Below are 55,437 nucleotides of genomic sequence, written 5' to 3' on the forward strand. Positions count from 1 at the left end.
CCCGCGCGCCAACAGCCCCCCCACCCGTCCGAGCTGGCGCCACACCACCCGCGGGGATAGCCCGCGAGGAACCAAGCCCCCAAAGCACCTGCACCTATGAAGACATTCATCGCCGCCGTCGCCCTGAGTCCCTGGATCGCCTACTACCTGCTGAGTCTGCGGGCCGGCGAGGACGCAGCGTGGCAGTTCGTGAGTTCCAGCCTGTGGGTGGCCACGCCCATCCTGATCGCGGTCGCCGCCCTGCGCGCCTACGGCGAAGGCCTGCAGCGCGGCGCGCGCGGCTGCGACGTGAGCAACCCGGACCGCCCCGCATTTCAACCCACCCAACTCGGACAACTGAATTGAGCTCCGCAGCCGACCTTCTCTCCCGCCACCTCTTCGGGCGGATCCCCGTCGCGCCGACTGCGCCGGCCGACTCCTCCTGCACGATCCGCAGCATGGACGGCCTGCCGCCCGTGCGCCGCCAGCGCCCCGGCCTGCACCGGCACCCAGCCACCGAGATCACGCCGGCGATGCGGTCGCTCAACTGCCCGAGCGTGCGCGGCGCAGGCGTGCCCGAGCCCGGCACCCAGATGAAGCCCGAGATCGCCGCCCTCTGGGCCGACGCCCTCGAATCGGGCAAGTACAAGCGCGGCGCGCGGCGCCTGAAGGACCGGCTCGGCCGCCACTCGGCCGTCGGCGTCCTGTGCGAGGTGCACCGCTCGCTGCACCCGGCCATGCGGGACCTGCAGCCCGAAGGCGCCAGCTACCTCGGCGAGAGCGCCCTGCTGCCGCGCGTCGTGCTCGCCTGGGCCGGCTTGGACCTCTTTGCGAGCCAGGGGCCCGAGATCGCCATCAAGTCGAAGCTGACCCGCCAGTGGCGCTCGTTCGCCGTGGACGTGCACGACTTCATGGGCGCGTCCTGGCCCGAGATCGCGCGGGCCATGCGCAGCCAGATCTGATGAAGCGAGCAACCGTTCCCATGGGCTTCGATGCCGCCTTGTTCGGGGCTTGCCTGAGGCAGCGTCGCCTGAACAAGTCGCTCACGCTGCAGGAGCTGGCCGGTCTAACCGGCTTCTCGGTGTCCTCGATCTCCGAGATGGAGAACGGCCGGAAGCCCACCTTCCCGAAAGCCGCCGGCGTCTGCAAAGCGCTCGGCGTGCGCCTCTCCCGCGTGTTGCTCGATGCCGAGCGACAAGCCGATGCGGCCCGTGCCGCGAAGTGAATCCGAAGAGAAAGCCCCCCATGGTCCGAGACGCCTTGATAGGTTTCGGCGTGGACGCGCTCGGCAGACAGCCAAGGCTGGCGGCAAGCGGGCCTTCCCCGACCCGCCTCCTTCGCGATAAGCTCTGGCTAGAATTCGGGCAGCCGTGCGTTTGAAGATTGCAATTCTTTCCACAACGTTCATCGACAATTCACACGTTTCTGTCGCCAACGTTCAAAACGTCAGGCGATGACTCCATCAATCAAACGTTCCAGACTCAATGACGAAGTCCTACGCGCAAATCAAAGCCACCATCGCCAAACTCGAAAAGGAAGCTGCCGCGCTCCGTGCAGCTGAAGCGACCAAGGTGGTTGCGCAAATCAGGGAGTCGATTGCAACGTTTGGCCTCACGGTCGAACAGCTCTTTGGCCGCGGAGCCAAAGCATTGAAGGCAGCCGCGGGCAAGGCTCTCGGCGGCGGCAAGGCAGCTCGCAAGGGCGCAGGTATTCCCAAGTACCGCGACCCGAAGACGGGCAAGACTTGGACGGGCTTCGGCAAGGCCCCGAGTTGGATTGCCACGGCTCGCAGCCGTGACAAGTTCCTCATCGACCAACCTGGCGACGTCACAGTGCCTTCCGCCAAGGAAGCCGCGGCGCCTGTCGCTGCAGTGGCAAAGAAGGCCACCCGCAAGGCCCGCACCGTTGCTGCTCCGGCGAAGAAGTCGATTCGCATCAAGAAGGTGGCTCCCACTTCTGCCTCAGTCCCCGAAATCAAGGCGGCGAAGCGAGTTGCAAAGAACGCTGTCGCCAGGAAGAGTGCTGCTTCGAAGAAGACCGCGCCCGCAAAGAAAGCAGCGGCTGCACCCAAGGCTGCGAAGGCTGCGAAGGCTGCGAAGGCTGCCAAGAAGGCCGCCGCCTCCAAGGATGTCAAGTCCCACCCTGCCGCCAAGACCCGTAGCCTGCGCACGACCACGAAGGCTGCGGCGCCTGTTGTGACATCCGCCGCGCCGGAGACAGCCGAGACGGGAGTATCCGGGACCTGACATCTCCGCCGGCCTGTCTCGCCGAAGAGGCAACCCAATCGGGCCGCTTTGCGGACCGACTCTATTGGTTCGGTGGCCTCATTCTGTTCGTTCTGACCCTTTGATCAGCGACGGTCGGCTTCAACTCGTGCCAGATGAGGCATGTGCCCGCTGCTGATGCTTCCCCGCAACGGGTAAGAGCGCGCGCAGGCTTCGATGCAGTGCGCGACCCTTATCCTCGGGCGACATGGCCCGCACCGTCACGAACTCCACAGCACGCAGCCTCCCCTGGCTGCAGAACCCGCTCCAGGCGCACAAGGAGTGGCGCTCGACGCTGAGCTGGAGCCACGCAGGGGACGAGAGCAACGGCGAAGCGCTCTACACGGAGCACAGCAACAAGCTCTACCAGTCCTTCTGGGGCAAGTTCTGCCGGTGGCTCGCAGCCAAGTCGCTCAAGCTCGACCAGGTCCAGCAGGCCCACATCGAGGACTTTCTCGCATCGCTGCGCGGTCGCAAGAGCGCGCCGGCCAGCGTGCGCACCATGCGCACCTATTTGGCTGAGATCAACCGGGTGTTCACGCACCTGGAGGCATCGGGTGTCCTGCGCACCAACCCCGCAGCGGTCGTGCTCGAAGGCAAGCGCAGGAAGGCCGAGAGCCGCATCGAGACCGACCCACCGCTGCCTGCCGGCCCGACGTTCCTGGCGGCCTACGAGAAGATGGCCGCCCGGATGTTCGTCGAAGAGCGCGCGCAGCTGCGCCAGGGGTGGACGCCCGCGCGCAACCTCGCGCTGCGGCTCCTCGTCGCTGAATGCGGCCTGAAGCTGTCCGAGGTCTGCAAGCTCATCCCGCGGAACATCTCCTTCCTGGAAGACGGCACGGTGGTGATCCGCTCACCTGGACACCGGCAAGTCGCAGCGCGGACGGTCGTCGGGAAGCGCCAGCTCGCCGCCGCCCTCGCGCGCTGGATCGATATGCGCTCTGAGCTTCGGGTCGTCCGGTCTCGCCGGGCAATCGCGGAGGGCTCGCGCGCCTCGAACCGCCTCTTTCTCGGCCAGATCGACATCGCAGCGGCCGGGGACGTGGTCGCCGGCGGGCTCGGCGCGGCGCGCAGCCCGATCGCCCCGGACCTAGCCGAGCGCGTCGTGACCAGCTGCGTGGAGCGGACCCTGGAGGAGCTGGGCCACCAGGCCGCGTTCCACGGCCCGCAGTTCGTGCGCAACGCCTATGCGGCGCGGCTGATCCATCGTGGGATGAACGACGCGGATGTATCAAATCAGCTGGGGATGAAGACGACGTTTACGGCGCGGGCGATTCGCGAGAAGCTTCAGCAGGGGTAGGCCGAATGCTCAGCCATCAAGAGATCCACGCCACCGCCACGCCGCCGCCAAGCATGCCTAGCTCCAAGGGACTCGACGCCGTGCTGCTCAATGAGGAGCTGCACGAGGCCCACTGTCGGATCGTCACGCCGTCAGCGCTCGCACTGCTCCTGGGGTTGCCGGGCCGCTCGGGCGTGTTCCTTCCCCAGGCCTCCCTCGGCTACTGCCAGAGTTTTGGCCGAATCATCGTTGTGGGGCGCGCGCCAAAGGGGTGGCTGAACAAGGTCGATCTGTCCACCACGCCGATAGCCGACTATGTTCGTCGCTCCGCCGACGCCCACCTCGGGTTGCTGTTGGCGAAACCGGGGAAGCACAAGTTCCTCCAGTTTTTGAATCGCGGCAACCAGCGCATGGGTGGTGTTGCCGGTGCTCTTGGCTGGTGCAATCTATTCGCGGCCAGCCATGCTAGTGCCTCGCCAACGACCATTGCGAAGAACTTCCCCGACGCGTACCAGGCCATCAAGCGCCTCTCCAGAGAGCTTCTGGACGCCCAGTTGAGGATTCTTCGGCCGCACGTCATCTGCTTTGCAACGAACCCGTCCTTCGACACCCAGCTCAAGAGCCACTTCGGTGAGCGAATGGGTCCTGTTGCCGTTGAGAATGAAGGCGCCCGGCTGCGCTTCGAGCTTGATGGCATTCCCGCCTGGCGCATCAACCACCCGATGCACCTGACGAAGCTCGATCGTGATACGGCGCTAAAGGACATGATTGCGGTCGCAAAGGCCGCTGCCACCCGCGAAACGGCCTAGCCGGATCGAGGCCTGATTCCAACATCCGGATCCGCGTCGTACGGCCACCCGAGCTCGTAGCTTCCCAGCGGCGCCGGCGCTGAATCGTTCGCGGCGCGCCGGTCCCCTTCCCTGCGCACGATGGGCACATAGGCGTCCCAGCGGACAGCGGCCATCACCATTTCGTCGACCTTCTCGCGCGTCGCACTGGCCGGCACCAGAAGCCTGAAGCGCTCGAGGGTGGCCGCCTCCATTGCTGGCGAGTTCGACATCCTCAGGAACGCCTGGTCGGCCTCCTCGACCGTTGAGAACCAGCGGGCCGATGTGCCCATCACCGCACGCGGGTCCACGGCGATGCAGTGCACTGACCTGCTCGCCGGCGATCCGACAGAAGCCGGGGCCAGCGCAATAGTTGCTTGAGGACCGGCATGGCCGGAGCGTCTGGAGAGAAATGAAGGGAGTCGCGCCACAGTCTGCCTTGCGGTATTCGTGTCTGTGTCGGTATTCTGTTGCGAACTAACAATTTCACAAGCTTTTTCTGAAGTCGAGCAGAATCCCTGTGGATCTCGATCGATGGAGACCCTCCCCTGCATCGAATCTCGAAGCCCTGTATGACCGTCTTCAGCATAGCAATCACCATGGACATCGTCTGCGCCGCCATCAGCATGGCCGGCAGCCTGCTCGTGGCGCGTTATGACCGGTGGTCGTACCTGGGCTGGATGGCCTGGCTCGTGGCCAACGTTCTCTGGATCGTCTGGGCGTTCACCGCGCCGACCGCGCCCGTGTGGGGCGTCGTCGCCCAGAACGTCTATTTCTTCTACACCAGCGTGAAGGGCTACCTCGCCTGCCGCAAGTCCATGAAGGCGGCCCCGGCGTCTTCCGCAATGGCATCGGCCTGACCGCTCGCCTCCTCCGGAATCACATGACCACTCAACGCCTGGACCCTCGCCGGCTCCATACCCCTGAGATCGAAGCCCTTCGCGCCCCTTTCGAAGGCTACCTCCGTTCCACTCTGCTCCAAGGCCTGCCCGACAGCGACGTGTGCAAACTTCTAGAGCGCGCCGGCACCGGCTACGTCGAGGGTCACATCGACGCTGCGTGGAACGGGTTCCAATGGCTGGCCCAGGAAACCCTGATTCGGCTGGAAGACGATCACAAGCCGGCCGAGGTCCGCAAGGTCGGCGCAGCGCCCGCGGATGCCTCGCGCCCGAATGCTGAAGCCGTGGCTGCCTCCTACTACCCCTTGACCAACGGCGAGGAGATCGACTGGGCACTGCCTCTCTTCGACAGCGACGGGTACCCCCATAGACTTGTAGAACTCGGTGGCATCCAGGTCGTCACCCGCCACTCGTTCGCCTTCGTCATCTGGGACCGGAAATCGCTCTCGATGGTCAACAATCCTGACGGCACCCCGTTGACCATCGGCAACACCCCCATGTCGCCCGAGGAACGCGAGCGTCGGCGCCAAGTGGGCGCGCAATGCTGGGCGACCTGCATGCTCAGGCAGCGCAGCGGGCCGAAGACGACCAGGACGACGAGCGCAGCTCCACTCCCCGCGGCTGATCGCGGTGCTGGACATTCCCGTCATCGCGCTCTTCACCGCCGCCACCGCGAGCGGCTTCGTCGGCGCGCTCGCCGGAGGTGCTTTCGTCGTCCGATCGCTGCGCAAGGGGCCACCTCGCCGTGCGGACGGTCGAGTTGCCGCGCCAGCTCCTGGCGCTCGACTCGCTCGTCGTGACCACCGTCTTTCAGGAATCGGAAGGCCGGATCGTCATGAGGACGGACAAGGAAATCCGCCCGGCGGAAGTGCAGGCCGACATGATCCAGGCCTGGCTCGACGAGAACGACCTGGTGGTCCAGTTCAAGACCCGCGAGTTCAAGGCGCCCCCGCCGAAGAGCAATCCCTGGAAGGCCAAGCAGTGAGCGCCGCGTTCCAGCGCATGAGCGCAGCCGAATATCGCGCGCGAATGGGCCTTGCCCCGGCGGGCTCGCCCGACAGCGAACTCCTCCGATCGGTTGCGCCAGAACACCTGCGAGTCCGTGGCGGCTCGCTGGCGCTGGAGACGTCCGCACCAAAGACAACCTCGCTGGCGCTGGCGCCGGAAGTTGACGCCCGGTCCGACCTCGCAAGCCCCGCAAGCTAGCACTGGCAAACGGCCACCCGACGGAGGACCAGATTCACCGGGCCTGTGCGGACTGGGTCTTCGCTCACGAGGGGATCTATCCCTTCCTGCGCTGGCTCATGCACGTGCCCAACGGCGGCCTGCGCAGCCGGGGCGAGGCCGGAAGAATGCGCGCCATGGGCGTGCGCAAGGGCGTCGTGGACTGGATCCTTCCATTCCCGAGCCCGACCGGCCGATATACCGGCCTGGCGATCGAAGTGAAGTCCAACCGCGGAACGGTAAGCGACGAGCAACAAGACTTTCTGGACGATGCGGCTGCCGCCGGCTGGCTCACGGCCGTCGTCCGTTCAAGTGATGAATTTGTGAAGGCAGTAGAGCAATGGATCCGAGTAAGACCCTGATCGATGAACACGCGCGGCGGCGCATCGGCGAGGCCATGGGAGAGCCAGCAGAAGTCGTCTGGCGCGTGATGGACCACGAAGAGACCAACTGCGCGCGTGAGTTCAACCGCAGCAATTCCAGGCACCCCGAGCGCGATTGCAAGGCCTGGATTGCCGGGCGCGACAAGCTCCACCCCGAGCACAAACCCGGCTACCAGGCGCGCCCCTCCGAGGTCTTCCCGAACTACCTCGGCCTGACGAACGCCGGTGCACGCTTCGTCAACTGGGGCCTCATGCAGCTGGACGAGCCCGGCCGCGAGAACCTCTACACGCGCATGCTCGGCGGCGAAACGGTCGTGATTGCCCTCGCCGCCATCCTTTTCCCTGAGCCCACCTGAACGCACCTGGCGCCACGCGAACGATGTCCACTCTCGAACATGCACCCGCATCCAGCTTTCTCTTCTACACGGGCAACGGATCCGACAAGGTGTACCAGGCACACCTGCGGCAAAAGGACGCGGGCTGGGTGGTCGACTATGGAAACGGCCCGCGCGGCGGCACCCTGCGCACCGGCACCAAGACGGCAACGCCCCTCGCCTACAAAGCGGCCAGGAAGATCTACGACAAGCTGGTGCGCGAGAAGACCTCGGGAGGCTACACCCCGGACCAGTCGGGCACGCTCTACACCGCGAGCGACCTCGCGGGGCGCAAGAGCGGCGAGCTGCCGCAGCTGCCCACGGCGATCACCGAGGACCAGGCCGAGCTGCTCATGCGCGACACGAACTGGGGTCTGCAGCAGAAGGCCGATGGCGAGAACCGCATCCTGATCTTGGAGGGCACCACGGTGCGCGGCACCAACCGGCGCGGCCTCTTCGTCGACATCCCCCAGAACTGGAGCGAACTCTACTCGGACGGCCGCACCGTCATCGCCGGCGAGCACGTCGGCGACCGCTTCATGGCCTTCGACTTGCTCGAGTCCAAGGGCCAGGACTTCCGGGGCCGCCCGTTCCTCACCCGCTTCAACCACCTCGAACAGATCGCCAGCGCCATCCCATGGATGGAAGTGCTCGAACTGAGCGTCGCCACGGAGGACAAGCGCCGCCGCGCCGCCGAGATCCTCGCGTCGAACGGCGAAGGCTTCGTCTTCAAGCGGCTGGAGGCCCCCTTCGAAGCCGGCCGCAGCGAGGACAGCCTGAAGTTCAAGTTCACCGAGACGGCTACATGCCTGGTGCTGCGCCAGAACGCCCAGCGCTCGGTCGCGGTGGGACTGCGCGACGACACCGGCGCCATGGTCGACCTGGGCAACGTGACGATCCCGCCGAGCGAGGCCATGCCCGCCGTGGGCAGCCTGGTCGAAGTGCGATACCTCTACCGCTTCAACGAAGGCAAACTCGAGCAGCCGGTCTTCAAGATGCCGCGCCCGGACATGACCGAGGACGCGGCGGTGCTCTCGCAGGTGACGCGGATCAAGGTGCGAGGTGACGAACGTTCAGAGAGCGGGGACGAGGAAGCCGAGGAATGCCTCGAGGATCGTCCTCGCTGCTGATCCAGATCAGGGGCGGCGCCGCCCGCCTGGTGGTATCGACCGTTGGCGGACACCCTTTCCGCGCGGCGCAGCAACGAAAAGTCAAGGCCCTCTTTTCCCCGTGCCCGGTGGACAGCTCTGTGGACAAGTCCATGAGCAACCACTCGGAACCGCATCTAGCGTGGTTTCCCTTGGGGTGCTCACAGAATAGGCAGTCAGGGACTTTTTTTCTAGGACTCGTCGCCGGTTCCTCACGGCACCTGCCACGGGTTCTCAGATTCGTCGATCCCCCGGAATTACCGCGTTTCGCTTTCACTCACCTCACCTGCCCGGAAAGCCGGTCCATCAAGCGCCGCATCTCCAGCAGACCAGCCTCCTCCTCGAGCCCGTCGTCGGCCACCTCCCCGCCGATCCAGCTGCGCTCGAAGATGACCTTGATCCAGTCCTCGCCGAACCCCTTGAAGAGCGGGAGATTGCGCACCATGGGATGCGCCAGCATCGTGCTCACGAACTCCCGCGGCCGCTGGCGCAGGAACGGACGCACCGTGAGCTGGCGCGGCAGCGGGACGCCGGCGGGATGCGAGATCCCGGTCGTCAGGTCCGTCCGCATGGTCATGGCCACCAGGTGGCCGAACTCGGGAAACGGGCACACCGGCTTCGCATCGAAGTTGAAAGACAGGTAGGCGAGGTTCCACGCCTCCAGGTCGTGCTTGAGCGCCGGGAGCGTGCTGGGCCCGCGAAACTCACCGTCGACGAACCGCCCGTAGTCCTCGATCGGCTTGGCTGAATATCTCACTCGAACGCCTTCCTCCTGGGCGCCGAGCCTACCAAACCGCGCGTCGCCTCATCGGGGCGCCCCGGCCGGCCCGTTGATTGATGCGCCAAGGCTTGTTCCGGCGAGGCTGTTGCGCCAGAGAAACAGCTTCCGGGGAGAGAGATCTTCGAGCCTACAGAGGAAAGAGCGAAGACGTGATTCCCCGAACCTCTTCTGTTCCGCTACGATACTCTAATGCGAACGAAAGAGGCGAGCAAATCCGCCAGACATCGGGCATTCGAAGGACTTTCATGACACCCACCAGCCTCGATCTCTTCAGCGAGCCCGAAACCGCCAGCGCGCCAGCCCCCAAGGCCGGCATGCCCACTTCGATCACAGCGACCAGCACGGGCATGCCTCCCGAATGGGGCCCCTACGCCCTCGACATTGTCTTCGCAGACCGCAAGCAGTATCGCAAGGCCCGCCTCTCGCCAGCCGCATCCGCCGAGCTGGTGCGCGCGCTCTGGACCTACGCACATGCCCGCCATGAGTCACTGATGTCCCGGCGCGCCGCCGACAGCTCGGTTCTACTCGGGAGCCGCTCTCGGAAAGACGAATTGAACGAGGCGATGCGTATCATCGAAAGCCACTGCATCGTGGGGGAAGACATTCCTCCCGCACGCGAGTTCGGCCCCCAGTTCGATCTTCGGCACCTCGCCGGCGAATCGCCCTTCCCGGTCGCTGAGACGCCGTGACCAGAATGCGCGTCAACCCCGCCCTTCAGGGCGGGGAAGGAAAGCGTGGACGCCGCAGGCGTCCCTTCCTGTACGGCGCTGCTCAGTCTGCAATGGAGTCGCGGGAATTTCTAAGCGATCTGTCTTCGCGACCTTGCGCGTAGCGCTGACGCCTCTCCATACTGTTCCTCACATGTCCATCGATTCGGCCCTCCGCGCCTACCGCTTCCAGCTCCGTCCGCGCCCCGCGCAGGAGAGACAGCTGGCCCGCTACGCGGGCATGCTGCGCTGGCTCTGGAATCGAGCTCTCGCCGAACAGCAGGCACGCCGCGAGCGCGGCGAGCCCTACGCGAACTACGTGGCTATGGCCAAGTGGCTCACGGCCTGGCGCAACGCGCCAGAGACGCAGTGGCTGGCCGATGGCCCTGTGCATCCCCAGCAGCAGGTCTTGAAGCGCTTGGACGCAACATTCCAGACTTTCTTCGCGAATATGAAGGCGGGCAAGAAGCCTGGCTACCCCCGCTTTAAGAAGCGGGGCGAGGAGCCGGGCATTCGATTTCCGGACAACAAGCAGTTCAAGCTGGAGGCGGCCAACGGCCGCCTTCAGTTGCCGAAGCTCGGCTGGGTGCGCATGCGGATGAGCCGGACGGTCGAAGGTGATCTGCGCAACGCCAGCATCACCCGCGAGGGAGACCGCTGGTACGTGGCAATCCAGACGCTGCAGCCCGCCGTCCTTCCGGCCGCCGACGTTGCGCCGACGCTCGGCATCGACGTGGGCGTCACGAACTTCGCGGGCCTCTCGGATGAACGGCTGATCGCGTCTCTGGCGGCGCTGGCCGCACAGCAGCGGCGCCTCGCGCGCTACCAGCGCAGCGTAAGCCGCAAGCAAAAGGCTTCATGCAATCGCAAGAAGGCCATCGTGAAGCTGCGCGCGCTGCACAGGCGCATCGCGCAGCAGCGCAGCGACTGGCTGCACAAGCTCACGAGTGGCCTGGCGGCCGAGCATCCTGTGATCGCGATCGAGGACCTGCGCGTTGTGGCGATGAGTGCCTCGGCCCGCGGTAGCGCGGACAGGCCGGGGCGCAACGTGCGCCAGAAGGCCGGCCTCAATCGCTCGATCCTTGACGCTGCGTGGGGCGAGTTCAGGCGCCAGCTCGAGTACAAACTCGCCGCCGTCGGCGGCCAGCTGGTGGACGTGAATCCGGCCTATACCAGCCGCACCTGCCGCATCTGCGGCCACGAGTCGGCCGACAACCGGAAGACGCAAAGCGTCTTCGCCTGCGTGGCCTGCGGCCACACCGAACATGCGGACATCAACGCCGCAAGGAACATTCTGGCCGCGGGGCACGCGGTCTGGGCTTCGACACTGAAGCCCGATGCCTGTGGAGGGGTGGTCAGACGCGCGGCGTCCGCAAGGACGAAGCGCGCAGCCCCGGCGAAGCAGGAACCCTCCGAAGGAGTAACCTGTGCGTAAGGCCCAGGTCACGTCAGCAGGAATCCCCGTCCTTCAGGGCGGGGAGGATGTCAACGATCTCCACATGGACAACGACGACGATCCGGACGAGACGCTCGAAGTGCTCTCGCGGATCAACTTCAACGGCATGGGCTGGATCGCCAAGCTCACGGCCAACGAGCGGGTCGAGCTGCTGAAGCGATTCGCCGCCCTCCCCTATGCCATGGAAGTCGAGAGCACTCGCGGCTGCGTTGCCGTGCTTCACGGCGAGGTGCCCCGCGGCATGGACTGGGAGGACTTCGTCGCAGGCCTGGAGCATGGCGATGCTGACGTTCTGGAATCGTGCCTGCGCGGCCGCGAGCGCCTGAAGCGCGGTGACTCGCGGGGCGTTCCTGGCATCGGCCGGATCTTCGCTGGCCACACACCGCAGCCAGCAGCAAGCAGCAGCAGCAGGCAGTTCGGGGGCGCCGCGCGCCTGGGAAACTGCTACGCGACCGACAGCGGGGCCGTCTTCGCCGAGCTGTCGAATCGACGAGGCGCGGCGCTCACGATGGCCAACATGGCCTTCCAGACCGGCTCTCTCACGAGCCCTCGCGAGGAAGGCCGGGTCCGACTGCACGACCAGACCGCGGACGCGCCTCTTGGGGCTTATGCCGAGGCCGAGCAGACAGCGCCGCGCGGCTAGCGCTCCACACGCCCGGCATTTCCCGCCGATAGATCCTGGCGGGCAGTCGCGGGCCGCTCGCAGTTCATCTGCAGCGACGCATGCGCGGTGAGGATCGGCCTCAAGCCAAGAGCTGCTGCGGCTCATTGACAACAAGCCCGACGCTCTCAACAGCGTCAAAGTAGTACCTACTTGATACGTGCCCTGGCACATATCGATGGCTCGCGCGGTTTTTTTTGCGCGTTGCTCTAGCGCGAATTGAGTCCGCATCGATACTATGAATTGTCATTAAATCACTCGGAAGCATTCATGCAGAAAAAGGTTCTCTCTCCGATCGCTCTGGCCCTGGTCACCCTCGCCCTGGTGGGCTGCGGCGGCGGCGGTGGTGGAGGCGGTGGTGGTGGATTCCTGCCGATCGCCGCGGCCCCAGCTCCTGCGCCGGCACCCGCGCCAGCGGCGCCGGCACCGGCACCCGCAGCCGATCCGGCTCCGGAGCTTCCGGCCGCCCCCCCGCCGCCCACCTCTGGCGATTCGACGCTCGTGACGAGCATCAATGCCGCTACCTACACGGCCGGCTCGGAGGAGTTGGCAGCCTTCGCCAAACTCAACGCTGAGCGTCAGAACTGCGGCTTCGGTCTTCTGCAGCAGAGCACTCCGTTGGACACGGCCGCCTCCGGTCATGCGAACTACCTGCTTCGCAACAACAAGGCCGGCCACTTCCAGGACCCGAGCGATCCGTTCTTCACCGGCAACAACGCGCTTGACCGCGCCAATGCTGCGGGCTATTCAACGTTGCTCGTTCTCGACGACAACGCGGACATCACCGGCGGCGGCGCCAACCTGATCACAGGCCTCGGCGTGCAAGCTCTTCGCGGGCTGCTGAGTGCTCCCTACCATGCTCTCAGCCTCCTGAGCCCCGAATTGGACATCGGCATCTCGATCAAGAGCAGCGACGCCACGGGTACCACCGGTACCTTCGGCCCACGTTCGATCCACCAATTCAATCTGGGCCTCGCGCAGGGGGCTGCGTCGCAAAAGCCGAGCAGCGCGGCGGTCCAGACGTACCCGTGCGACGGAACGATCGGCACGGCGCACACGCTCAGGAACGAGACTCCAAACCCGATCCCGGGTCGCGATCTGAATGCCAACCCCATCGGACAGCCGATCCTGATCGCAGTTCGTCCGGGTCAGGGCATCGCCATCTCGAGCGCCTCGATGAAGGCGAAGGTCAGCGGCACGGTCGTGGCCCTGCGCCCCGTCATGACGAAGGCAAACGACGCCAACGGCATGCTGAACCCGAGCCAAGCCGTTCTGATGCCCGATGCGCCGCTGAGCCCCAACACCGAGTACGAAGTGAGCATCGTCGGCAACAACACCACGCTGACTTTTGACGGCACCAACTGGGTGAGCACCGGCACCAACCCCGCGATCACGACCAACTCGACCGGTGCCTTCACCAAGACGTTCTCGTTCACCACGGGCAGTTAAGCTCTCGCACTAGCCGCTCAGCGCTGCGCCATCTCCAGGAGGGTCTCGTGCCCTCTTGCAGATGGCGCGTTTCATTGGAGAGAAGATGATCAGTGTGGGAATCCTAGATCGCAGGCCTATCGTTCGCGCGGGGCTCGAGCTGTTCCTGGCCGGGCTTCCGGATCTACGCTTTGCCGGACATACGGGCGACCCAGGAAAAGTGGTGAGCCTTGTGCGGACAGAGGATGTGCGGGTGCTCATCTGTTCCCTGTCGCATGCGGTCGACGTCCTCAGGGAGACTCGCGAGCATTGCTCGGAGCTGGCTGTCCTGGTGCTCTCGGATGTACCCCCAGACGAACTGGTCGTGCAGGCAATTCGCTCGGGCGCCAAAGGGCACCTTCAGGCCGATGCGCGGCGGGCGGAGTTTCTGGATGCGTTTCGCGCGGTTGCCACGGGCCGCACCCACCTCTCGGCATCCCTGGCGGAGCAGCTCATCGACAAGAGGGAAGGGCCGGCCAAGGCCCCGCATGAGACTCTGTCGGAACGCGAGTTCCAAGTGTTCATGAAGCTCGCTCAGGGGAGCTCCGCCGTCGAAATCGCGAAGTCACCGGCCCTCAGCGCCAAAACTGTTGCGACCTATCGCTCTCGCGTCCTTGAGAAGATGCAGTTGACCAGCAACAGTGACCTCACCTACTACGCCATGAAGAATCGCCTCATGGCTTGAGCTGGACGCACCCAAGAAGAAAGCCGCCTCAGGGCGGCTTTCTTCTTGGCCGGAGCCAGAATGCTAGATCGCGGCCGCCCGGCGTGTCGCGTAGATCCGCTCTACCAAGGACGCGGATTCACCGCCTGACAGAACGCAATCCATTGAATCCCACCCAACGCAAGGGCACAGTCCGAAATGCCCAGGTTCCACGCCGCATCCACGCGCCCGGCGACCGCATTCGCCGTAGCCTGGGCGTTGTTTGCTCGGTTCCACGCGTCAGCAGCGGTGTTGCTGGCGTAGTTCGCAACGTCCCCAGCCCAGTTGGCTGTGGCCTGGGCGTTGTTGCCGACTTGGGTCGCATAGTTGGCCTGGTTGTTCGCCACCGTGGCCGTCCACTGCGCGTTATTGATGCCGGCGTTCAGGTTGGCCACGATCTGATTGATCGGGGCGGCTGTCACCTGTCGGCCGGCGGTCGAGTTCGCCACCTGGAAGGTCTGCGCGGCGGCAGGAAGGGCAGCGCAAACAACCACGCCTGCGGCCAGCAGATGGAGGGATCGCGCAACAATCCGCAAGTTGAACATTGGAAATCCTTCGCCCAAAAAATGCAGCGTATTTTTTGGGCCAATCGAAAAGGCCAGACATTGTCTGCAGCGCACTATGTACACGAAGTGTAACTCTTTTGATGCTATGCGCCACGGGAGATGGATTTTTTCCAGAGGAATTGGACGTAGGTTTCCGAAAGATGTGGTCAATTTTGACTAAGAACTGCGCAGCTGGCCTGCTACAACGCAGCCCCCTTCCCCCGAATACCTGCTGCGCCCTCCTGCTGTTGCCGCCCTCTCGACCTTGCGACCGAACGCGCGCCCACTCAGAACGACCAGGTCAAGTCGACCTTGGCCCCGTGGTCCTGAAGGCCATTACCGAACTGCCCTGAGTAGGAGGCGCTGAGCGTCAGGTTCGGGCGTAGCTGCGTCTCGATACCCGCCTCCAGCACCGCGACATTCTTCGCCAGCGGCACGCCGGCCAAGGTGAACGGCAGGCTGCCGCCGAATGCATGCGTGGTGTTCGGCGTCGTGTCGCCAAACGCATGGCGCCAGCCCGGCCTGCCGCGCAGGCGCGTGCTGTCGCTCGCCTGCATTCTTGCCCGCACGCCGAGGGTGGAGAAGGTCGTGTCGCTGCTGGCGCCTTCGCCGTAGAGCGCCGCCGGTCCGCTGCGCTCGAAGGAAGAGCGGACCCTGCGCGGCACGTTCGGCGCCGAACAAGAAGACTCGTGCGCCAATGTGCGGCGACGGATCTCACGGCTGCGGCCGTGGCCGCAATTGGACTCTGTTCCTTTACTACTTTGGGCCGGCGATGCAGGGCGAGAACGTTTCGGACAGCCGGGCCCGCCCCGCTTGACATCTTGCGGTCAGAAAGTAGCATGTATATCCATGAAGGGATATACATCATGGACCTGCAAGTGGCAAAGTGGGGCAACAGCCTAGCCCTTCGGATTCCGTCCGAGGTCGTGCGCCGGCTCGGCCTGCACGAAGGCGCAACCGTCGACGCGCAGATCACCGTGGATGGCGCCCTGTCGATCCGGCCAGCGCAGTGGGATCGCAAGGCGTTCGCTCTCGAGTTGACCGAGGCGCGCAAAGCCATGCCGATGAGCGCCCCCGTGATGGAAGAAGTACGCCGCGATGCCAGGTACTGACATGGTCTACGTCGACACCAGCGTGCTCGTGCCTCTGTTTGTGAATGAGGCCCACAGCGCGGCCGCCGCCGCTTGGTACTCGAGCGAGAAGGCGGAACTCGTCGCCGCGGCCTGGTGCATTCCGGAGTTCGCCAGCGCGCTTGGCATCAAGCAGCGCACCGGCGCGATCGACGCGCAACACGCTCAAGGCGCCTGGTCGCGCTTCGAACGCATGGTGGCTGCCGACCTGCGGCTGTTGCCGGTTGAGCCGGCGCACTTTCATCGAGCGGCCGAGCTGGTACTGGATGCCGCGAGTGCTCTGCGTGCCGGCGACGCGCTCCACCTAGCGTGTGCCGAAGCCGCAGGCGCGAAGCGCATGGCGACGCTCGACGACGTCCTTGGCCGTAACGCCCAACGGCTGAAGATCAAGCCCGTCACGCTGCGCGGTTTGACCTGATGGATATCGGCGCTTCAGCGTGCAGCGAAGTCCTCCGCCGCGGCCCTGCGATCGGGGTGCGCCCGTGGCAAGCGTTGGCCAACCGCATGCGGCCACAAGCGGCCATAGCAAGGCACGCGCCGTGATTGATGAACCTAGGCCCACTACAACGACCTGCCATGCAAAGAGCCAGCCTGTTCCAGCTTAAAGACCGATTTCTGGTTCACCCTGAATCCCGAACAACATCGGGCCTGTGGCTCGCCATGCCTGACTACGTCACTCTTTCGCTCAACGCCTCCCCGCTTGAGCTGGGCGCGGCGGTTGGCAGAGCTCTTGGCCAGTCGATGGATGGTGTCGCGCACCCCACGGTTTGGACCGGGCTGTCCAAACCTAGGCTGGATGCGGCGGGAGTGCGCTCGGAGAGTGCATTCGTGCGCGGTGCGCGTTGCGTAGGGGTCCGTCGGTCCGAGGAAACTGTGTTGAAGCCGAGTCGCAACGGCGGGCCGACAGGCGAACAGCGCGGCTTCACGGACCTTCCGGAACTTCGCCTTGTCCTGTCGGAAATCCCACTGAGCCGGAGCTCGGAGATGCTCTGTTGAATGCGTTGGCCCGATGCGAAATTCCGGAGTAGCCGGCGGCGGTGCAGCACGCAAACGACCTTGACGAGCGGCCGCTATCGAGGACCAGCGACAGTCAGCTTAGGGCCCCACTGCGGTCCCTGACACCGCCCCCGAAGCAGGCGTTCAGAGCAGGGCTGCTCAGGTCTCACGGCCGCTGCTCTGTGTGCCGGTGCATACCAGATCCGGCACTCGCACATGGCCGCGAGCTCGATGATTGCTCCGGGCACGGCACCCGCTTGCCCATGAGCGCGAGCTTCTACCTGCCGCGGCGGGTTTCGCGGACGACCTGATCGAGTGGCTGCCCCGCCGGAGCAAGGAGGCCCGCACGGGATCTCGGGCGCGGATCATTCGGATTCCTCCGCGGCGGCACGAGCGCCCGCAAGCTTCGCCAGGTGGGCCACGAGCAGCCCCGCAGCAGGCGACAGGCGCTTCTCGTCGTTGAAGCAGATGGCGAAATCGCGTCGCGCCCAGCGGTCCGTCAGCCCGATGAGCTTCAGCTCGTAGACCGCGGCCATGGGCTCGGCGATCTCGTGCGGCACGATGGCGATACCGAGGTCGGCGCGAACGCATCGCAGGCATGCGTCGAAGGTCGACACGACCGCCCGATAGTTCAGCGGCTGCCCGATGATGGCGGCGGCCCGGGCGAGCATCGTGTGCACCGCCGTGTTGGCGGGCAATCCGACGTGATCGAAGGCCAGCGTCTGCTCGAAGGCGACCTGTTTCCGTCGCGCGAGGGGATGCTCCGGCGGCGCAATGACGGCGAGCCGATCGCTGCGGTACGGCCGCGTCTGGAGGCCTTCCAGATCGGCTGCGTTCCAGCACACGCCGACGGGCGCGAGGCCTTCGCGGATGCCCCGCACGAGGTCGCGGCTAAGCGATTCCTCGATGTCGACCCGGATGTCGCGATGCGCCGGGATCTGCAGAAAGCTCGCGATGTCGTCCGGCAGGTTCTCCGCGATCGAGGAGACCGTCGCGAGCACGCGCACCTGGCCCTTGATGCCCTTGCCATAGGCCGCCATGTCCCGCGCAGCGCGGTCCTGGCCGGCCAGCAGGGCGCGCGCATGCTCCAGCAGGATCTCCCCCGCCCCGGTCGGGACCACGCCCCTTCGGTTGCGCTCGACGACGGCGTTGCCGACGATGCTCTCCAGCTGTGCGATGCGCTTGCTCACCGCGGATGCAACGATGTGGTGCAACTCCGCGGCGCGCGCGATGTTGCGGGTCTCGCACACGGTCACGAAGAGGCGAAGCGTGGTGAGGTCGAGGTCGTGCATGGGCCTTAGCCATTCCAGGCCGGAACGATGAGCGTTCCACAATACCGCTTTTCCTTATCTTCCGGAATCCCTAAAGTCTCCCCATCAAGACGGCCACCGGCCAGGAGAGAACCGTGACGAGCGCAACCCCCAAGATGCCATCCACTGCCGTGATCCGCGAAGTCGGGTTGCGCGACGGGCTGCAAAGCATTGCAACCATCCTCGACACGGCGCACAAACGCGAATGGATCGCCGCCGCGCACGCCGCCGGCCAGCGCGAGATCGAGGTCGGCTCGTTCGTGCCGGCGCGCCTGCTGCCGCAGCTGGCCGACACCGCCGAGCTGGTGGACTTCGCCAAGACCCTGCCCGGCCTGTTCGTCTCGGTGCTGGTTCCGAACCTGCGCGGTGCCGAGAACGCGATCGCGGCCAAGGCCGACCTGATGATCGTCCCGCTGTCGGCCAGCCATGCCCACAGCCTGGCGAACCTGCGCAAGACGCCCGACGAGGTGGTGGCCGAGGTGGCGCGCATCCGCGCGGCCCGCGATGCGGCCGGGTCGAAGACGCTGATCGAAGGCGGCGTGGGCACCGCCTTCGGTTGCACCATCCAGGGCCGGGTCGAGAAGAGCGAGGTGCTGCGCCTGATGCAGGCGCTGCTCGACGCCGGCGCCGACCGCGTGAGCCTGGCCGACACCGTCGGCTACGCCGATCCGGCCATGGTGCGCGAGCTGTTCGAAGAGGCGGTCGAGATCGCCGGCGAGCGCTTCTGGTGCGGCCACTTCCACGACACGCGCGGCCTGGGCCTGGCCAATGTCTACGCGGCGCTGGAGGTGGGCGTCGCCCGCTTCGACGCCTGCCTGGCCGGCATCGGAGGCTGCCCGCACGCGCCCGGCGCGAGCGGCAATGTCTCGACCGAGGATCTGGCCTACATGCTGGGCAGCATGGGCATCGCGACCGGGGTGGACATCGATGCGCTGCTGGCCCTGCGCCAGCGCGTCGCAGGCTGGCTGGCGGGCGAGACGCTGCACGGCTCGCTGTGGCAGGCCGGGCTGCCCAAGACCTTCCCGCGCGAAGCCGCGCTTTCCCATTGACTGGATTTCCCCTCATGAACGCCCAAGACAACCAGCTCCCCCTCGCCGGCATCCGCGTCGTCGAATTCACCCACATGGTCATGGGCCCGACCTGCGGGATGATCCTGGCCGACCTCGGCGCGGAGGTCATCAAGATCGAGCCGCCCGGTGGCGACAAGACGCGCAAGCTGCCGGGCCTGGGCATCGGCTTCTTCCGCAGCTTCAACCGCAACAAGAAGAGCGTGGTGCTGGACATCACGACCGACGAAGGCCGCGCCACCGCGGCCGAGTTGGCCGGCGACTGCGACGTGGTGCTGGAGAACTTCCGTCCCGGGCTGATGAAGAAGCTCGGCCTCGACTACGACACGCTCTCCAAGCGCTACCCGAAGCTGATCTACGTCACGCACAAGGGCTTCCTGCCCGGCCCCTACGAGAAGCGCCTGGCGCTGGACGAGGTGGTGCAGATGATGGGCGGCCTGTCGTACATGACCGGCCCGGTGGGCCGGCCGCTGCGCGCAGGCACTTCGGTCAACGACATCATGGGCGGCATGTTCGGCGCCATCGGCGTGCTGGCCGCGCTGCGCGAGCGCGATCTGACCGGCAAGGGCCAGGAGATCCAGAGCGCGCTGTTCGAGAACTGCGTGTTCCTGTCTTCGCAGCACATGCAGCAGTACCTGATGACCGGCGAGGCGCCGCCGCCCATGCCCTCGCGCGTGTCGGCCTGGAGCGTGTACGACGTATTCACGCTGGCAGCGGGCGAGCAGCTCTTCATCGGCGCGGTGAGCGACAAGCAGTTCGAGACGCTGTGCCGCGTGCTGGAGCGCACCGACCTGCTCGACCGACCGGAATTCGCCGACAACGCCGCGCGCGTGGCGGTGCGTCCGCAGTTGCTCGCCACGCTGGGCGAGATCCTGGTTCATCATCGCATCGAGGAACTCTCGCTCAAGCTGGAGGCCGCGGGCATTCCCTATGCGCCGATCATGCGGCCCGAGCAGTTGGTGGAGGACCCGCATCTCAAGGCCAGCGGCGGCCTGGTGCCGATGACCACCGACGACGGCGGCACGACCGACGTGGTGCTGCTGCCGCTCCTGATGGGCGGCCGTCGCCCGGGCGTGCGCTCGCCGCTGCCGAAAGCCGGGGAGCACAACGAGGAGATCCTCTCGCGGCTGGCATCCCGGCAGCCGGCCTGACAAGCTGATCATCGAGCAAGCACAACTTCAGGAGACAAGACCATGAACAATCAGATGTCCCGCCGCACCCTGCTGGGCCTCGGCGCGTCCGCATTCGCCGCCACCGCCCTGCCCGCCTTCGCGCAATCCGACAAGCCCGTGCGCCTCGTGCTGCCCATCAGCGCCGGCTCGGGCGTGGACACGATCGCGCGCGCCGCCTCGCCGGCGCTGGGCAAGACGCTGGGCCAGCCGGTGGTGATCGAGAACCTGCCGGGCGCCGGCGGCATCACCGGCGCCTCGGCCGTCGCCAAGGCGGCGCCCGACGGCCTCACGCTGGGCCTGTTCTCGAACAACCACGTGATCAACCCGGCGGTCTACAAGAAGATGCCTTTCGACGCCATCAACGACTTCACGCCCATCAGCGTGATCGGCGCGACGCCGCTGGTGCTGGTGGCGGGCAAGGGCATGCCCGCGAAGAACGTGAAGGAACTGGTGGCGCTGCTCAAGGCCAAGCCGGATGACTACAACTACGCCTCTTCAGGCAACGGCACCATCATCCACCTGGCCGCCGAGCTCTTCCTGGAGCAGGCCGCGGTGAAGGTGCGCCACATTCCCTACAAGGGCACCGGGCCGATGGTGACGGACCTGATCGCGGGCCAGGTGCAGTTCGGCGTGGTCGCGCTGCCGGCCATCCAGCAGCACATCAAGAGCGGCGCGGTCACTGCCATCGGCCTGTGCAGCGGCAAGCGCTCGCCCGCGGCGCCCGACGTTCCCACCATCGCCGAGCAAGGCCTGCCAGACTACGACGTCGAGGGCTGGTTCGCGGTGGTCGGCCCCGCCAAGATGCCGCCCGCCGAGGTCAAGCGCGTCCACGACGCCTTCGTCCGGGCCTTCCAGAGCCCCGACGTGGTCGATGCGATGAACAAGCAGGGCAACGTGGTCAAGCCGACCTCGCCCGAGGACGCCGCGAAATTCTTCAAGAGCGAGGCGGCGCGCTATGCGGCGCTGGCGAAGAAGGCCAACGTGACGCTGGACTGAGACAGACGGCAACAGGAGCTTTTCAATGACGGATCTCTTCGACAACCCCATGGGCCTGGCGGGCTTCGAGTTCGTCGAGTTCGCGTCACCGACGCCCGGCGTGCTCGAGCCCGTGTTCAAGGCACTCGGCTTCCAGGAGGTGGCGCGCCACCGCTCCAAGGACGTCTCGCTCTACCGCCAGGGCGGCATCAACTTCGTCGTGAACCGCGAGCCCAAAAGCCACGCCGCTTACTTCGCGGCGGAGCATGGTCCCTCGGCCTGCGGCATGGCCTTTCGCGTCAGGGATGCGCATCATGCCTACCAGCGCGCCCTCGACCTGGGTGCCCAGCCCATCGACATCCCCACCGGGCCGATGGAACTGCGCCTGCCCGCCATCAGGGGCATCGGCGGGGCGCCGCTGTACCTGATCGACCGCTTCGAGGAAGGCCGGTCCATCTACGACATCGACTTCGAATGGATCGAGGGCGCGGAGCGCCATCCCGCGGGCCATGGACTGAAGATCATCGACCACCTCACGCACAACGTGTACCGCGGCCGCATGGCCTATTGGGCCGAGTTCTACGAGCGGCTCTTCAACTTCAAGGAGATCCGCTACTTCGACATCCAGGGCGAGTACACCGGGCTCACCTCCAAGGCCATGACGGCGCCCGACGGCCGGATCCGCATTCCGCTCAACGAGGAGTCGGCCAAGGGCTCGGGCCAGATCGAGGAATACCTGATGGCCTTCAACGGCGAAGGCATCCAGCACATCGCACTGCTCACAGACGACCTGATCGCCTCGGTCGATGCGCTGCAGATGGCGGGCGTTCCGCTGATGACCTCGCCCAACGACATCTACTACGAGATGCTGGAGAAGCGCCTGCCCGGCCACGGCCAGCCGGTGCCCGAGCTGCAGGCGCGCGGCATCCTGCTGGACGGCTCCACCGAGGGCGGCACGAAGCGGCTGCTGCTGCAGATCTTCTCCGAGACGCAGCTCGGCCCGGTGTTCTTCGAGTTCATCCAGCGCGCCGGCGACGAGGGCTTCGGCGAGGGCAACTTCAAGGCGCTGTTCGAGTCGATCGAGCGCGACCAGATCCGCCGCGGCGTGCTGCAGGCAGACTAGCGCAGAACGGCCCCATCGGGCGTGACGCCCGAGGCAGCCGAGGTCTCGTGACAAGGTGCCCGCAGCCATCTGCCCAGGCGCTACGACTTCAAGACCTTCTACCAGGAGGTCAAGAAGCGCGGCTACATCCTCTACCCGGGCAGGCTGACCCAGGTGGAAACCTTCCGCGCGGCTGCATCGGCCACTTCGGCGAGGCCGGCATCCCGGGCGCGGTGGCGGCGGTGGCGGACACGCTGAAGGCCATGGGCATCGAGACCGACGCGCCGGCGCTGGCCTGAGTGCCGCAGCGGCCGGGCGCCGCGTCGGAGACACTTGGCAGGCCGTCAATGAGAATCTTTCTCATTTGTTGATCTACAATCCCGGCCGAATCCAACTGTCCGAAATGCCGTCGCCGGGATCGCTGCCGCGTCGGCGCGGCGATCCATGCAAAAGCTCCTCGTCTCGATGCCGCTGGTCCTGGCGGCACCGCTGGTCTACGCGCAGGCCTCCCCCACCCCCGCGAACACGGGCGACCTCGGCACCGTGACCGTGCAGTCGGAGCGCGCCAGCGGCTTCGTCGCCAACACGGTCGAGGCCGGAACCTTCCGCGGCGCGAACATCATGGACGTGCCGGCCACCGTCAACACGGTGACGCGCGAGGTGATCGAGCTGCAGGGCAGCCACGGGCATCTACGACGTGCTGCGCAACACGGCCGGCGTCACGCGCCAGCAGAACGGCGGCGACACCTTCGACCAGCTGGTGATCCGTGGCCTGGCGGTCGAGAACCGCACCAACTTCCGCCTCAACGGCTCGCTCGCGATTCCCAACGTCTCCGAGATCCCGATGGAGAACAAGGAGCGCGTCGAGGTGCTCAAGGGCGCCTCGGCGCTCTACTACGGCTTCACCTCACCGGCCGGCGTGATCAACCTCGTGACCAAGCGCGCCGGCAGCACGCCGGTCTCGACGGTCGGCATGACGGTCGGCGACGAGGGCACGGCCCAGGCCTTCGTCGACCTGGGCCGGCAGTTCGGCGAACAGAACCAGTACGGCCTGCGCATCAACGCGGCCGGTGGGCGGGTGGGCTCGACCATCGACGACGTGGAGGGCCACCGCAAGTTCCTGTCGGCCGCCTTCGACTGGCGGGTGAACAGCCGCCTCACGCTCAAGGCCGACCTGGAGTACTACCGCAAGCGCATCACCGAGCAGGCCGGCATCAACCGGCTCGCCGCGGTCAACGGCCTGATCCCGCTGCCGGCCCTGCCCGATCCGCGCAAGCTGCTCGGGCCGCCGTGGGCCGAGTTCGAGGCCGAGGTCAAGACCGCGCAGGTGCGCGCCGACTATTCGCTCGGCAGCAATTGGGCGCTGATGGTGGAAGCCGGCCGCTCGGAAGCCGAGCGCGACCGGCGCCTGGCGATCTTCGGCAACTACAACGTGCTCACCGGCGCCGGCCGGATCAGCGGCAACGTTCAGCACCTGGAGCAAAGCTCCGAGCTGCTGCGCACCGAACTCTTCGGTACCTTCGCGACCGGGAGCTTGCAGCACGAGCTCACGCTCGGCGCCGCGCCCGCATGCCACCGGGCGTGAGCAAGCAGAAGGAGCTCGGCCTGCGCTGGCTCACCGGCAGCGGCACGCTGCTGTCGGCGGCGCTCTTCGACATCGACCGCCCCGGCGCCTACACCAACAGCGCCAACACCTTCGTCGCCGACGGCCGCAGCCGCTACCGCGGCCTCGAGGTCTCGGCGCAGGGGCGGCTCACGCGGCAGCTGGCGTGGCAGCTTTCGGCGCAGACGCTCGACGCCGCGTTCCGCGACATCAACGCGCAGTACAACGGCCGCATGCCCGAGAACACGGCCAAGCGCACGGCCAGCGCCTTCCTGTCCTATGACATCGCGGCGGTGCCGGGCCTCTCGGTCAACGGCGGCGCCTACTACACGGGCCGTCGCCCGATCGACGACCTGAACCAGGGCTTCATCGGCGGCTACACCATCTTCGCGGCCGGCGCGCGCTACGTCACGCAGCTGTTCGGCAAGCGCACGCTGTGGCAGCTCAACATCGACAACCTGGGCGACAAGCGCTACTGGGCCGCGGCGGGCACCCGCCTGGCGGTCGGCACGCCGCGCACGGTCAAGGCCACGCTCAAGATCGATCTCTGACCACCGGTTCCCCCATGGCTCTTCTGCGGCGCGCCTGGTTCCAGATCCACTGGTTCATCGGCCTCACGGCCGGCTCGGTGCTGCTCGTCATCGGCCTGAGCGGCGCGACCCTGTCCTTCCGCGCCGAGATCACCGACCTGATCGACCCTGCCCTGCGCCGCGTGCCGGCCGAGGCCGGCGCGCAGCCGCTGCGGCCGGCCGAGCTGCTGGAGCGCCTGCAGGCGACGCAGCCGGGCCGGCGGGTGGCAACGCTGACAGTCTTCGCCGAAGCCGGTCGCCCGGCCCGCGTGAACTTCGCGCCCGCGCCCGGCGCGGCCCGCGGCGAGACGCATCTGGTGAACCCCTATCGCGCCACTCTGCTGCCCGAGCCCCGCGCCGAGGCCTTCTTCGAGTTCGTGGAAAGCCTGCACCGCTGGCTGCTGCTGCCGCGGGACACCGGCAAGCCGGTCACCGGCACCCTGGCCGCGGGGTTGCTGGTGCTCGCGCTCTCGGGCCTGTACCTGCGCTGGCCGCGCCGGCCGCTCGCCTGGCGCAGCTGGCTGCGGCTGGACTTCGCGTTGCGGGGCCGCGCCTTCCTGTGGAACCTGCACGCGGTGGCCGGTACGGTAGCGCTGCTGGCCTACCTAGTGTCCAGCTCCACGGGCCTCTACTGGGGTTTCGATGCGCTGCGGACGTGGATCGACGACGCGGCCGGCGAAGGACGCGCGGTGCGCACGCAGCGCATGCAGGGCGGTGCGGCCGGGAGCGATGCCGCCCCGGTCCGGCTGGACCTGGAACGCGTGTGGCGCGGCTTCCAGCAGACCACCGCCGGCGACTGGAGCCAGGTCACGCTGCGCCTGCCCGCGCGGCAGGCCTCGCAGGTCGAGGCCACCTACCTGCGCGCCGCGCCCGAGCACGAGCGCGCGCGCAACCGCCTCTACCTGCACGCCGCCACCGGCGAGCCCAGCCGGCACGAGCGCTATGCCGACAAGCCGCTCGCCGGGCGGCTGGTGAACAGCGTCTATCCGCTGCACATGGGCACTTACTGGGGCTTGCCGGGACGCATCGTGATGACGCTCGCGGCCCTGGGGCTCGCGCTGTTCGCGATCACGGGCTGGATGCTGTACCTCGGCCGCCGCCGCACGAAGCGCGCAGTGCGCGCCGAGCGCGCCCGGCTCGGCCCGGCCGCACCGGCAGCCGCACCCGGCGCCGAGCAGGTGCTGATCGCCTTCGCCACGCAGACCGGCCATGCCGAGCGCGTCGCCCTCCAGACCGCGGCCGCGCTGCGCTCGGCCGGCGTCGGCACCGTGGTCAAGGCCCTGGCCGAGCTGAGCGTCGACGCGCTGCTGCATTTCCGCCGGGTGCTGTGGGTGGTCAGCACCTTCGGCGACGGCGACCCGCCGGACAGCGCCCGCGCCTTCGCGCGCGGCTTCGCGCAGCAGGCGGGCGCCCAACTGCACCACGTGCGCTACGGCGTGCTCGCGCTCGGCGACTGGCACTACGCCAGCTTCTGCGGCTTCGGCCGCCAGCTCGACCACGACCTGCGCAGCCAGGGCGCGCAGGCGCTGTTCCCCATGGTCGAGGTCGACGACGGCAGCCCCGAGGCGATCGGCCGCTGGCAGCGCGCCCTCGCCGGCATCTTCGGCCTGCACGCCGATGCCTGGCCCGCGCAGCCGGCCGATGCAGTGCCGCGCCCTTTCGAGACCTGGCAGCTGCAAGGCCGCACCCTTCTCAACGCGGGCAGCCAGGGCGAGCCGCTCTTCGAGATCACGCTCGGCCGCGACGGCCCCATGCACTGGGCGCCGGGCGCGCTGGTCGAGGTGCTGCCGCGCCACGCGGACGGCCGCGCGCATCCGCCGCTGTCGCCGCGCAGCTATTCGGTGGCTTCTCTTCCGGCCGACGGCTGCATCCAACTGCTGGTGCGGCAGGCGCAACACGACGACGGCCTCGGCGTGGCCTCGGGCTGGCTCACGGCCCATGCGCCGCTGGATGCGCCCATCGAATTGCGCCTGGCTGCCAACCCGGGCTTCGCCCTGGTGGACGATGAGCGCCCCTGCATCTTCATCGGCAACGGCTCCGGCTTCGCGGGCCTGCGCTCGCACCTGCGCGAACGGGCGCGCCGCGGCCATGGCCGCAACTGGCTGGTGTACGGCGAGCGCCAGGCCGCGCACGATGCCATCGCCGCCGATGAGGTCGCGCAATGGCAGGCACGCGGCCTGCTGGCTCGGACCGACCTCGTCTACTCGCGCGACCAGGCACAGCGCCTCTACGTGCAGGACCGCCTGCGCGAGGCGGCCGACGAGCTGCGCCACTGGATCGACGAAGGTGCGGTGGTCTATGTCTGCGGCAGCCTCGAAGGCATGGCCCCCGGCGTCGACGCGGCGCTCGGCGAGCTGCTGGGCAGGCAAGGCCTGGAAGCGCTGATCGCCCAAGGCCGCTATCGGCGCGACGTCTACTGAAGGTCGGGCACGGCCGCGGCGCGGGGTGGCACGAAGCCTGCGTAACCCGCCCGGGCACAATCCGGAAGCCGCCCTCCGGGTCTTTTTTCGGGCTGATGCGATGAAGGCAGAAGCGATCCCGTCCCTTGCGCCGAGCCGCCTGGCGATCCAGCCGCTGGCCTTGGCCCCGCTGCCGGCCGCGCCGCGGTCGAGCGTCGCGATCATCTGCTTCAACTACGGCCGCTTCCTGACCGAATGCCTGGACAGCTGCCTCGCCCAGACCGTGCCCGCCGACGAGATCGTGGTGGTGAACGACGGCTCGACCGACGACACCGCCCAGGTGCTCGAGGCCTACGCGGCGCGCCACCCGCAGGTGCGCCCGATCCACCAGCCCAACGGCGGCATCTGCGCCGCGACCAGCGCGGCGCTGGCCGCCTGCTCCGGCGACGTCGTGCTGCTGCTCGATGCCGACGACACCATGGCACCGCAGCGCATCGAGAAGGTGCTCGCCGCACTGGGCCGGCGCGTGGACGGGCACCTGCCGGGTTGGGTCCACAACGCCATGCAGCGCTTCTCGGACACGCAGGCCGACCTGGGCCTGGCGCCCTATTACCCCGGCGGCGTGGCGCCCGAGGGCTGGCTGGCGTCCGAGACGCTGGACGCGGCATCCTGCCCCGTGCTCGCGCTGACCTCGGGGCTGGCCTTCCGCCGCGATGTTCTGGACGCCATCGGCCCGCTGGACAACGACCGGCTGATGTACCAGGACCTGCAGCTGTGCACCGCCGCGGCCCTCCTCAGCCCCTGCGTCTATCTCGCCGAGCCCCTGACGCGCTACCGCGTGCATGGCGCCTCCGCGACCAAGGGCTCGATGGTGTCGGCCGCGCAGGTCCACGCGACGCGGGAGCGGGCTGTGCGCTTCGACGCCTGGCTGCGCGCGCAGATCGAGCGCACCCGGCCCGGCGCCTCGGTGCTGTGGCGGCCGCTGGACGACCAGGGCGGCCATCTGTGGCTGCGCTTCCTGGAGCGCTGGTTGTCCGGCAAGGGCAAGGACCTGGGCCTGCTGCTGCGCGTGCTGCGCCATCCTGACACCCGCAGCGGTCCACGGCAGTACCGCATGTACTACTACGGCAGCCTGCTGCTGCCGCGTCCGCTGTTCGTCTCGTACTCGCAGTTGATCTTCGGGGCCAGTCCGCTCAAGACGACGCTGCGCAGGCTGTTGCGGCGGGCCTGACAGGCCCACGCCGTTTCAGCCGCCGCGCGCGCCCTGCGTGTTGACGTAGAGCGCGTAGAGCGACTGGCTCGCGGCCATGAACAGGCGGTTGCGCGCCGGGCCGCCGAAGCAGAGGTTCGCGCAGCGCTCCGGCAGCGCGATGCGGCCGATCGGTGTGGCGTCGGGCGCGAACACCATCACGCCGTCGCGGCCCTCGCCCGTGCCCCAGCCGGCCCACAGGTTGCCGTCCACGTCGCAGCGGAAGCCGTCGGGCGAGCCCTCGGGGTCGGCCTGCACGAACACGCGGTCGTTCTCGAGGCCCTCGCCGTCGGCGCTGACGTCGAACACGCGGATGCGCCGGGGCGTGATGCCCGACTCGACCACGTAGAGGCGGCTTTCGTCGGGCGAGAAGCACAGGCCGTTGGGGCGGTTCACGTCGCCGGTGACCACGGCGGCCTCGCCGGTCCGGCCGTCGACCCGGTAGACGTTGGTCGGCAGCTCGGGCTCGGCCGCATGGCCTTCGTAGTGGCCGAGGATGCCGAAGGGCGGGTCGGTGAACCAGATCGAGTCGTCCGACTTGACGACGATGTCGTTGGGCGAGTTGAGGCGCTTGCCCTCGAAGCGATCGAGGATGACGGTGATCGAGCCGTCGTACTCGGTGCGCGTGACGCGGCGCGTGCCGTGCTCGCAACTCAGCAGCCGGCCCTGGCGGTCACGCGTGTGGCCGTTGGCGAAGTTGGACGGCTTGCGGAAGTGGCTCACCGCGCCCGTTTCCTCGTCCCAGCGGAGCACGCGGTTGTTGGGGATGTCGCTCCACAGCAGGCAGCGGCCATCGCCGAACCACACCGGGCCCTCGGCCCAGCGGAAGCCGGTGGCGAGGCGCTCGACGGCGGCGCTCATCAGGCGGTATCTGGCGAAGCGCGGGTCGAGAATCTCGATGGCGGGATCCGGATAGCGCTCCGCGGACTGCCACATGGCTACCGTCGCCGCGAAACGAAGGCGATGATCTCGCCCATGATCCCGCGCCGGAAGGCCAGCACGCAGATCACGAAGATCAGGCCGGTGACCATGGTGACCGACTCGCCCAGCGTATTGAACCAGTCGATGGTCGTGAGCTTCGCCAGCCCGTTGCCGAGCTCGCCGATCTTGTTCTCCAGCAGCACCACCACCGCCGAGCCGACCAGCGGGCCCGACAACGTGCCCAGGCCGCCCACCAGGGTCATCAGGATCACCTGGCCAGAGGCGGTCCAGTGCACGTCCGACAAGGTGGCGAAGCCCAGTACCAGGGTCTTGAGCGAGCCGGCCAAGCCGGACAGTGCGGCAGAGATCACGAAGGCCAGCAGCTTGAAGCGCGCCACGTCGTAGCCCAGCGAAAGCGCGCGGGGCTCGTTTTCCTTGATGCCCTTGAGCACCTGGCCGAAGGGCGAGTGGATGGTGCGCACGATCAGCAGGAAGGCCGCCACCACGACCACCAGCGACACGTAGTACATGGCGAGGTCGTTCTGCAGGTCGACCACGCCGAAGAGCTTGCCGCGCGGCACGCCCTGCAGACCGTCCTCGCCGCCGGTGAACTTGGCCTGCAGGCAGAAGAAGAAGACCATCTGCGCCAGCGCCAGCGTGATCATCGCGAAGTAGATGCCCTGGCGGCGGATGGCGAGCACGCCGAAGATCCAGCCCAGCAGCGCGCCGGTGACGGTGCCGGCGATGAGGCCCAGTTCCGGCGTCAGGCCCCAGACCTTCATGGCCTGACCGGCGATGTACGCGGAGCCGCCGAGGAAGGCCGCGTGGCCGAAGGACAGCAGCCCGGTGAAGCCCAGCAGCAGGTTGAAGGCCGAGGCGAACAGCGCGAAGCACATGAGCTTCATCACGAACACCGGGTAGGCGCCGAGGAAAGGCGCGGCGACCAGGCCGAGCAGCAGCAGGCCGTAGAGGATGGCGGAGACGTTGTTGTTCTTCATCATGCGCTGCGCTTCACTTTTCCTTGCCGAACAGGCCGGCCGGGCGGATCAGGAGCACGATGACCATGATCACGAAGACGACGGTGGAGGAAGCCTCGGGATAGAAGACCTTGGTCAGGCCTTCGATGACGCCCAGGCCCAGGCCGGTGAGGATGGCGCCCATGATCGAGCCCATGCCGCCGATCACCACCACCGCGAACACAACGATGATCAGGTTCTGTCCCATCAGCGGCGAGACCTGGATCACCGGCGCGGCCAGCACGCCGGCGAAGGCGGCGAGCGCGACGCCGAAGCCATAGGTGAGCGTGACCATCAGCGGCACGTTGACGCCGAAGGCCTCGACCAGGCGCGGGTTCTCGGTGCCGGCGCGCAGGTAGGCGCCCAGGCGCGTCTTCTCGATCACGAACCATGTCGCGAAGCACACGACGAGCGAGGCCACCACCACCCAGGCCCGGTAGTTGGGCAGGATCATGAAGCCAAGGTCGGTGGCGCTGGCCAGCGCATCGGGCGTGTCGTAGGGCAGGCCCGAGACGCCGTAGACCGAGCGGAACACGCCCTCGATCAGCAGCGTGATGCCCAGCGTGAGCAGCAGGCCGTAGAGATGGTCGAGCTTGTAGATCCAGCGCAGGAGCAGCCGCTCGATCACTACGCCGAACAGGCCGACGACGATCGGCGCCGCCAGCAGCATCACCCAGTAGTTGACCCCGAAGTAGTTCATCGCCATCCAGGTCAGCACCGCACCCAGCATGAACAGGGCGCCGTGCGCGAAATTGATGACGTTGAGCAGACCGAAGATCACTGCGAGCCCGAGGCTCAGGATCGCGTAGAACGATCCGTTGACCAGCCCCAGGAGGAGCTGGCTCAGCAGTGCGGGCAGCGAGATTTGCATGGGTGAGTGGCTGCAGCGAGCGAGGTCAGGGGGATGGCGTCATTTCCAGAGAGCGCACTTGCTCTCGGCCTTGGTGGTGAAGACCTGGTCGCCGGGCAGCTTGCTCAAGACCTTGTAGTAGTCCCAGGGCTGCTTGGACTCGGCCTGGCTCTTGACCTGCACCAGGTACATGTCATGCACGAAGCGGCCGTCCTCGCGGATCTGGCCCTTGGCGTAGAAGTCGTCGATCGGCGTCTTCTTGAGCTGCGCCATCACCTTGTCGGCATCGGCGGTGCCGGCCGCCTGCACCGCCTTGAGGTAGGTCATCGTGGCCGAGTAGTCGGCGGCCTGGATGTCCGTGGGCATGCGCTTGGTCTTGTCGAAGAACTTCTTGCCGAAGGCGCGGGTCTTGTCGTCGATGTTCCAGTCCCAGCTGGTGGTGAGCAGCAGGCCCTCGGTGTTCTTCAGGCCGAGGCTGTGGATGTCGGTGATGAAGACCAGGAGGCCCGCCATCTTCATCGACTTGGTGATGCCGAACTCCTTGGCGGCCTTGATGGCGTTGATGGTGTCGCCGCCCGCGTTGGCCAGGCCGAGGATCTGCGCCTTGGAGTTCTGCGCCTGCAGCAGGAAAGAGCTGAAGTCGGAGGCGTTGAGCGGGTGCTTGACGCCGCCCACCACCGTGCCGCCCTTCTCCTTCACCACCTTGGCGGTGTCGCCTTCCAGCGCGGCGCCGAAGGCATAGTCGGCGGTCAGGAAGAACCAGCTCTTGCCGCCCTGCGCCACCACCGCGCCGCCGGTGCCCTTGGCCAGGGCCACGGTGTCGTAGGCGTAGTGCACGGTGTAGGGGCTGCACTGCTCGTTGGTGAGCGCCGAGGTGCCGGCGCCGTTGACGATGAAGACGCGCTTCTTCTCCTGCGCGACCTTCGACATCGCGAGGGCGGTGCCGGAGTTGGTGCCGCCGAAGAGCATGGTCAGGCCGGCCGTGTCAACCCACTCGCGCGCCTTGGACGCGGCGATGTCGGCCTTGTTCTGGTGGTCGGCGGTGAGCAGCTCGATCGGCTGGCCCAGCACCTTGCCGCCGAAGTCGTCGATCGCCATCTGGATGGCGGTGGCGCCGTTGCGGCCCTCGACGTCGGCATAGAGGCTGGACATGTCGGTGATGAAGCCGATCTTGACCTGGGCCTGCGCCGCGCCGGCAGCCAGCGCGATGCCTGCAACGATGGCCGACAGTGCAAATTTCTTCATGTGTTGTTCCTGCTGCTGATGGGCTGTGCTTACTTCCACAGGGCGCACTTGGACTCGGCCTTGGTGGTGAAGACCTGGTCGCCCGGCATCGTCTTGATCACCTTCAGGTAGTCCCAGGGCTTCTTCGATTCGGACGCGGTCTTGACCTGCACCAGGTACATGTCATGCACGTAGCGGCCGTCGGCGCGGATCTGGCCCTTGCCGAAGAAGTCGTTGATCGGCATCTTCTTCAGCTGCTCCATCACCTTGTCGGCGTCGGTGGTCTTGGCCGCCTCCACCGCCTTCAGGTAGGTCATGGTGGCGGAGTAGTCGGCGGCCTGGATGTCGGTGGGCATGCGCTTGTTCTTCTCGAAGTAGCGCGTGGCCCACTTGCGGGTGTCGTCGTTCAGGTCCCAGTACCAGCTGGTGGTGTGCAGCAGGCCCTCGGTGTTTTTCAGGCCCAGGCTGTGGATGTCGCTCAGGAAGACCAGCAGGCCAGCCACCTTCATGGTCTTGCCGATGCCGAATTCCTTGGCGGCCTTGATCGAGTTGATGGTGTCGCCGCCCGCGTTCGCCAGGCCGAGGATCTGCGCCTTGGAGTTCTGCGCCTGCAGCAGGAAGGAAGAGAAGTCCGAGGCGTTGAGCGGATGCCGCACCGTGCCGACCACGGTGCCGCCCTTCTCCTTGACGATGCGGCTGGTGTCGGCCTCCAGCGCGTGGCCGAAGGCATAGTCGGCGGTCAGGAAGAACCAGCTCTTGCCGCCCTGCTCCACCACCGTGGCGCCGGTGCCCTTGGCCAGGGCCACGGTGTCGTAGGCGTAGTGCACGGTGTAGGGGCTGCACTGCTCGTTGGTGAGCGCGGAGCTGGCGGCGCCATTGTTGAAGTAGACGCGCTTCTTCTCCTGCGCCACCTTCGCGGTGGCGAGCGCGGTGCCGGAGTTGGTGCCGCCGAAGATCATGGTGACGCCGGCGGTGTCGATCCACTCGCGCGCCTTGGAGGCGGCGATGTCGGCCTTGTTCTGGTGGTCGGCGGTCACCAGCTCGATCGGCTGGCCGAGGGCCTTGCCGCCAAAGTCGGCGATCGCCATCTCGATCGCGGTGGCGCCGCCCTTGCCCTCGAGGTCGGAGTACAGGCTGGACATGTCGGTGACGAAACCGATCTTGACCTTCTCCTGCGCCTGCGCGCCGGAAGCCAGTGCCAGGACGCCGATGGCCAGTGCGATCGCGGTGAATGCAGTCTTCATGGTGTTGTCTCCTTCGAGCAGTGAAATGAGGGAAGTGGGTCAGACGCCGAGCAGCTCGTGCAGCACCGGCATCTTGGCGTCGAGTTCGGAAGCGCCGAAAGCCTCGACGATGCGGCCGTGCTCCATCACGTAGAAACGGTCGGCCAGGGGCGCCGCAAAACGGAAGTTCTGCTCCACCATGACCACCGTGTAGCCCTTGCCGCGCAGGGTGTGGATCATGCGGGCCAGGGCCTGCACGATCACGGGAGCCAGTCCCTCCGAGATCTCGTCGAGCAGCAGCAGCCGGGCGCCGGTGCGCAGGATGCGCGCCACCGCCAGCATCTGCTGCTCGCCGCCGGACAGGCGCGTGCCCTGGCTGTTGCGGCGCTCGGCGAGGTTGGGGAACATGGCGTAGATCTCCTCCACCGACATGCCCTTGTCCGATCCCTTGAGGGCCGGCGGCAGCAGGAGGTTTTCCTCGGCCGAGAGGCTGGCGAAGATGCCGCGTTCCTCCGGGCAGTAGCCGATGCCGTGGTGCGCGATGCGGTGCGTGGGCATGCCGATGGTCTCGGCGCCGTGGACCTTGATGCTGCCCTTGCGCGCGCCGGTGAGCCCGAGGATGGCGCGCATTGTCGTGGTGCGCCCCGCCCCGTTGCGGCCGAGCAGGGTGACCACCTCGCCGGGTTGCACGACCATGTCGACGCCATGGAGCACGTGCGATTCGCCATACCAGGCGTGCAGGTCCTTGATCTCCAGTGCCGCGGCCATGTCAGTGGGCTCCCTGGAGCTGACCCTCGGTGGTGCCCATGTAGGCCTCCATCACCTGCGGGTTCTTCGAGACCACGGCGTACGGGCCTTCTGCCAGCACGGCACCGCGTTGCAGCACGGTGATGGTGTCGGCGATGGTCGACACCACGCTCATGTTGTGCTCGACCATGAGGATGGTGCGGCCCGCCGAGACGCGCTTGATCAGCTCGGCCACGCGGTGCACGTCCTCGTGGCCCATGCCCTGCGTGGGTTCGTCCAGCAGCATCAACTCGGGCTCCATCGCGAGGGTGGTGGCGATCTCCAACGCGCGCTTGCGGCCGTAGGGCAGGTTCACGGTGAGTTCATCCGCCAGTTCCTCGAGGCCGACCTGGGCCAGCAGCGCACGCGCGCGCTCGTTCAACGGCTCCAGGGTCTTCTCGCTCTTCCAGAAGTGGTAGGAGGTGCCGAGAGCGCGCTGCAGGCCCAGGCGCACGTTCTCGAGCAGCGTGAGGTGCGGGAACACGGCGGAGATCTGGAACGAGCGGATGATGCCGCGGCGCGCGATCTGCGCGGGGCGCTCGCCGGTGATGTCCTGCCCGTTGAAGAGAATGGTTCCCGAAGTGGGCTCGAGGAACTTGGTGAGCAGGTTGAAGCAGGTGGTCTTGCCGGCGCCGTTGGGCCCGATCAAGGCGTGAATGGAGCCGCGCACCACCTTCAGATCGACGTTGCTGACGGCGGTGAAGCCCTTGAATTCCTTGGTGAGCTGGCGGGTCTCGAGAATGATGTCGCTCATCTCTCGAGGTCGCCCGGATACAGGGGGGAAAGGTCGGTCATGCGGTCCATCTGAACGCGCCAACATGGCTGCGCGGAACGCATTGTTTGCAGCCGCAGCAGGACTTGCCTACTGGGGCAAATGCCTATGCTGCGGTGCGGGAACGCCGGGCGGCGAAAGGGATCAGTGCGCCCCTGCGGCGGCGTCGGCGGCACCCGGGCTGCGCACCGGCCTGGCCAGCCAGACGAAGGGGATCAGCAGCAGGAACAGCACTGCCGATGCGTAGAACACGTCATTGGCCGCGAGCATGAAGGACTGCTGGTCCACCATTCGGTTGAGCTGCCCCAGCACCTGGTCGGCGGAGAAGCCGTTGGCCGAGAGGCCCGCCATCGCGCTGGCGGTGGCCTGGCTGCCCTGGTTCACCGATTCGGCCAGCTGCGCGTGGTGCAGCGCGGCCCGGTTCTCCCACAGGGTGGTGGAGATGGAGGTGCCCATGGCGCCCGCGGTGATGCGCGCGAAGTTCGACAGGCCGGAGGCGGCCGCGATGCGGTCGGGCGTGAGGCCCGAGAGCGTGATGGTCACCAGTGGAATGAAGAAGAAGGCCATCGCGATGCCCTGGATGACGGTCGGGATCATGATGGTCCCGAAGTCGGCCTGGGTGTTGAAGTTGGAGCGCATCCACAGCACCAGCGCGAACACCAGGAACGAGAAGGTGGCGTAGCGGCGCGGATCCACCTTGCCCACGGTGATGCCCACCATGGGCGAGAGCACGATCGCCAGCAGGCCGACCGGCGCCAGGACCATGCCGGCCTGCGTGGCGGTGTAGCCCATGTGCTGCTGCAGCCACAGCGGCAGGATCACGACGTTGCCGAAGAAGAGGCCGTAGGCGACCGCGGTCGCGAGCGCGCCCGACCAGAAGTTGCGGCGCTTGAAGAGCGACAGATCCACCACCGGGTGCTTGTCCGTAAGCTCCCAGACCAGGAAGAAGGCGAAGCCCACGCCGGCGACCACCGCCATCGCGACGATCTCGGGCGAGTGGAACCAGTCGAGTTCCTTGCCTTTGTCGAGCATCAGCTGCAGCGAGCCTACCCACAGCACCAGCAACGCGAGGCCGATGCCGTCGATCGGCACCTTGCGCGTGGCGCTCTCACGCTTGTGGTACAGGCCCCAGGTGATGCCGGCCGCGAGCAGGCCCACGGGGATGTTGATGTAGAAGATCCAGGGCCAGGAGATGTTGTCGGTGATCCAGCCGCCAAGCAGCGGCCCCATGACCGGCGCGACGAGCGTGGTCATGGACCACATCGCCATCGCGAGGCCTGCCTTGGCGCGCGGGTAGCTCGACAGCAGCAGGGTCTGCGACAGCGGGATCATCGGCCCGGCAACGAAGCCCTGCAGCGTGCGGAAGGCGATCAGCATCGTCATGTTGGGTGCCAGCCCGCACAGCCAGGAGCTGATGATGAACAGCAGTACGCTGGCCAGGAACAGGCGCACCTGGCCGAAGCGCTGGGTGAGCCAGCCGGTCAGCGGCACCGCGATCGCGTTGGCGACCGCGAAGCTGGTGATGACCCAGGTGCCCTGCGTGGAGCTCACGCCCAGGTCGCCGGAGATGGCGGGCAGCGACACGTTCGCGATCGAGGTGTCGAGCACGTTCATGAAGGTCGCAGCCGAGAGCGCGATCGTGCCCCAGACGCGGGCCGCGCCCTCGAGCGGCGGATGAGCGGCAGGCGGTGTGGCGGGCGGTGCGGCGGTCGCCATCGTCGTTTCCCGCCTTCAGATCGGGTTCACGTGCGTGCGCGGGCCGGCGACCGGCGCAGCCGCAGCGGGCGGCCTGGCGGGCGTGGCCGTGGGCGCCGGGCTGCGGCCCAGGTTGGCCGCAATGATGCGATCGACCTCGGCGTCCGCGCCCTGGTCGAGCTGGCTGTAGACCTGGGTCTGGGCCAGCGCGGCGGCGCGCGGCGCATCGGCCAGCATCTTGCCGCCCTTCTGGCGCACGTCGACTTCCACGTCCATCGACAGGCCCACGCGCAGCGGGTTGGCCTTGAGCTGCTCTGCATCGAGCGCGATGCGCACCGGCACGCGCTGCACCACCTTGATCCAGTTGCCGGTCGCGTTCTGCGCCGGCAGCAGCGCGAAGGCGGAGCCGGTGCCCACGCCGAGACCGGCGACATGGCCGGTGTACTCGACCTTCTTGCCGTAGACGTCGGCGACCAGCTTCACCGGCTGGTCGATGCGGATGTTGCGCAGCTGGACTTCCTTGAAGTTGGCATCGACCCACAGCTGGTCGAGCGGCACGATCGACATCATGGGCGTGCCGGCCGCGACGCGCTGGCCGAGCTGCACCGTGCGCTTGGCCACGTAGCCCTCCACCGGCGCGGGAAGCGCGACGCGCTGCGTCGCCAGGTAGGCTTCGCGCACCTTGGCAGCCGCAGCCTGCACGCTGGGATGCTGCTCGACGCTGGTGCCGTCGGTCAGCGACTGATTGCTGGCCAGCTGTTCGCGCGCCGCCACCACGCCGGCCTGAGCCGCCGCCAGCGCGCTCTTCGCGTTGGCCAGCGTGGTCTCGGCATGATTGAGCTCTTCCTTCGAGACCGCGCCGTTGCCCGTGAGCGCCTGGCGACGCTTGAGGTCGTCCTGCGCGCGGGCGATGTCGCTCTGTGCCTTGACGATGTCGGCCTGGCGCAGCGAGACCTGCGCGGCCAGCGAGCCGTTGTTGGCATAGAGCGTGCGTACCTGGCGCACCGCCTGCCCGAGCGCGGCCTCGGCCTGCTCGAGCGCGACCTTGGCATCGGCCGGGTCGAGCTGCACCAGCGGCTGGCCGGTCTTCACCAGGTCGGTGTCGTCGGCCATGATGGTCATCACGGTGCCGCCGATCTGCGGCGTGATCTGGATCACGTTGCCCTGCACGTAGGCGTTGTCGGTCGACTCGTAGCGGCTGGCGACCAGCCATTCATAGACGCCCCAGCCGACGCCGGCCACTGCCACGACTGCGGCCAGCGCGGTGAGGGCGCGGCGGCGCTTGCCGTTGGAAGCCGGCGCTTCGGCCGGAACGTTCGCTTCGGGTGTGTTGTTGCTTTCCATGGAATGTCCTTCGGATTCGCGCAATGTTCAGGGATGACGGGGCGCCGTCTTGCCGGAGTCAGCCGTGGCGGTGGCCGTGGCCTGGCGCTGCGGCTGCCAGCCGCCGCCCAGCGCCCGCGCCAGGCCCACCTGGGTCTCGATGGCGCGCGCGGTCAGGTCGACGGCCTGGCGGCGCTCGGTGAGGACGGTGGTCTCGGCCGTCAGCACGTTGAGGTAGTTGCCCAGGCCGGCGCCGTAGCGCTGCACGGCGATGTCGTAGGCGGACTCGGCGGCGCGCTGCGAGGCGGCCTGCTCGGCCTGCTGGCGCGTGACCGACTGGGCGCTCGCAACCTGGTCGGCCACGTCGCGCACCGCGTCGAGCACGGTGGCGTTGTAGCTCTCGATGGCGGCATCGAGGTCGGCCGTCTTGCCGCGCAGGTTGGCGCGCAGGCGTCCGCCCTCGAAGATCGGCAGACGCACGGCCGGGCCGACGCCCCATTGCTCGCTGCCCGCCTTGGTGAGCTGGCCAAAGCCGATGGCGGAGAAGCCGGCGAAGGCCACCAGGTTGATGTTGGGATAGAACTGGGTCTTGGCGTTCGCGACGTCGCTGCTCGCGGCCTCGACGCGCCAGCGCGCGGCGGCGATGTCGGCGCGCCGTCCCAGCAGATCGGCCGGGATGGTGGGCTGCAGCGCGATCGGGCGCAGGCTGTCGAGCTTCGGCGCGCCCAGCGCCCGGGTGGCGCCGGGCTGGCCCACCAGGGCGTCCAGCGCATTGCGCGCGATGACGATCTGCTCGTTCAGCGCCTCGATCTGCTGGCGCGCCTGCGGCAGGCCCCCTTCGCTCTGGAACTGCTCCAGGCGCGTGTCCAGCCCGGCGGAGACGCGGTCGCGCACCAGCTTGAGCGTTTCCTCGCGCTGCGAGAGCGTGCGCTGGGCCACGGCCAGTTGGTCATCGAGGCGTGCCCACTGCACGTAGGCGCGCGCCACATTGCCGGCCAGCAGCACGCGGGCGGCCTCGGCGTCGGCCGCCGCGGCGTTGGCGCTGCCGACGGCGGACTCGATGGCGGTGCGGTTCTTGCCGAAGAAGTCCAGCTCCCAGCTCGCGTTGAGCTGCAGCGTGCCGAGGTTCTGGATCGAGCCGCCCAGAGGGGCCGGGTAGATGGAATTGCCGCTGAACTTCTGGCGGTTGAGGTCGAGCTGGCCGTTGAGCTGAGGCTTGTCGGCCGCTTCGGCCACGCCGACCGCCGCCTGGGCCTTTTCGAGGCGGGCACGTGCCACCTGCAGGCTGGGATTGCCGCGCAGCGCCTGGTCCACCAGGCCGTTGAGCTGGGCATCGCCGAAGCCCAGCCACCATTGGCTGTCGACGGTCGGCACGGCCATCGCCGCGGCCTCGCTCGTCAGGCCCAGCGAGGCGGCATCACGCAGGCTGGCGTGCGAACCGGTTTGGCCCATGTCGGCGCAGCCGGCCAGGAAGAGCGCCGCCGCGGCGGCGAGCACGGTGGCGGGGCGTCGGGCGAATTCAGGAAGAAACGGAGTCATTCTTTTCTCCACGGGCCGTAACGGCCTGGGCGTTGTCGAGGAGGCGTTGCAGGTAGCCCTTGAGCTGCATCCATTCGTCGCGGGTGAAACCGGCGAGGAGTTCGTTCTGCACGCTGCACAGCACATGGGGCACCTGGCGCGCGGCTGCGCGGCCCTCTTCCGTCAGCTCGATGTTGACCACGCGGCGGTCGGACAGGGAACGCACGCGCCGGCACAGGCCCTTGGCCTCCAGCCGGTCGAGCAGCCGGGTCATGGCGCCGGTGTCGAGCTGGCATTCGCGTGCCAGTTCGGCGACCGTGGTGGCATGGCCCAGGTGCAGCTTGTAGAGCGGCGCCCACTGCGGGAAGGTCGGACCGCTCGGCTCCGACATCCGGTTGCCCACGGTCTGCGCGAGCGTGGTGGTGATGCGGCGCATGATGTGGCCGACGCTTTCCTCGGCCCGGTACGAATCGGGCTGATAGAAATCGGCCGCCTTGCCCCCGGGCTCTGGCAGCGAAGCGACGGCAGGGGGATCGGTGGAAGCAGGCATGCATAAATAATATTTGTCATGACAGTAATTGTCAAGGCGACCTTTGAAAAGGCAAGCGTTCGTTAGAATGCGGTCCCAATGGTTTCTCCCGCTTCCGCTCCTGCCGCCAAGGCCTCGCCGCGCTCGCTGTCGGGCCTGGCGCCTTTTCTGAGGCCCTACCGCGTCCAGATCGTGCTCGCCGGGCTGTTCCTGGTCCTGGCGGCGGCGACCACGCTGGTGTTCCCGGTCGCGCTGCGCAGCCTGATCGACGGCGGCCTGGTCGGCGCCGACCGCGGCACGCAGGCCATGGCGCTGCGGGGCCATTTCCTCGCCCTCTTCGCCGTCGCCGTGGCGCTGGGCGTGTTCTCGGCGGCGCGCTTCTACACCGTGAGCTGGCTGGGGGAGCGGGTCACGGCGGACCTGCGCAACGCGGTCTATGCGCACGTCCTGCGCCAGAGCCCGGCCTTCTTCGAGACCACCCAGACCGGCGAGGTGCTGTCGCGGCTGACCGCCGATACGACGCTGGTGCAGACGGTGGTCGGCTCCTCGCTCAGCATGGGCCTGCGCAACGCGGTGATGGGGGTCGGCGCACTGGCCATGCTGGTCTGGACCAACCCCTACGTGATGGTCCAGGTGCTGGGGATCCTGGTGCTGGTGGTGTTGCCCAGCATGTGGTTCGGACGGCGCGTGCGTCGGCTCTCGCGCGCCAGCCAGGACCGGGTGGCGGATTCGAGCGCGATCGCGGCCGAGGTGCTGAACGCGATTCCCGTGGTGCAGAGCTACACCGCCGAGTCGCGCGAGGCGGCCCGCTTCGACGCCTCCACCCACAACGCCTTCCGCACCGCCGTGCGCCGCACCCGGGCACGTTCGGTGCTGGTGGCCTTCATCATCGTCGCTACCTCTGCCGCCCTGCTGTGGGGGCTCTACCAGGGCACCCAGGCGGTGCTGCGCGGCGACATCACGGCCGGTCACCTGGGGCAGACGGTGGTTTACGTGATCATCCTGGCGAGCGCGGCCGCCGTGCTGGGCGAAGTCTATGGCGACCTGCTGCGCGCGGCCGGGGCGACCGAGCGGCTGATGGAACTGCTGCATGCGACGCCGGCAATCGTGTCACCGGCAAAGCCGGCGCACTCGGCGGTCCCCGCCGCCGGCAGCACCGTGCGCTTCGAAGGAGTCGGTTTCCACTATCCATCACGGCCCGGCATCCCGGCGCTGCGCGATTTCAGCCTGGACATAGCGTCCGGCGAGACGGTGGCGCTGGTGGGATCGAGCGGTGCCGGCAAGAGCACGGTGTTCCAATTGCTGCTGCGCTACTACGACCCGCAGTCCGGCCGCATCCTGCTCGATGGCGTGCCGCTGGCGGACCTGGGCCTGGACGCGCTGCGCGCGCGCATCGGGCTGGTGCCGCAGGACGCGGTGATCTTCTCGGCCAGCGCCTTCGAGAACATCCGCTATGGCCGCCCCGACGCCGGCGCGGAGGAGGTCCACGCGGCGGCGCGCGCCGCCTTTGCCGACGGCTTCCTGCGTGCTCTGCCCGAGGGTTACGACACCTTTCTGGGCGAGCGCGGCGTGCGCCTGTCGGGCGGGCAGCGCCAGCGCATCGCGATCGCGCGCGCCATCCTGAAGAACCCGCCACTGCTGCTGCTCGACGAGGCCACCAGCGCGCTGGACGCGGAAAGCGAGCGCATGGTGCAGGCGGCGCTGGAGTCGGCGATGGCGGGCCGCACGACGCTGGTCATCGCCCACCGGTTGGCGACGGTGCAGAAGGCCGACCGCATCATCGTGCTCGACCACGGCGGGATCGTTGAACAGGGCACGCACGCCGCGCTGGTGGCGCAGAACGGGGTCTATGCGCGGCTGGCCGCGCTGCAGTTCGCCACGGAAGGAGAAAGAGCAAGCGCCGCGCCTATTGCAGCGTTTCCTTGAGTGCAGGCGGCAGGGCCAGCGAGAAGACGGAAATACCCTCCTCCGCCAGGTCCCGGGCCTCCTCGCGGGTTGCCTGGCCGCGGATGCCACGCTCTTCGGCCTCGCCGTAGTGCATCTTGCGGGCCTCGTCGGCGAAGCGGGTGCCGACGTCCTCGGTCTTGTCCATGACCTCGCGCACCGCGCGCATCCAGCGTGCCTCGGGCGAATCCGTGTGTGCGTCAGGCGCCGCCGGGGCGGTCGCCTCGGCAGGCGGCTTGGCATTGCCGAGGTTCAGGCGCGGGGCCGTCAGCAGCTTGGTGATGGCGGTGTCGCCGCACATCGGGCAGGCCACGAGCCCGCCGGCCAGCTGGGTGTCGAAATCACCGTTGGACGCGAACCAGCCCTCGAAGCCGTGGCCGTGCGCACATTGGAGGTTGAGGACCTTCATGCGCGGATTATCGGCTTGCCGCAGCCGTTGCGTCGCTCTGCCAATCCAAGGTCCAGGCGCCGGACAGGACGTTCTGGAGCCAGAGGGTGCAGGTCAGGGTCTTGGCGTCCGAGACGGTGCCGTCGCGGCACCAGGCCTGCAACTGCTCCGGCGTCGCGGTGCAGACCTCGACGAACTCCTCGTGGTCGAGCTGCTGGTTGCCCAGGGTGAGGCCGCGGGCGAAGTAGATATGGATGATCTCGGTCGAATAGGCCACCGCCAGATGCATGGCGCCGGCATGGGCCCATTCGCGCGCGCTGTAGCCGGTCTCTTCCAGCAGCTCGCGCTGGCCGCAGTAGAGCGGGTCCTCGCCGTCGTCGAGCTTGCCGGCAGGGAATTCGGTCATCACCCGCTCGATGGGATAGCGGTACTGGCGCACCATCGCCACCCGGCCGTCGTCCAGCAGGGGCACCACCACGACCGCGCCGGGATGGACGATGTACTCGCGCGTGGCGCTCTTGCCGTCCGGCAGGCGCACGGTGTCGCGCTTGGCATGCAGGAAATTGCCTTTGAAGAGCAGCTCGCTGGCGGTGCCCTCTTCCTTCAGATGTGCGTCGTCCATGTCAATTCCGGTGCTTGAGCAAGTAGCGCCAAGTGAAGCCAGGAAAGGCCAGCACCAGGAACAAAGCCCCGGTGACAGCGTAGAACTCCCAGCCCTGCGGCGCGATCTGGCCAGCACGGCGCTCGAACAGCAGCCCGATGCCCCCGGCCAGGAAATAAAGGATCACCAGCTCCAGCAGCCGCAGGCCCAGCGACTTCTTCGGCTTGGCCCCGAGCGGCACGAGGCCGAGCAGGCGCTCGTTCAGGAAAGGCAGGTTGGCGGCCAGCAGCGCGACCAGCAGGACCACCCAGACTGACGCACTCTGCGACACGGGGACGGAGCGGACCTGGCCCGCTTCAGCCGGCCAGCGTGGCCACGATGGCGTCGGCGCACAGCGCCATCAGGCCACCCGGCACGATGCCCAGGATCAGGATCAGCGCGCCGTTGAGCGTCAGCACCGTACGCACATCACGCGGCGCGGAGACCGTGCTGGCCGTCATCGGCGCGTCGAAGTACATGACCTTGACCACGCGGATGTAGTAGAAGGCGCCGATCAGCGACATCACGACAGCGAACACCGCCAGCGCGATGTACATCCCCTGCCCCGACGCGATCAGCGCCTGCAGCACCGCCAGCTTGGCGTAGAAACCGACCAGCGGCGGGATGCCCGCCAGCGAGAACATGGCGATCGCCATCACGCCTGCATAAAGTGGGCTGCGCTGGTTGAGACCGGCCAGGTCGGTGATCTCCTCGCTCTCGAAGCCTTCGCGCGCCAGCAGCAGAATGATGCCGAAGCTCGCCAGCGTGGTGAGAACGTAGGTCACGATGTAGAACATCGAGGCGCTGTAGGCGAACTGGGCGTTGTACGTACTGTTGTTGACCACGCCGGCGATCAGGCCCAGCAGCATGAAGCCCATCTGCGAGATCGTGGAGTACGCCAGCATGCGCTTGAGATTGGTCTGCGCGATGGCCGCCAGGTTGCCTACCAGCAGCGAGGCGATGGCGAGCAGCGCCAGCATCTGCTGCCAGTCGATGGCCAGCGGCAGCAGCCCTTCCACCAGCAGGCGGATGATGATGGCGAAGGCAGCGAGCTCGGGCGCCGCGCCGATCATCAGAGTGACGGACGTGGGCGCGCCCTGGTACACGTCGGGCACCCACATGTGGAACGGCGCCGCGCCGATCTTGAAGGCCAGACCGGCCACGATGAACACGAGCCCGAACACCAGCACCTGGTGGTTGACCTTGCGGCTGGCAATGGCCTTGAACACCTCGTTGGTGTCGAGCGAGCCGGTGGCGCCATACATCATCGACAGGCCGTACAGCAGGAAGCCACTGGCCATGGCGCCGAGGACGAAGTACTTCATCGCCGCCTCGCTGGCCACCGCGTTGTCCCGCCGCAGCGCCACCAGGGCGTAGCTCGACAGGGTAAGCAATTCCAGGCCGAGGTAGATCACCAGGAAGTTGCTGCCCGAGATCATCACGAACATGCCCAGCAGCGCGAACATGCTCATGGTGAACATCTCCCCGCCGCGCAGCATGCCGCGGTCGGCGGCGTAGGGCCGGCCGTAGACCAGCGTGACCATCAGCGCCACGCTCGCGAAGCACTTGAGCCAATTGCCCATCGGATCGCTCACCACCATCCCGCCGAAGCCGTAGTGGCTCTTGGCATCGGTGGCCTGCATCCCCGTCAGCACGGCCACGACGGCCAGCGTGAGCAGAGTGAGCACGTAGGTGCGCGTGCGGTGGGTGTCGGTGGTGGACAGGTCGACCAGCGCGATGATGCAGGCCATGACCAGCAGCACCACCTCGGGGTAGATCGTCATCCAGCTGAGTTTGTCAATCATCTCGTTCTCGTGTCAGGCTGGACTCAGGGCAGCTTGGAAATCGCCACGTGACGCAGCAGCTCGGCCACGGAGGCATTGGTCGCATCGGTGAAGGGCTTGGGATACAGGCCCATCCACAGCACGGCGATCGCCAGCAGCGCCAGCATGAGGAATTCGCGGGCGTTGATGTCGTCCAGCTCCTTCACGTGGTCGTTGCCCACCGGTCCCAGGTAGACCCGCTTGTACATCCACAGCGTGTAGGCGGCGCCGAAGATCAGAGCGGTGGCAGCGCCCAGCCCCAGCCAGAAGTTGGCCTTGACCGCACCGATGATCACCATCCACTCGCCGACGAAGCCGGCGGTCGCGGGCAGGCCGCAGTTGGCCATGGCGAACAGCAGCGCGAAGGCGGCGAACTTGGGCATGGTGTTGACCACGCCGCCGTAGTCCGCGATCTGGCGCGAGTGCACGCGGTCGTACAGCACGCCGATGCACAGGAACATGGCGCCCGAGACGAAGCCGTGCGCAATCATCTGCACGATGCCGCCGGAAATGCCCAAGTCGTTGAAGATGAAGAAGCCGAGCGTCACGAAGCCCATGTGGGCCACCGACGAATAGGCCACCAGCTTCTTCATGTCCTGCTGGACGAGCGCCACCAGGCCGACGTAGATCACCGCGATCAGCGACAGCGCGATCATGAGCCAGGCCCACTCGTGCGCGGCATCGGGCGCGATCGGCATCGAGAACCGCAGGAAGCCGTAGGCGCCCAGCTTCAGCATGATCGCCGCCAGCACGGCGGAGCCGCCGGTGGGTGCCTCCACGTGCACGTCGGGCAGCCAGGTGTGGACCGGCCACATCGGCACCTTCACCGCGAAGGCCGCGAAGAAGGCGAAGAACAGGAAGGTCTGCGCGGTGCCCGACAGCGGCAGCTTGTGCCAGGTCAGGATGTCGAAGCTGCCACCCGACTTGTTGTACAGGTAGATCAGCGCGACCAGCGTGAGCAGCGAGCCCAGCAGTGTGTAGATGAAGAACTTGAAGGCAGCGTAGATCTTCTTAGGACCGCCCCAGATGCCGATGATCAGGTACATCGGGATCAGCGTCGCCTCGAAGAAGACGTAGAACAGGATGCCGTCCAGCGCCGAGAAGGTGCCGATCATCAGGCCCGACAGGATCAGGAAGGCGCCCATGTACTGGTTGACGCGCTCGGTGATCACCTCCCAGGCCGAGATCACCACGATCACCGTGATGAAGGCCGTCAGCAGCACCAGCCACAGCGACAGGCCGTCGAGGCCCACGTGGTAGTGGATATTGAAACGGTCGATCCAGGGCGTCTTCTCGACGAACTGCATCGCGGCGGTGCCGTTCTGGAAGCGCGTGAACAGCGGCACGGTGGCCAGCAAGCTCACGATCGAACCGACCAGCGCGATCCAGCGCACGATGCCCGCGTGCTGGTCCCGCCCGATGGCCAACAGCACGGCGCCGAACACGATCGGCACCCAGATGGCGAGGCTCAACATACCCATTTTTCTTGTTCTCCCGGCGGCTTATCTGTTGAACCAGACGAAATACGTCATGAGGATGAAGATGCCCAGCAGCATCGCGAAGGCGTAGTGATAGATGTAGCCGGACTGCATCCAGCGCACCACGCCGGCGATGCGGCCGACCGCCTTCCAGGAGCCGTCGACGATGGCGCCGTCGATGATCGCCTGGTCGCCGCCCTTCCACAGGCCGGTGCCCAGGGCGCGCGTGCCGCGCGCGATGACGTGCTCGTTGAACCAGTCCATGTAGTACTTGTTGTCGAGCAGCTTGTAGATGGGGCTGAAGGCACGCTGGACCGCCGCCGGCAGCGCCGGGTTGACGAGGTACATGTACCAGGCCAGCACCACGCCGGCCAGCGCCAGCCAGAACGGCGGCGCAGTCAGGCCGTGCAGGGCCATGGCCATCGGTCCGTGGAAGGCCTCGGCCAGTTCCTTCATCGCAGGGTGCCTCGCGGCGTCGATGAAGATCGAGTCCTTGAAGAACTCGCCGTAGAGCATCGGCTGGATGGTCATGTAGCCGATCACGACCGAGGGAATCGCCAGCAGCACCAGCGGCACCCAGACCACCCAGGGCGTCTCGTGCGGCTTGTGATCGTGATGATGATCGTCGTGGCCGTGCCCATGGTCGTCATGGTGCGCGTCGGGGTTCTGGTCGTAGCGTTCCTTGCCGTGGAAGACCAGGAAGTACATGCGGAAGGAGTAGAAGGCCGTGACGAAAACGCCGATCAGCACCGCCCAGTAGGCGAAGCCGGCACCCCAGAGGTGGCTCTCATGCACCGCCTCGATGATGCTGTCCTTCGAGTAGAAGCCCGCGAACAGCGGCGTGCCGATCAGCGCCAGCGAGCCCAGCAGCGAGGTGATCCAGGTGATGGGCATGTACTTGCGCACGCCGCCCATCCAGCGGATGTCCTGATTGTGGTGCATGCCGATGATCACCGAGCCGGCACCGAGGAACAGCAGCGCCTTGAAGAAGGCGTGGGTCATCAGGTGGAACACCGCCACCGAGTAGGCCGAGGCGCCCAGCGCCACCGTCATGTAGCCCAGCTGCGACAGCGTGGAATAGGCCACCACGCGCTTGATGTCGTTCTGGATGATGCCCAGGAAACCCATGAAGAGCGCAGTGATGGCGCCGATCACCAGCACGAAGCTCAGGGCCGTGTCGCTCAGCTCGAAGAGCGGCGACATGCGCGTCACCATGAAGATGCCGGCCGTCACCATGGTGGCCGCGTGGATCAGCGCCGAGATCGGGGTCGGGCCTTCCATCGAGTCGGGCAGCCACACGTGCAGCGGAAACTGCGCGCTCTTGCCCATCGCGCCGATGAACAGGCAGATGCAGATGACGGTGATCAGCATCCAGTCGGTGCCGGGGAAGCTCAGCTTCGCCAGCTCGCCGCCCTTGGCGAAGGCCTCGCCGTAGTTCAGCGTGCCGGCGTAGGCGGCGATCAGTCCGATCCCGAGGATGAAGCCGAAGTCGCCGACGCGGTTGACCAGGAAGGCCTTCAGGTTGGCGAAGATGGCGGTCGGCTTGTTGTACCAGAAGCCGATCAGCAGGTAGGACACCAGGCCCACGGCCTCCCAGCCGAAGAAGAGCTGGAGCATGTTGTTGCTCATCACCAGCATCAGCATGGAGAAGGTGAAGAGCGAGATGTAGGCGAAGAAGCGGTTGTAGCCCTCGTCCTCTTCCATGTAGCCGATGGTGTAGATGTGCACCATCAGCGAGACGAAGGTCACAACGCACATCATCATGGCCGTGAGGCCATCGATCAGGAAGCCAACCTCCATCTTGAGGCCGCCCACCACCATCCATTCGTAGATGGTCTCGTTGAAGCGGGCGCCGTCGATCGCCACGCTCTTGAGCGTCATGGCCGAGATCACGAAGGCGATGAACACGCCCAGGATAGTCAGCGAGTGCGAGGCAGTCCGGCCGATGCGGTTGCCACCGAACTTGGTGCCGAGAATGCCCGCGAGCACGGAGCCGGCCAGCGGCGCCAGGGGAACCGCGAGCAGTGCGGATGCGGAAAGAGTTGCGCTCATATGAATGTCCTAGCCCTTGAGCGCATTCAATTCGTCGACGTTGATGTTCGACTTGTTGCGGAACAGCAGCACCAGCAGCGCCAGCCCGATCGCGGACTCGGCCGCGGCCACGGTCAGGATGAAGAACACGAAGATCTGGCCGTGCATGTCGCCCAGGAAGTACGAGAAGGCGACGAAGTTGACGTTGACCGCCAGCAGCATCAGCTCGATGCACATCAGAAGCACGATCAAGTTCTTGCGGTTCAGGAAAATGCCGATCACCGACAGCGCGAAAAGCATCGCACCGAGCGACAGGAAGTGTCCGAGCGTGAGAGTCATGCCTTGGTCTCCCCGGCCGCAGCCGAATCCTCGACCGCGGGCTGAGCCGCGCGGGTCACCGGCATCTGCACGACGCGCACGCGGTCGCGCGCCTTCACGCGGACCTGGTCGGCCGGGTTGACGTACTTGCTGTCCTTGCGCGTGCGCAGCGTCAGCGCGATGGCGGCGACGATCGCCACGAGCAGGATGACGGCGGCGATCTCCAGCGGGTAGAGGTACTCGGTGTAGAGCAGCTTGCCCAGTTCCAGCGTGTTGGAGTTCTCGGGGCCGGTCGCCATCGGGCGGCGCGGCTCGGCCAGGCGGAAGCCGCCCATGAGCACGGCAGCCATTTCAAGCGCGATCAGCGCGCCGACGCCCGCGGCGAGCGGGAAGTGCTTCCAGAAACCCTGCCGCAGCGCGTCGACATTGATGTCGAGCATCATCACCACGAACAGGAACAGCACCATCACCGCGCCCACGTAGACCAGCACCAGAGAGATCGCGAGGAACTCGGCGCGCAGCAGCAGCCAGATGGCCGAAGCCTGGAAGAAGGCGAGCACCAGGTACAGCGCCGCATACACGGGGTTGCGCGAGGTGATGACGCGGAAGGCTGCAAACAGCAGCACCGCGGCGAACAGGTAGAACAGACCGGTCTTGATGTCCATGATCGGTTTCGTTTTTGTGGTTCGGGCCAGGTCCGCGTCAGCGGTACTTGGCGTCGGCCGCCTTGTTGGCGGCGATTTCTTTTTCGTAGCGGTCGCCCACGGCCAGCAGCATGTCCTTGGTGAAGTACAGGTCGCCGCGCTTCTCTCCGTGGTATTCGAAGATGTGGGTCTCGACGATGGAGTCAACCGGGCAGCTCTCTTCGCAGAAGCCGCAGAAGATGCACTTGGTCAGGTCGATGTCGTAGCGTGTGGTGCGGCGCGAGCCGTCGTCGCGCACGTCGGATTCGATGGTGATGGCCAGCGCCGGGCAGACTGCCTCGCAGAGCTTGCAGGCGATGCAGCGCTCCTCGCCGTTTTCATAGCGGCGCAGCGCGTGCAGGCCGCGGAAGCGCGGCGAGAGCGGCGTCTTCTCCTCGGGGAACTGAACCGTGATCTTCCGGCTGAAGGCGTACTTGCCGGTGATGGCCAGGCCCTTGAACAGTTCCACCAGCATGAAGCTGGACAGGAAGTCCTTGAGCGAGAACGGCGCGTTGGTCGTGACAGTGTTCGCAGCCATGGCGATTACTTCCAGATGTTGAACGGGGTCTGCATCCAGACACCGACCACCACCAGCCACACCAGCGTGACCGGAATGAAGATCTTCCAGCCCAGACGCATGATCTGGTCGTAGCGGAAGCGGGGGAAGGTCGAGCGGACCCACAGGAACATGGTGACCACGGCAAAGGTCTTGAGGCCGAGCCAGATCCAGCCCGGAATGAAGCCGAGGAACTCGAAGGGAGGAAGCCAGCCGCCGAGGAACAGGATCACCGTCAGGATGGAGACGAGCCACATGTTGGCGTACTCGGCCAGGAAGAACATGGCGAAGCTCATGCCCGAGTACTCGATCATGTGGCCGGCGACGATTTCCGACTCGCCCTCCACCACGTCGAAGGGGTGGCGGTTGGTCTCGGCCAGGCCCGAGATGAAGTAGACCAGGAAGATCGGCAGCAGCGGCAGCCAGTTCCACGACAGGAAACCCACGCCCATCGAGGCGAAGATGCCCTTGCCCTGCCCCATCACGATGTCGCTCATGTTGAGGCTGGCGGAGACCATCAGCACCACCACGAAGGCGAAGCCCATCGCGATTTCATAGCTCACCATCTGGGCCGAGGCGCGCAGCGCACCCAGGAAGGCGTACTTCGAGTTCGAGGCCCAGCCGGCGATGATCACGCCGTACACCTCGAGCGAAGTGATGGCCATGACGAAGAGCAGGCCGGCGTTGATGTTCGCCAGCGCGACGTCGGGGCCGAAGGGAATGACCGCCCAGGCAGCCAGAGCCGGCATGATGGTCATGATCGGCCCCAGCAGGAACAGGCCCTTGTTGGCGACCGTGGGAAGGATGATTTCCTTGGTCAGCAGCTTCAGCGCGTCGGCGATGGGCTGCAGCAGGCCGAGCGGCCCGATGCGGTTGGGGCCCACGCGAATCTGGGTGAAGCCGATGGCCTTGCGCTCCCACAGCGTGAGGTAGGCGACCGCACCCATCAGGGGTAGCACCACCACCACGATCTTGATGAGGGTCCAGATGACCGGCCAGGCGATCGCGGTCCACCAGTGGGCCGAAATCAGGCCCAGGCCGAAGCCGTGCAGGCTGTCGATCATGCGAAGACCTCCTGCGCGGCCCGTGCATCGGCGGTGAGTTGCAGCGAAGGTGCGCGGCGCACGATCGAGTCGAGCTGGTAGATGCGGGCGACGGACGGTGCGGGGGCATCGGCGCTGCGTTCGCCATCGGCGCGCGCAGCGGTCGCATTGCTGAGTTTCCCGGCCGGCAGCAGGCCCGCAGCCAGGCCGATGTCCGCCTGCACCTCGCTCACCGATTCGAAGGAGAAGCCCTGCAGACCCAGCAGGTTCGCCAGGACGCGCAGCACCTTCCAGGCAGGGCGAGTCTCGCCCTGCGGCTTCACCACCGCGTGGAAGCTCTGCACCCGGCCTTCGGCGTTCACAAAGGTGCCGGGGGTTTCGGTGAAGGGCGCAATGGGCAGCAGCACGTCGCTGAATTCCAGGTTGGCCTTGAAGGGGCTCAGCGTCACGACCATCTGGGCGTGCGTCAGCGCATCGGCCGCAGCGGCGCCGGCGGCCGAATCGAAGACGGGCTCGGTGTTCAGCAGCAGCGCGGCCTTGAGCGAGCCGGCAAGCATCTGGCCCGCATTCAGCCCGCCTTCGCCGGGCAGCGCGCCGACCAGTTGCGCACCGACGGTGTTGGCCGCCTCGGTCAGGTAGCCGACGCTGGCGCCAGTCTGTGCGCCCAGCCAGTTCGACAGCGACAGGAGCGCGCCGGCCTGGGCGTGGTGGGCGGCTGCGTTACCGAGCAGGATGGCCTTGCGTTCGCCACCGAGCAGCGAGGCGGCGATGGCCTTCGCCCGGTCACCAGGCTCGGTCGAACGGGCCACGGGTGCGACGGCGCCGCTGCTCGCGGCCACGGCGGCGGCGATCTCGGCCAGCGCATCGACCCAATCCTGGGCCGGCACGCGCACCGGATTCGCCACTTGCATGGCCCAGGCCTCGTCGTCGGCCAGCAGCTCTGCCGAGGTCAGCGCGCTGAGCGTCGCGCCCTTGCGCACCGCCTGACGGATGCGCTGCGCGAACAAAGGATGGTCCTTGCGCAGGTTGGTGCCGACCACCAGCACGCGCTGCAGTTGCGACAGCGAGGCAATCGAGGTGCCCAGCCAGCGCACGCCCTCGGCGGCGCCGAACTCGGCATGGCGCAAGCGGTGGTCAATGTTGGTGCTGCCCAGGCTTTGCAGCAGCAGCTTGGCCAGGTGCAGCTCTTCCAGCGTGCTGTGCGGACTGACGAGCGCACCGATGCTTTGCGCGCCATGGTCCGTTTTGATCTGCTTGAGACCATTGGCCACGTACTCGAGCGCGGTCTGCCAGTCGACCTGCTGCCACTGACCGCCCTGCTTGAGCATGGGCTGCGTGAGGCGCTCGGGGCCGTTCAGGGCCTCGTAGGAGAAGCGGTCGCGGTCCGCGATCCAGCACTCGTTGACGTCTTCATTCTCCAACGGCACCACGCGCATCACACGGTTGTTCTTGACCTGGACGATCAGGTTGGCGCCGGTGGAATCGTGCGGGCTGACCGACTTGCGGCGCGACAGCTCCCAGGTGCGAGCACTGTAGCGGAAGGGCTTGCTGGTCAGCGCGCCCACCGGGCAGATGTCGATCATGTTGCCCGAGAGCTCGGAATCGACCGAGCCGCCGATGAAGGTCTCGATCTCGGAATGCTCGCCGCGGTGGGACATGCCCAGTTCCATCACGCCGGCCACTTCCTGGCCGAAGCGCACGCAGCGGGTGCAATGGATGCAGCGGCTCATCTCTTCCATGCTGATGAGCGGGCCCACGTCCTTGTGGAACACCACGCGCTTCTCTTCCTCGTAGCGCGAGGAAGAGCCGCCGTAGCCCACCGCCAGGTCCTGCAGTTGGCATTCGCCGCCCTGGTCGCAGATCGGGCAGTCCAGCGGGTGATTGATGAGCAGGAACTCCATGACCGACTGCTGGGCCTTGATGGCCTTGTCGCTCTTGGTGCGCACGATCATGCCTTGCGTCACCGGCGTGGCGCAGGCCGGCATCGGCTTGGGCGCCTTTTCGACGTCGACCAGGCACATGCGGCAGTTGGCCGCGATGCTGAGCTTCTTGTGATAGCAGAAGTGCGGGATGTAGGTGCCAGCCTTGTCGGCCGCATGCATCACCATGCTGCCTTCGGTCACTTCGACCTTCTTGCCGTCGAGTTCGATTTCAACCATGTTCGTGTTTTCTCGCTCAGGCCTTGACGGGTGCCTTCGGGACGTAGCCCGGGATCAAGGCCTCGAACTCGTGGCGGAAGTGCTTGATCATGGCCCGCACCGGCATCGCCGCGGCGTCGCCCAGCGCACAGATGGTGCGGCCCTGGATGTTGTCGGCGACGGAGTTCAGCAAGTCCATGTCGCTGGCCTTGCCGTGGCCGTTGTGGATGCGGTCGACCACGCGCCACAGCCAGCCCGTGCCTTCGCGGCAGGGCGTGCACTGCCCGCAGGATTCGTGCATGTAGAAGTAGGAGAGGCGCTTGAGCGACTCGACCATCGAGCGGCTGTCGTCCATCACGATCACCGCGCCCGAGCCCAGCATGGAGCCGGCCTTGGCGATGGAGTCGTAGTCCATCGTGCACTCCATCATGATCGAGGCCGGCAGCACCGGCGCGGAGGAACCGCCGGGAATCACAGCCTTGAGCTGGCGGCCCTTGCGCACGCCGCCGGCGAGCTCGAGCAGCTTGGAGAAAGGCGTGCCCATCGGCACTTCATAGTTGCCGGGCAACTCGACGTCGCCACTGACCGAGTAGATCTTGGTGCCGCCGTTGTTCGGCTTGCCGCACTCCAGATACGCCACGCCACCGTTGTTGATGATCCACGGCACCGCGGCGAAGGTCTCGGTGTTGTTGATCGTGGTCGGCTTGCCGTAGAGGCCGAAGCTGGCCGGGAACGGCGGCTTGAAGCGCGGCTGGCCCTTCTTGCCTTCCAGCGATTCGAGGAGCGCCGTCTCTTCGCCGCAGATGTAGGCGCCGAAACCGTGCGACGCATGCAGTTGGAAGTTGAAGCCGCTGCCCAGGATCTTGTCGCCCAGGTAGCCGGCCGCCCTCGCCTCTTCCAGCGCTTCCTCGAAGCGCTGGTAGGTCTGGAAGATCTCGCCGTGGATGTAGTTGTAGCCCACGCTGATGCCCATCGCGTAGGCCGCAATGGCCATGCCCTCGATCACGATGTGCGGGTTGAACTGCAGGATGTCGCGGTCCTTGCAGGTGCCGGGCTCGCCTTCGTCGGAGTTGCAGACCAGGTACTTCTGACCCGGGAACTGGCGCGGCATGAAGCTCCACTTGAGACCGGTCGGGAAACCCGCGCCGCCACGGCCACGCAGGCCGGAGGCCTTGACCTCGGCAATCACCTGCTCGGGCGTCAGCCCCTCGCTCAGGATCTTGCGCAGCGCCTTGTAGCCGCCGCGGGCCTCGTAGTCGGCCAGGCGCCAGTTGGTGCCGTCCAGGCCGGCATAGATCTGGGGCTCGATGTGGCGGTCGTGGAAGCAGGTCTGGACGCCGGTGGCCTGGAACTGGGAGAGGACTTGCTCTGGCGTCATTGCGCGCCCTCCGCCTTCGCGTTGCGCAGGCCGTCGATGAGCTGGTCAAGCTTGTCGTTGCTCATGAAGCTGCACATGGTCTGATCGTTGACCAGCATCACGGGCGAATCGGCGCAGGCGCCCAGGCACTCGCTCTGCTGCAGGGTGAACATGCCGTCGGCCGTGGTCTCGCCCATCCGGATGCCCAGCTTCTTCTCGAGGTGCGCCAGCGCCACGGCGCCGTCGCGCAGCTGGCACGGCAGGTTGGTGCAGACGTTGAGCTTGTAGCGGCCCACCGGCTGCTGGTTGTACATGTTGTAGAAGGTCGTGACCTCGTGCACCGCAATCGGCGCCATGCCGAGGTAGGCCGCGATCTCGCGCTCGCGCTGGGTGCTGACGTAGCCCTCTTCCTTCTGGACGATCGTGAGGCAGGCCATCACGGCCGACTGCTTGCCGGCCGGCGGGTACTTGGCGACCTCGCGCGCGAAGAGATCCAGGATGGCCGCCGGCAGCGGCGGCTGGGTGCTCTGGTTGGTGTCGGGAGTCATGCGTTCGCTCACCTGTCGATTTCGCCGAAGACGATGTCCATGGTGCCGATCACCGCGACCGCGTCGGCGATCATGTGGCCGCGCGACATCTCGTCGAGCGCGGCCAGATGCGGGAAGCCCGGGGCACGAATCTTCAGGCGGTAGGGCTTGTTGGCGCCATCGCTCACGAGATAGATGCCGAACTCCCCCTTTGGATGCTCGACGGCGGCGTACGCCTCGCCCTCGGGCACGTGGAAGCCTTCGGTGAAGAGCTTGAAATGGTGGATCAGCTCCTCCATGTTCGCCTTCATCGATTCGCGCGCGGGCGCGGCCACCTTGTGGTTGTCGGTGATCACCGGGCCCGGATTGGCGCGCAGCCAAGCCG

58 protein-coding genes and 1 pseudogene (1 of these 59 only partly in view) are annotated in these 55,437 nt (G+C 66.9%); 29 read left to right on the forward strand and 30 right to left on the reverse strand.

Translation table 11 applies throughout. The features are described 5' to 3' along the window. Positions 1-96 precede the first annotated feature (96 nt). The 6 genes from A8M77_RS17015 to A8M77_RS17040 all read left to right on the forward strand — a co-directional run bounded on the left by A8M77_RS17015 (position 97) and on the right by A8M77_RS17040 (position 4,331). Positions 97-345, forward strand: a complete 249-nt coding sequence (locus A8M77_RS17015) for a hypothetical protein (protein ID WP_086922700.1) — start codon at positions 97-99, stop codon at positions 343-345. Further along, complete coding sequence (locus tag A8M77_RS17020; RefSeq protein WP_086922701.1) at positions 342-941, forward strand: hypothetical protein; 600 nt, start codon at positions 342-344, stop codon at positions 939-941. The genes A8M77_RS17015 and A8M77_RS17020 overlap by 4 nt, the downstream gene beginning before the upstream one ends. A 20-nt stretch (positions 942-961) precedes the next feature. Then, positions 962-1,204, forward strand: coding sequence for a helix-turn-helix domain-containing protein (locus A8M77_RS17025; protein WP_158100943.1), 243 nt, complete (start codon positions 962-964; stop codon positions 1,202-1,204). A 259-nt stretch (positions 1,205-1,463) separates the two neighbouring features. Next, positions 1,464-2,225 (forward strand): H-NS histone family protein, encoded by a 762-nt coding sequence (locus A8M77_RS37245; protein WP_086922703.1) that lies wholly within the window; start codon positions 1,464-1,466, stop codon positions 2,223-2,225. A 226-nt stretch (positions 2,226-2,451) separates the two neighbouring features. After that, the gene (locus A8M77_RS17035) at positions 2,452-3,543 is read left to right on the forward strand and encodes a site-specific integrase (RefSeq protein WP_086922704.1); all 1,092 of its coding nucleotides are present in this window, start codon (positions 2,452-2,454) and stop codon (positions 3,541-3,543) included. Between the two features lie 5 nt (positions 3,544-3,548). After that, on the forward strand, positions 3,549-4,331 hold the full coding sequence (locus A8M77_RS17040) for a hypothetical protein (RefSeq protein ID WP_086922705.1): 783 nt from the start codon (positions 3,549-3,551) through the stop codon (positions 4,329-4,331). Here A8M77_RS17040 and A8M77_RS17045 read toward each other — a convergent pair. Continuing rightward, positions 4,328-4,675: a hypothetical protein gene (locus A8M77_RS17045; protein WP_086922706.1), complete on the reverse strand. Its 348-nt coding sequence runs from the start codon at positions 4,673-4,675 to the stop codon at positions 4,328-4,330. The two genes, A8M77_RS17040 and A8M77_RS17045, sit on opposite strands and share 4 nt — an antisense overlap. Positions 4,676-4,921: 246 nt before the next feature. Here A8M77_RS17045 and A8M77_RS17050 point away from each other — a divergent pair, with 246 nt between their 5' ends. The 6 genes from A8M77_RS17050 to A8M77_RS17075 all read left to right on the forward strand — a co-directional run bounded on the left by A8M77_RS17050 (position 4,922) and on the right by A8M77_RS17075 (position 8,359). Then, complete coding sequence (locus A8M77_RS17050; protein WP_086922707.1) at positions 4,922-5,209, forward strand: hypothetical protein; 288 nt, start codon at positions 4,922-4,924, stop codon at positions 5,207-5,209. 23 nt (positions 5,210-5,232) lie between these two features. Beyond that, positions 5,233-6,048: a hypothetical protein gene (locus tag A8M77_RS35275; protein ID WP_143694635.1), complete on the forward strand. Its 816-nt coding sequence runs from the start codon at positions 5,233-5,235 to the stop codon at positions 6,046-6,048. Next, complete coding sequence (locus A8M77_RS17060; protein ID WP_143694636.1) at positions 6,045-6,233, forward strand: hypothetical protein; 189 nt, start codon at positions 6,045-6,047, stop codon at positions 6,231-6,233. Before A8M77_RS35275 ends, A8M77_RS17060 begins: the two co-directional genes overlap by 4 nt. Positions 6,234-6,486: 253 nt before the next feature. Further along, positions 6,487-6,834, forward strand: a complete 348-nt coding sequence (locus A8M77_RS17065) for a VRR-NUC domain-containing protein (protein ID WP_272947442.1) — start codon at positions 6,487-6,489, stop codon at positions 6,832-6,834. Beyond that, positions 6,813-7,211, forward strand: a complete 399-nt coding sequence (locus tag A8M77_RS17070) for a hypothetical protein (RefSeq protein ID WP_086922711.1) — start codon at positions 6,813-6,815, stop codon at positions 7,209-7,211. Before A8M77_RS17065 ends, A8M77_RS17070 begins: the two co-directional genes overlap by 22 nt. Before the next feature lie 23 nt (positions 7,212-7,234). After that, on the forward strand, positions 7,235-8,359 hold the full coding sequence (locus A8M77_RS17075) for a hypothetical protein (protein WP_086922712.1): 1,125 nt from the start codon (positions 7,235-7,237) through the stop codon (positions 8,357-8,359). Between the two features lie 295 nt (positions 8,360-8,654). Here the strand turns inward: A8M77_RS17075 and A8M77_RS17080 are convergent, their stop codons facing one another. Next, positions 8,655-9,134, reverse strand: coding sequence for a hypothetical protein (locus A8M77_RS17080; RefSeq protein WP_086922713.1), 480 nt, complete (start codon positions 9,132-9,134; stop codon positions 8,655-8,657). A 269-nt stretch (positions 9,135-9,403) separates the two neighbouring features. Between A8M77_RS17080 and A8M77_RS17085 the strand changes: the two genes are divergently transcribed. From A8M77_RS17085 to A8M77_RS17105, 5 genes are all read left to right on the forward strand, one after another. Then, a complete protein-coding gene (locus tag A8M77_RS17085) occupies positions 9,404-9,847 on the forward strand; it encodes a hypothetical protein (protein ID WP_086922714.1) in 444 nt (147 codons plus the stop codon). 172 nt (positions 9,848-10,019) lie between these two features. After that, a complete protein-coding gene (locus A8M77_RS17090; RefSeq protein ID WP_086922715.1) occupies positions 10,020-11,300 on the forward strand; it encodes an RNA-guided endonuclease InsQ/TnpB family protein in 1,281 nt (426 codons plus the stop codon). A gap of 64 nt (positions 11,301-11,364) precedes the next feature. Continuing rightward, the gene (locus tag A8M77_RS17095) at positions 11,365-11,964 is read left to right on the forward strand and encodes a hypothetical protein (RefSeq protein WP_086922716.1); all 600 of its coding nucleotides are present in this window, start codon (positions 11,365-11,367) and stop codon (positions 11,962-11,964) included. A gap of 288 nt (positions 11,965-12,252) precedes the next feature. Continuing rightward, a complete protein-coding gene (locus A8M77_RS17100) occupies positions 12,253-13,431 on the forward strand; it encodes a CAP domain-containing protein (RefSeq protein ID WP_158100944.1) in 1,179 nt (392 codons plus the stop codon). Positions 13,432-13,492: 61 nt separating this feature from the next. Continuing rightward, positions 13,493-14,134 carry a LuxR C-terminal-related transcriptional regulator gene (locus tag A8M77_RS17105; RefSeq protein ID WP_086922718.1) on the forward strand — a complete coding sequence of 214 codons (642 nt, stop codon included), beginning with the start codon at positions 13,493-13,495 and terminating at the stop codon, positions 14,132-14,134. 101 nt (positions 14,135-14,235) lie between these two features. Here A8M77_RS17105 and A8M77_RS17110 read toward each other — a convergent pair whose 3' ends face one another. Further along, complete coding sequence (locus A8M77_RS17110) at positions 14,236-14,697, reverse strand: hypothetical protein (RefSeq protein ID WP_086922719.1); 462 nt, start codon at positions 14,695-14,697, stop codon at positions 14,236-14,238. Between the two features lie 287 nt (positions 14,698-14,984). Then, positions 14,985-15,362 (reverse strand): autotransporter outer membrane beta-barrel domain-containing protein, encoded by a 378-nt coding sequence (locus tag A8M77_RS17115; protein ID WP_238136856.1) that lies wholly within the window; start codon positions 15,360-15,362, stop codon positions 14,985-14,987. 201 nt (positions 15,363-15,563) lie between these two features. Between A8M77_RS17115 and A8M77_RS17120 the strand changes: the two genes are divergently transcribed. Then, positions 15,564-15,809, forward strand: coding sequence for an AbrB/MazE/SpoVT family DNA-binding domain-containing protein (locus tag A8M77_RS17120; RefSeq protein WP_436825255.1), 246 nt, complete (start codon positions 15,564-15,566; stop codon positions 15,807-15,809). Position 15,810: 1 nt separating this feature from the next. Further along, positions 15,811-16,245 carry a type II toxin-antitoxin system VapC family toxin gene (locus tag A8M77_RS17125; RefSeq protein WP_086922722.1) on the forward strand — a complete coding sequence of 145 codons (435 nt, stop codon included), beginning with the start codon at positions 15,811-15,813 and terminating at the stop codon, positions 16,243-16,245. 943 nt (positions 16,246-17,188) lie between these two features. Here the strand turns inward: A8M77_RS17125 and A8M77_RS17130 are convergent. Further along, complete coding sequence (locus tag A8M77_RS17130; RefSeq protein WP_086922723.1) at positions 17,189-18,115, reverse strand: LysR family transcriptional regulator; 927 nt, start codon at positions 18,113-18,115, stop codon at positions 17,189-17,191. 134 nt (positions 18,116-18,249) lie between these two features. Between A8M77_RS17130 and A8M77_RS17135 the strand changes: the two genes are divergently transcribed. From A8M77_RS17135 to A8M77_RS17170, 9 genes and pseudogenes are all read left to right on the forward strand, one after another. Further along, positions 18,250-19,182 carry a hydroxymethylglutaryl-CoA lyase gene (locus A8M77_RS17135; RefSeq protein ID WP_086922724.1) on the forward strand — a complete coding sequence of 311 codons (933 nt, stop codon included), beginning with the start codon at positions 18,250-18,252 and terminating at the stop codon, positions 19,180-19,182. Between the two features lie 14 nt (positions 19,183-19,196). Then, positions 19,197-20,351 carry a CaiB/BaiF CoA transferase family protein gene (locus tag A8M77_RS17140; protein ID WP_086922725.1) on the forward strand — a complete coding sequence of 385 codons (1,155 nt, stop codon included), beginning with the start codon at positions 19,197-19,199 and terminating at the stop codon, positions 20,349-20,351. Positions 20,352-20,393: 42 nt separating this feature from the next. Next, positions 20,394-21,368: a Bug family tripartite tricarboxylate transporter substrate binding protein gene (locus A8M77_RS17145; RefSeq protein ID WP_238136857.1), complete on the forward strand. Its 975-nt coding sequence runs from the start codon at positions 20,394-20,396 to the stop codon at positions 21,366-21,368. Positions 21,369-21,393: 25 nt separating this feature from the next. Continuing rightward, on the forward strand, positions 21,394-22,470 hold the full coding sequence (gene hppD, locus A8M77_RS17150; RefSeq protein WP_086922726.1) for a 4-hydroxyphenylpyruvate dioxygenase: 1,077 nt from the start codon (positions 21,394-21,396) through the stop codon (positions 22,468-22,470). 81 nt (positions 22,471-22,551) lie between these two features. Beyond that, positions 22,552-22,748: pseudogene (locus A8M77_RS17155) on the forward strand (2-aminoethylphosphonate--pyruvate transaminase); the annotation flags it as partial. A 398-nt stretch (positions 22,749-23,146) separates the two neighbouring features. Then, the gene (locus tag A8M77_RS36860) at positions 23,147-24,034 is read left to right on the forward strand and encodes a TonB-dependent siderophore receptor (protein WP_238136858.1); all 888 of its coding nucleotides are present in this window, start codon (positions 23,147-23,149) and stop codon (positions 24,032-24,034) included. After that, complete coding sequence (locus A8M77_RS36865; RefSeq protein WP_238136859.1) at positions 24,031-24,603, forward strand: TonB-dependent receptor domain-containing protein; 573 nt, start codon at positions 24,031-24,033, stop codon at positions 24,601-24,603. Before A8M77_RS36860 ends, A8M77_RS36865 begins: the two co-directional genes overlap by 4 nt. 14 nt (positions 24,604-24,617) lie before the next feature. After that, complete coding sequence (locus A8M77_RS17165; RefSeq protein ID WP_086922727.1) at positions 24,618-27,041, forward strand: PepSY domain-containing protein; 2,424 nt, start codon at positions 24,618-24,620, stop codon at positions 27,039-27,041. Positions 27,042-27,141: 100 nt separating this feature from the next. Continuing rightward, a complete protein-coding gene (locus A8M77_RS17170; protein WP_086922728.1) occupies positions 27,142-28,251 on the forward strand; it encodes a glycosyltransferase family 2 protein in 1,110 nt (369 codons plus the stop codon). Between the two features lie 15 nt (positions 28,252-28,266). On the opposite strand, the gene A8M77_RS17175 is transcribed toward A8M77_RS17170, so the two are convergent. From A8M77_RS17175 to A8M77_RS17225, 11 genes are all read right to left on the reverse strand, one after another. Next, positions 28,267-29,205 (reverse strand): SMP-30/gluconolactonase/LRE family protein, encoded by a 939-nt coding sequence (locus A8M77_RS17175; protein WP_086922729.1) that lies wholly within the window; start codon positions 29,203-29,205, stop codon positions 28,267-28,269. 2 nt (positions 29,206-29,207) lie between these two features. After that, a complete protein-coding gene (locus A8M77_RS17180; RefSeq protein ID WP_086922804.1) occupies positions 29,208-30,188 on the reverse strand; it encodes a branched-chain amino acid ABC transporter permease in 981 nt (326 codons plus the stop codon). Between the two features lie 13 nt (positions 30,189-30,201). After that, the gene (locus A8M77_RS17185) at positions 30,202-31,077 is read right to left on the reverse strand and encodes a branched-chain amino acid ABC transporter permease (RefSeq protein WP_086922730.1); all 876 of its coding nucleotides are present in this window, start codon (positions 31,075-31,077) and stop codon (positions 30,202-30,204) included. A gap of 39 nt (positions 31,078-31,116) precedes the next feature. Continuing rightward, positions 31,117-32,301, reverse strand: a complete 1,185-nt coding sequence (locus A8M77_RS17190; RefSeq protein WP_086922731.1) for an ABC transporter substrate-binding protein — start codon at positions 32,299-32,301, stop codon at positions 31,117-31,119. A 29-nt stretch (positions 32,302-32,330) separates the two neighbouring features. Beyond that, complete coding sequence (locus A8M77_RS17195; RefSeq protein WP_086922732.1) at positions 32,331-33,524, reverse strand: ABC transporter substrate-binding protein; 1,194 nt, start codon at positions 33,522-33,524, stop codon at positions 32,331-32,333. Between the two features lie 39 nt (positions 33,525-33,563). After that, positions 33,564-34,271: an ABC transporter ATP-binding protein gene (locus A8M77_RS17200; protein ID WP_086922733.1), complete on the reverse strand. Its 708-nt coding sequence runs from the start codon at positions 34,269-34,271 to the stop codon at positions 33,564-33,566. A gap of 1 nt (position 34,272) precedes the next feature. Next, positions 34,273-35,043 carry an ABC transporter ATP-binding protein gene (locus A8M77_RS17205; RefSeq protein ID WP_086922734.1) on the reverse strand — a complete coding sequence of 257 codons (771 nt, stop codon included), beginning with the start codon at positions 35,041-35,043 and terminating at the stop codon, positions 34,273-34,275. 162 nt (positions 35,044-35,205) lie between these two features. Further along, the gene (locus A8M77_RS17210; protein ID WP_086922735.1) at positions 35,206-36,777 is read right to left on the reverse strand and encodes a DHA2 family efflux MFS transporter permease subunit; all 1,572 of its coding nucleotides are present in this window, start codon (positions 36,775-36,777) and stop codon (positions 35,206-35,208) included. A gap of 15 nt (positions 36,778-36,792) precedes the next feature. After that, positions 36,793-38,100 carry an HlyD family secretion protein gene (locus A8M77_RS17215; RefSeq protein WP_086922736.1) on the reverse strand — a complete coding sequence of 436 codons (1,308 nt, stop codon included), beginning with the start codon at positions 38,098-38,100 and terminating at the stop codon, positions 36,793-36,795. A 27-nt stretch (positions 38,101-38,127) separates the two neighbouring features. Further along, positions 38,128-39,618 carry an efflux transporter outer membrane subunit gene (locus tag A8M77_RS17220; RefSeq protein ID WP_086922737.1) on the reverse strand — a complete coding sequence of 497 codons (1,491 nt, stop codon included), beginning with the start codon at positions 39,616-39,618 and terminating at the stop codon, positions 38,128-38,130. After that, positions 39,599-40,147 (reverse strand): MarR family winged helix-turn-helix transcriptional regulator, encoded by a 549-nt coding sequence (locus A8M77_RS17225; protein ID WP_086922738.1) that lies wholly within the window; start codon positions 40,145-40,147, stop codon positions 39,599-39,601. The genes A8M77_RS17220 and A8M77_RS17225 overlap by 20 nt, the downstream gene beginning before the upstream one ends. 78 nt (positions 40,148-40,225) lie before the next feature. Between A8M77_RS17225 and A8M77_RS17230 the strand changes: the two genes are divergently transcribed. Next, a complete protein-coding gene (locus A8M77_RS17230; RefSeq protein WP_086922739.1) occupies positions 40,226-42,052 on the forward strand; it encodes an ABC transporter transmembrane domain-containing protein in 1,827 nt (608 codons plus the stop codon). Here the strand turns inward: A8M77_RS17230 and A8M77_RS17235 are convergent. The 14 genes in view from A8M77_RS17235 to A8M77_RS17300 are tightly spaced (at most 37 nt apart) and all read right to left on the reverse strand, a layout consistent with a single transcriptional unit that may run on beyond the window. Next, positions 42,033-42,479 carry a DUF1178 family protein gene (locus A8M77_RS17235; protein ID WP_086922740.1) on the reverse strand — a complete coding sequence of 149 codons (447 nt, stop codon included), beginning with the start codon at positions 42,477-42,479 and terminating at the stop codon, positions 42,033-42,035. The two genes, A8M77_RS17230 and A8M77_RS17235, sit on opposite strands and share 20 nt — an antisense overlap. A gap of 7 nt (positions 42,480-42,486) precedes the next feature. Next, positions 42,487-43,080: an NUDIX domain-containing protein gene (locus A8M77_RS17240; protein WP_086922741.1), complete on the reverse strand. Its 594-nt coding sequence runs from the start codon at positions 43,078-43,080 to the stop codon at positions 42,487-42,489. 1 nt (position 43,081) lies between these two features. Further along, positions 43,082-43,390: a DUF2818 family protein gene (locus A8M77_RS17245; protein ID WP_086922742.1), complete on the reverse strand. Its 309-nt coding sequence runs from the start codon at positions 43,388-43,390 to the stop codon at positions 43,082-43,084. 25 nt (positions 43,391-43,415) lie between these two features. Beyond that, a complete protein-coding gene (nuoN, locus tag A8M77_RS17250; RefSeq protein WP_086922743.1) occupies positions 43,416-44,903 on the reverse strand; it encodes an NADH-quinone oxidoreductase subunit NuoN in 1,488 nt (495 codons plus the stop codon). 23 nt (positions 44,904-44,926) lie between these two features. Then, positions 44,927-46,402, reverse strand: a complete 1,476-nt coding sequence (locus tag A8M77_RS17255; protein ID WP_086922744.1) for an NADH-quinone oxidoreductase subunit M — start codon at positions 46,400-46,402, stop codon at positions 44,927-44,929. Positions 46,403-46,423: 21 nt separating this feature from the next. Further along, positions 46,424-48,451 carry an NADH-quinone oxidoreductase subunit L gene (gene nuoL / locus A8M77_RS17260; RefSeq protein ID WP_086922745.1) on the reverse strand — a complete coding sequence of 676 codons (2,028 nt, stop codon included), beginning with the start codon at positions 48,449-48,451 and terminating at the stop codon, positions 46,424-46,426. Positions 48,452-48,460: 9 nt separating this feature from the next. Then, positions 48,461-48,769 carry an NADH-quinone oxidoreductase subunit NuoK gene (nuoK, locus tag A8M77_RS17265; protein ID WP_086922746.1) on the reverse strand — a complete coding sequence of 103 codons (309 nt, stop codon included), beginning with the start codon at positions 48,767-48,769 and terminating at the stop codon, positions 48,461-48,463. After that, positions 48,766-49,413 (reverse strand): NADH-quinone oxidoreductase subunit J, encoded by a 648-nt coding sequence (locus A8M77_RS17270; protein WP_086922747.1) that lies wholly within the window; start codon positions 49,411-49,413, stop codon positions 48,766-48,768. The genes nuoK and A8M77_RS17270 overlap by 4 nt, the downstream gene beginning before the upstream one ends. Positions 49,414-49,450: 37 nt before the next feature. Continuing rightward, entirely contained in the window at positions 49,451-49,969 is a 519-nt protein-coding gene (gene nuoI, locus A8M77_RS17275; RefSeq protein ID WP_086922748.1) for an NADH-quinone oxidoreductase subunit NuoI, read from the reverse strand. A 5-nt stretch (positions 49,970-49,974) separates the two neighbouring features. Further along, positions 49,975-51,051, reverse strand: coding sequence for an NADH-quinone oxidoreductase subunit NuoH (nuoH, locus tag A8M77_RS17280; RefSeq protein WP_086922749.1), 1,077 nt, complete (start codon positions 51,049-51,051; stop codon positions 49,975-49,977). Continuing rightward, complete coding sequence (gene nuoG, locus A8M77_RS17285; protein WP_086922750.1) at positions 51,048-53,189, reverse strand: NADH-quinone oxidoreductase subunit NuoG; 2,142 nt, start codon at positions 53,187-53,189, stop codon at positions 51,048-51,050. Before nuoG ends, nuoH begins: the two co-directional genes overlap by 4 nt. A gap of 16 nt (positions 53,190-53,205) precedes the next feature. Next, positions 53,206-54,546, reverse strand: a complete 1,341-nt coding sequence (gene nuoF, locus A8M77_RS17290) for an NADH-quinone oxidoreductase subunit NuoF (RefSeq protein ID WP_086922751.1) — start codon at positions 54,544-54,546, stop codon at positions 53,206-53,208. Further along, positions 54,543-55,073, reverse strand: coding sequence for an NADH-quinone oxidoreductase subunit NuoE family protein (locus tag A8M77_RS17295; protein ID WP_086922805.1), 531 nt, complete (start codon positions 55,071-55,073; stop codon positions 54,543-54,545). The genes nuoF and A8M77_RS17295 overlap by 4 nt, the downstream gene beginning before the upstream one ends. A gap of 8 nt (positions 55,074-55,081) precedes the next feature. After that, positions 55,082-55,437, reverse strand: the end of a protein-coding gene (locus tag A8M77_RS17300; RefSeq protein WP_086922752.1) for an NADH-quinone oxidoreductase subunit D. The gene runs 898 nt beyond the window's last position; the window shows 356 of its 1,254 coding nt (coding positions 899-1,254); its start codon lies beyond the right edge, outside the window; it ends in the stop codon at positions 55,082-55,084.

Origin of the sequence: Variovorax sp. JS1663 (genome assembly GCF_002157355.1) — a bacterium.
Lineage (GTDB): Bacteria > Pseudomonadota > Gammaproteobacteria > Burkholderiales > Burkholderiaceae_C > Variovorax.

Bases quoted from the DNA above. Each gene is read 5' to 3' on its own strand.
- A8M77_RS17175 (WP_086922729.1), bottom strand. From the start codon at position 29,205: ATGTGGCAGTCCGCGGAGCGCTATCCGGATCCCGCCATCGAGATTCTC.
- A8M77_RS17100 (WP_158100944.1), top strand. From the start codon at position 12,253: ATGCAGAAAAAGGTTCTCTCTCCGATCGCTCTGGCCCTGGTCACCCTC.
- A8M77_RS17295 (WP_086922805.1), bottom strand. From the start codon at position 55,073: ATGACTCCCGACACCAACCAGAGCACCCAGCCGCCGCTGCCGGCGGCC.
- A8M77_RS17255 (WP_086922744.1), bottom strand. From the start codon at position 46,402: ATGGGTATGTTGAGCCTCGCCATCTGGGTGCCGATCGTGTTCGGCGCC.
- nuoL (WP_086922745.1), bottom strand. From the start codon at position 48,451: ATGAGCGCAACTCTTTCCGCATCCGCACTGCTCGCGGTTCCCCTGGCG.
- A8M77_RS17085 (WP_086922714.1), top strand. From the start codon at position 9,404: ATGACACCCACCAGCCTCGATCTCTTCAGCGAGCCCGAAACCGCCAGC.
- A8M77_RS17145 (WP_238136857.1), top strand. From the start codon at position 20,394: ATGAACAATCAGATGTCCCGCCGCACCCTGCTGGGCCTCGGCGCGTCC.
- A8M77_RS17135 (WP_086922724.1), top strand. From the start codon at position 18,250: ATGCCATCCACTGCCGTGATCCGCGAAGTCGGGTTGCGCGACGGGCTG.
- A8M77_RS17270 (WP_086922747.1), bottom strand. From the start codon at position 49,413: ATGGACATCAAGACCGGTCTGTTCTACCTGTTCGCCGCGGTGCTGCTG.
- A8M77_RS17180 (WP_086922804.1), bottom strand. From the start codon at position 30,188: ATGAAGAACAACAACGTCTCCGCCATCCTCTACGGCCTGCTGCTGCTC.
- A8M77_RS17195 (WP_086922732.1), bottom strand. From the start codon at position 33,524: ATGAAGACTGCATTCACCGCGATCGCACTGGCCATCGGCGTCCTGGCA.
- nuoK (WP_086922746.1), bottom strand. From the start codon at position 48,769: ATGACTCTCACGCTCGGACACTTCCTGTCGCTCGGTGCGATGCTTTTC.
- A8M77_RS17110 (WP_086922719.1), bottom strand. From the start codon at position 14,697: ATGTTCAACTTGCGGATTGTTGCGCGATCCCTCCATCTGCTGGCCGCA.
- nuoI (WP_086922748.1), bottom strand. From the start codon at position 49,969: ATGGCTGCGAACACTGTCACGACCAACGCGCCGTTCTCGCTCAAGGAC.
- A8M77_RS17225 (WP_086922738.1), bottom strand. From the start codon at position 40,147: ATGCCTGCTTCCACCGATCCCCCTGCCGTCGCTTCGCTGCCAGAGCCC.
- A8M77_RS17220 (WP_086922737.1), bottom strand. From the start codon at position 39,618: ATGACTCCGTTTCTTCCTGAATTCGCCCGACGCCCCGCCACCGTGCTC.
- A8M77_RS17040 (WP_086922705.1), top strand. From the start codon at position 3,549: ATGCTCAGCCATCAAGAGATCCACGCCACCGCCACGCCGCCGCCAAGC.
- A8M77_RS17165 (WP_086922727.1), top strand. From the start codon at position 24,618: ATGGCTCTTCTGCGGCGCGCCTGGTTCCAGATCCACTGGTTCATCGGC.
- nuoH (WP_086922749.1), bottom strand. From the start codon at position 51,051: ATGATCGACAGCCTGCACGGCTTCGGCCTGGGCCTGATTTCGGCCCAC.
- A8M77_RS17190 (WP_086922731.1), bottom strand. From the start codon at position 32,301: ATGAAGAAATTTGCACTGTCGGCCATCGTTGCAGGCATCGCGCTGGCT.
- A8M77_RS17210 (WP_086922735.1), bottom strand. From the start codon at position 36,777: ATGGCGACCGCCGCACCGCCCGCCACACCGCCTGCCGCTCATCCGCCG.
- A8M77_RS17090 (WP_086922715.1), top strand. From the start codon at position 10,020: ATGTCCATCGATTCGGCCCTCCGCGCCTACCGCTTCCAGCTCCGTCCG.
- A8M77_RS17025 (WP_158100943.1), top strand. From the start codon at position 962: ATGGGCTTCGATGCCGCCTTGTTCGGGGCTTGCCTGAGGCAGCGTCGC.
- A8M77_RS17015 (WP_086922700.1), top strand. From the start codon at position 97: ATGAAGACATTCATCGCCGCCGTCGCCCTGAGTCCCTGGATCGCCTAC.
- hppD (WP_086922726.1), top strand. From the start codon at position 21,394: ATGACGGATCTCTTCGACAACCCCATGGGCCTGGCGGGCTTCGAGTTC.
- A8M77_RS17140 (WP_086922725.1), top strand. From the start codon at position 19,197: ATGAACGCCCAAGACAACCAGCTCCCCCTCGCCGGCATCCGCGTCGTC.
- A8M77_RS35275 (WP_143694635.1), top strand. From the start codon at position 5,233: ATGACCACTCAACGCCTGGACCCTCGCCGGCTCCATACCCCTGAGATC.
- A8M77_RS17035 (WP_086922704.1), top strand. From the start codon at position 2,452: ATGGCCCGCACCGTCACGAACTCCACAGCACGCAGCCTCCCCTGGCTG.
- nuoN (WP_086922743.1), bottom strand. From the start codon at position 44,903: ATGATTGACAAACTCAGCTGGATGACGATCTACCCCGAGGTGGTGCTG.
- A8M77_RS17095 (WP_086922716.1), top strand. From the start codon at position 11,365: ATGGACAACGACGACGATCCGGACGAGACGCTCGAAGTGCTCTCGCGG.
- A8M77_RS17200 (WP_086922733.1), bottom strand. From the start codon at position 34,271: ATGGCCGCGGCACTGGAGATCAAGGACCTGCACGCCTGGTATGGCGAA.
- A8M77_RS17050 (WP_086922707.1), top strand. From the start codon at position 4,922: ATGACCGTCTTCAGCATAGCAATCACCATGGACATCGTCTGCGCCGCC.
- A8M77_RS17075 (WP_086922712.1), top strand. From the start codon at position 7,235: ATGTCCACTCTCGAACATGCACCCGCATCCAGCTTTCTCTTCTACACG.
- A8M77_RS17125 (WP_086922722.1), top strand. From the start codon at position 15,811: ATGGTCTACGTCGACACCAGCGTGCTCGTGCCTCTGTTTGTGAATGAG.
- A8M77_RS17240 (WP_086922741.1), bottom strand. From the start codon at position 43,080: ATGGACGACGCACATCTGAAGGAAGAGGGCACCGCCAGCGAGCTGCTC.
- A8M77_RS17130 (WP_086922723.1), bottom strand. From the start codon at position 18,115: ATGCACGACCTCGACCTCACCACGCTTCGCCTCTTCGTGACCGTGTGC.
- A8M77_RS17185 (WP_086922730.1), bottom strand. From the start codon at position 31,077: ATGCAAATCTCGCTGCCCGCACTGCTGAGCCAGCTCCTCCTGGGGCTG.
- A8M77_RS17070 (WP_086922711.1), top strand. From the start codon at position 6,813: ATGGATCCGAGTAAGACCCTGATCGATGAACACGCGCGGCGGCGCATC.
- A8M77_RS17230 (WP_086922739.1), top strand. From the start codon at position 40,226: ATGGTTTCTCCCGCTTCCGCTCCTGCCGCCAAGGCCTCGCCGCGCTCG.
- A8M77_RS17170 (WP_086922728.1), top strand. From the start codon at position 27,142: ATGAAGGCAGAAGCGATCCCGTCCCTTGCGCCGAGCCGCCTGGCGATC.
- A8M77_RS17235 (WP_086922740.1), bottom strand. From the start codon at position 42,479: ATGAAGGTCCTCAACCTCCAATGTGCGCACGGCCACGGCTTCGAGGGC.
- A8M77_RS17105 (WP_086922718.1), top strand. From the start codon at position 13,493: ATGGCGCGTTTCATTGGAGAGAAGATGATCAGTGTGGGAATCCTAGAT.
- nuoG (WP_086922750.1), bottom strand. From the start codon at position 53,189: ATGGTTGAAATCGAACTCGACGGCAAGAAGGTCGAAGTGACCGAAGGC.
- A8M77_RS17120 (WP_436825255.1), top strand. From the start codon at position 15,564: ATGGACCTGCAAGTGGCAAAGTGGGGCAACAGCCTAGCCCTTCGGATT.
- A8M77_RS17215 (WP_086922736.1), bottom strand. From the start codon at position 38,100: ATGGAAAGCAACAACACACCCGAAGCGAACGTTCCGGCCGAAGCGCCG.
- nuoF (WP_086922751.1), bottom strand. From the start codon at position 54,546: ATGACGCCAGAGCAAGTCCTCTCCCAGTTCCAGGCCACCGGCGTCCAG.
- A8M77_RS37245 (WP_086922703.1), top strand. From the start codon at position 1,464: ATGACGAAGTCCTACGCGCAAATCAAAGCCACCATCGCCAAACTCGAA.
- A8M77_RS17205 (WP_086922734.1), bottom strand. From the start codon at position 35,043: ATGAGCGACATCATTCTCGAGACCCGCCAGCTCACCAAGGAATTCAAG.